The organism is Streptosporangium sp. H13245, from assembly GCF_055690525.1.
Genome location: NZ_JBSZKT010000027.1, coordinates 1 through 57,398, shown reverse-complemented (window position 1 = coordinate 57,398; position 57,398 = coordinate 1). Strand labels below are relative to the sequence as shown.

General features: G+C 71.4%; 54 protein-coding genes (1 of these 54 running past the window's edge). 26 read left to right on the top strand and 28 right to left on the bottom strand.

Annotated elements, in window-relative coordinates:
• The 3 genes from ACW9TB_RS28625 to rsmA form a co-directional block, all read right to left on the bottom strand.
• Positions 1-162, bottom strand: partial view of an ABC-F family ATP-binding cassette domain-containing protein gene (locus ACW9TB_RS28625; protein WP_472751176.1) — the 5' portion only. Its footprint begins 1,653 nt before the window's first position; the window shows 162 of its 1,815 coding nt (coding positions 1-162); it begins with the start codon at positions 160-162; its stop codon lies beyond the left edge, outside the window.
• A 161-nt stretch (positions 163-323) separates the two neighbouring features.
• Positions 324-1,226: a 4-(cytidine 5'-diphospho)-2-C-methyl-D-erythritol kinase gene (locus ACW9TB_RS28620; protein WP_472751175.1), complete on the bottom strand. Its 903-nt coding sequence runs from the start codon at positions 1,224-1,226 to the stop codon at positions 324-326.
• 90 nt (positions 1,227-1,316) lie between these two features.
• A complete protein-coding gene (gene rsmA / locus ACW9TB_RS28615) occupies positions 1,317-2,213 on the bottom strand; it encodes a 16S rRNA (adenine(1518)-N(6)/adenine(1519)-N(6))-dimethyltransferase RsmA (protein WP_472751174.1) in 897 nt (298 codons plus the stop codon).
• Positions 2,214-2,438: 225 nt separating this feature from the next.
• Between rsmA and ACW9TB_RS28610 the strand changes: the two genes are divergently transcribed.
• Positions 2,439-4,412 (top strand): serine/threonine-protein kinase, encoded by a 1,974-nt coding sequence (locus tag ACW9TB_RS28610; RefSeq protein WP_472751173.1) that lies wholly within the window; start codon positions 2,439-2,441, stop codon positions 4,410-4,412.
• Entirely contained in the window at positions 4,409-5,833 is a 1,425-nt protein-coding gene (locus ACW9TB_RS28605) for a hypothetical protein (RefSeq protein WP_472751172.1), read from the top strand. The genes ACW9TB_RS28610 and ACW9TB_RS28605 overlap by 4 nt, the downstream gene beginning before the upstream one ends.
• Before the next feature lie 307 nt (positions 5,834-6,140).
• On the opposite strand, the gene ACW9TB_RS28600 is transcribed toward ACW9TB_RS28605, so the two are convergent.
• From ACW9TB_RS28600 to ACW9TB_RS28590, 3 genes are all read right to left on the bottom strand, one after another.
• Positions 6,141-7,001, bottom strand: a complete 861-nt coding sequence (locus ACW9TB_RS28600) for a TatD family hydrolase (RefSeq protein ID WP_472751171.1) — start codon at positions 6,999-7,001, stop codon at positions 6,141-6,143.
• A gap of 310 nt (positions 7,002-7,311) precedes the next feature.
• Positions 7,312-9,093, bottom strand: coding sequence for a methionine--tRNA ligase (metG, locus tag ACW9TB_RS28595; protein WP_472751170.1), 1,782 nt, complete (start codon positions 9,091-9,093; stop codon positions 7,312-7,314).
• Positions 9,094-9,281: 188 nt separating this feature from the next.
• Positions 9,282-10,553 carry a glycosyltransferase gene (locus tag ACW9TB_RS28590; RefSeq protein ID WP_472751169.1) on the bottom strand — a complete coding sequence of 424 codons (1,272 nt, stop codon included), beginning with the start codon at positions 10,551-10,553 and terminating at the stop codon, positions 9,282-9,284.
• A 101-nt stretch (positions 10,554-10,654) separates the two neighbouring features.
• Between ACW9TB_RS28590 and ACW9TB_RS28585 the strand changes: the two genes are divergently transcribed.
• Entirely contained in the window at positions 10,655-12,352 is a 1,698-nt protein-coding gene (locus ACW9TB_RS28585; protein WP_472751168.1) for a hypothetical protein, read from the top strand.
• On the opposite strand, the gene ACW9TB_RS28580 is transcribed toward ACW9TB_RS28585, so the two are convergent.
• Positions 12,300-13,829 (bottom strand): dolichyl-phosphate-mannose--protein mannosyltransferase, encoded by a 1,530-nt coding sequence (locus ACW9TB_RS28580; RefSeq protein ID WP_472751167.1) that lies wholly within the window; start codon positions 13,827-13,829, stop codon positions 12,300-12,302. The two genes, ACW9TB_RS28585 and ACW9TB_RS28580, sit on opposite strands and share 53 nt — an antisense overlap.
• A gap of 54 nt (positions 13,830-13,883) precedes the next feature.
• Complete coding sequence (gene rsmI / locus ACW9TB_RS28575) at positions 13,884-14,720, bottom strand: 16S rRNA (cytidine(1402)-2'-O)-methyltransferase (protein WP_472751166.1); 837 nt, start codon at positions 14,718-14,720, stop codon at positions 13,884-13,886.
• A gap of 114 nt (positions 14,721-14,834) precedes the next feature.
• On the opposite strand from rsmI, the gene ACW9TB_RS28570 reads away from it, so the two are divergent.
• From ACW9TB_RS28570 to ACW9TB_RS28555, 4 genes are all read left to right on the top strand, one after another.
• Positions 14,835-16,451: a dolichyl-phosphate-mannose--protein mannosyltransferase gene (locus ACW9TB_RS28570; RefSeq protein WP_472751165.1), complete on the top strand. Its 1,617-nt coding sequence runs from the start codon at positions 14,835-14,837 to the stop codon at positions 16,449-16,451.
• Positions 16,452-16,561: 110 nt separating this feature from the next.
• Positions 16,562-17,776 carry a hypothetical protein gene (locus ACW9TB_RS28565; RefSeq protein WP_472751164.1) on the top strand — a complete coding sequence of 405 codons (1,215 nt, stop codon included), beginning with the start codon at positions 16,562-16,564 and terminating at the stop codon, positions 17,774-17,776.
• 315 nt (positions 17,777-18,091) lie between these two features.
• Positions 18,092-19,327, top strand: coding sequence for an AI-2E family transporter (locus ACW9TB_RS28560; RefSeq protein WP_472751163.1), 1,236 nt, complete (start codon positions 18,092-18,094; stop codon positions 19,325-19,327).
• A gap of 112 nt (positions 19,328-19,439) precedes the next feature.
• Positions 19,440-20,084: an SRPBCC family protein gene (locus ACW9TB_RS28555; RefSeq protein ID WP_472751162.1), complete on the top strand. Its 645-nt coding sequence runs from the start codon at positions 19,440-19,442 to the stop codon at positions 20,082-20,084.
• 63 nt (positions 20,085-20,147) lie between these two features.
• Here ACW9TB_RS28555 and ACW9TB_RS28550 read toward each other — a convergent pair whose 3' ends face one another.
• From ACW9TB_RS28550 to ACW9TB_RS28480, 15 genes are all read right to left on the bottom strand, one after another.
• Entirely contained in the window at positions 20,148-21,260 is a 1,113-nt protein-coding gene (locus ACW9TB_RS28550) for a Gfo/Idh/MocA family protein (RefSeq protein WP_472751161.1), read from the bottom strand.
• A 40-nt stretch (positions 21,261-21,300) separates the two neighbouring features.
• On the bottom strand, positions 21,301-22,149 hold the full coding sequence (locus ACW9TB_RS28545; RefSeq protein ID WP_472751160.1) for a carbohydrate ABC transporter permease: 849 nt from the start codon (positions 22,147-22,149) through the stop codon (positions 21,301-21,303).
• On the bottom strand, positions 22,146-23,126 hold the full coding sequence (locus tag ACW9TB_RS28540) for a carbohydrate ABC transporter permease (RefSeq protein ID WP_472751159.1): 981 nt from the start codon (positions 23,124-23,126) through the stop codon (positions 22,146-22,148). Before ACW9TB_RS28540 ends, ACW9TB_RS28545 begins: the two co-directional genes overlap by 4 nt.
• Positions 23,123-24,433, bottom strand: a complete 1,311-nt coding sequence (locus tag ACW9TB_RS28535) for an extracellular solute-binding protein (RefSeq protein WP_472751158.1) — start codon at positions 24,431-24,433, stop codon at positions 23,123-23,125. Before ACW9TB_RS28535 ends, ACW9TB_RS28540 begins: the two co-directional genes overlap by 4 nt.
• A gap of 97 nt (positions 24,434-24,530) precedes the next feature.
• On the bottom strand, positions 24,531-25,994 hold the full coding sequence (locus tag ACW9TB_RS28530; RefSeq protein WP_472751157.1) for a xylulokinase: 1,464 nt from the start codon (positions 25,992-25,994) through the stop codon (positions 24,531-24,533).
• Between the two features lie 168 nt (positions 25,995-26,162).
• The gene (locus ACW9TB_RS28525) at positions 26,163-27,260 is read right to left on the bottom strand and encodes a zinc-dependent alcohol dehydrogenase (protein WP_472751156.1); all 1,098 of its coding nucleotides are present in this window, start codon (positions 27,258-27,260) and stop codon (positions 26,163-26,165) included.
• Between the two features lie 125 nt (positions 27,261-27,385).
• Complete coding sequence (locus ACW9TB_RS28520; RefSeq protein WP_472751155.1) at positions 27,386-28,210, bottom strand: class I fructose-bisphosphate aldolase; 825 nt, start codon at positions 28,208-28,210, stop codon at positions 27,386-27,388.
• Between the two features lie 175 nt (positions 28,211-28,385).
• A complete protein-coding gene (locus ACW9TB_RS28515; protein WP_472751154.1) occupies positions 28,386-29,402 on the bottom strand; it encodes a zinc-binding dehydrogenase in 1,017 nt (338 codons plus the stop codon).
• A 150-nt stretch (positions 29,403-29,552) separates the two neighbouring features.
• Positions 29,553-30,518 carry an acetylxylan esterase gene (locus ACW9TB_RS28510; protein ID WP_472751153.1) on the bottom strand — a complete coding sequence of 322 codons (966 nt, stop codon included), beginning with the start codon at positions 30,516-30,518 and terminating at the stop codon, positions 29,553-29,555.
• Between the two features lie 54 nt (positions 30,519-30,572).
• Positions 30,573-31,520 (bottom strand): amidohydrolase family protein, encoded by a 948-nt coding sequence (locus ACW9TB_RS28505; RefSeq protein WP_472751152.1) that lies wholly within the window; start codon positions 31,518-31,520, stop codon positions 30,573-30,575.
• Between the two features lie 10 nt (positions 31,521-31,530).
• Complete coding sequence (locus ACW9TB_RS28500) at positions 31,531-32,169, bottom strand: type 1 glutamine amidotransferase domain-containing protein (protein ID WP_472751220.1); 639 nt, start codon at positions 32,167-32,169, stop codon at positions 31,531-31,533.
• A gap of 55 nt (positions 32,170-32,224) precedes the next feature.
• Positions 32,225-33,265: a phosphotriesterase family protein gene (locus ACW9TB_RS28495; protein ID WP_472751151.1), complete on the bottom strand. Its 1,041-nt coding sequence runs from the start codon at positions 33,263-33,265 to the stop codon at positions 32,225-32,227.
• A gap of 84 nt (positions 33,266-33,349) precedes the next feature.
• Positions 33,350-33,790 carry a DJ-1/PfpI family protein gene (locus tag ACW9TB_RS28490; protein WP_472751150.1) on the bottom strand — a complete coding sequence of 147 codons (441 nt, stop codon included), beginning with the start codon at positions 33,788-33,790 and terminating at the stop codon, positions 33,350-33,352.
• 35 nt (positions 33,791-33,825) lie between these two features.
• Positions 33,826-34,299: a GlcG/HbpS family heme-binding protein gene (locus ACW9TB_RS28485; protein ID WP_472751149.1), complete on the bottom strand. Its 474-nt coding sequence runs from the start codon at positions 34,297-34,299 to the stop codon at positions 33,826-33,828.
• Between the two features lie 25 nt (positions 34,300-34,324).
• Entirely contained in the window at positions 34,325-35,074 is a 750-nt protein-coding gene (locus ACW9TB_RS28480) for an SDR family NAD(P)-dependent oxidoreductase (RefSeq protein ID WP_472751148.1), read from the bottom strand.
• Between the two features lie 197 nt (positions 35,075-35,271).
• On the opposite strand from ACW9TB_RS28480, the gene ACW9TB_RS28475 reads away from it, so the two are divergent.
• Positions 35,272-36,393, top strand: coding sequence for a C45 family autoproteolytic acyltransferase/hydolase (locus ACW9TB_RS28475; protein ID WP_472751147.1), 1,122 nt, complete (start codon positions 35,272-35,274; stop codon positions 36,391-36,393).
• 97 nt (positions 36,394-36,490) lie between these two features.
• The gene (locus ACW9TB_RS28470; RefSeq protein ID WP_472751146.1) at positions 36,491-37,183 is read left to right on the top strand and encodes a FadR/GntR family transcriptional regulator; all 693 of its coding nucleotides are present in this window, start codon (positions 36,491-36,493) and stop codon (positions 37,181-37,183) included.
• Positions 37,184-37,376: 193 nt separating this feature from the next.
• On the opposite strand, the gene ACW9TB_RS28465 is transcribed toward ACW9TB_RS28470, so the two are convergent.
• Together ACW9TB_RS28465 and ACW9TB_RS28460 are read right to left on the bottom strand one after the other, a co-directional pair.
• Complete coding sequence (locus tag ACW9TB_RS28465) at positions 37,377-37,709, bottom strand: hypothetical protein (protein WP_472751145.1); 333 nt, start codon at positions 37,707-37,709, stop codon at positions 37,377-37,379.
• A gap of 16 nt (positions 37,710-37,725) precedes the next feature.
• Complete coding sequence (locus tag ACW9TB_RS28460; RefSeq protein WP_472751144.1) at positions 37,726-38,028, bottom strand: hypothetical protein; 303 nt, start codon at positions 38,026-38,028, stop codon at positions 37,726-37,728.
• Positions 38,029-38,360: 332 nt separating this feature from the next.
• On the opposite strand from ACW9TB_RS28460, the gene ACW9TB_RS28455 reads away from it, so the two are divergent.
• The 5 genes from ACW9TB_RS28455 to ACW9TB_RS28435 all read left to right on the top strand — a co-directional run bounded on the left by ACW9TB_RS28455 (position 38,361) and on the right by ACW9TB_RS28435 (position 41,825).
• Positions 38,361-39,662, top strand: coding sequence for a helix-turn-helix domain-containing protein (locus ACW9TB_RS28455; RefSeq protein ID WP_472751143.1), 1,302 nt, complete (start codon positions 38,361-38,363; stop codon positions 39,660-39,662).
• Positions 39,663-39,706: 44 nt separating this feature from the next.
• The gene (locus ACW9TB_RS28450; RefSeq protein WP_472751142.1) at positions 39,707-39,832 is read left to right on the top strand and encodes a hypothetical protein; all 126 of its coding nucleotides are present in this window, start codon (positions 39,707-39,709) and stop codon (positions 39,830-39,832) included.
• 28 nt (positions 39,833-39,860) lie between these two features.
• Positions 39,861-40,340, top strand: coding sequence for a hypothetical protein (locus ACW9TB_RS28445; RefSeq protein WP_472751141.1), 480 nt, complete (start codon positions 39,861-39,863; stop codon positions 40,338-40,340).
• A gap of 113 nt (positions 40,341-40,453) precedes the next feature.
• On the top strand, positions 40,454-40,762 hold the full coding sequence (locus tag ACW9TB_RS28440; protein WP_472751140.1) for a 4a-hydroxytetrahydrobiopterin dehydratase: 309 nt from the start codon (positions 40,454-40,456) through the stop codon (positions 40,760-40,762).
• Between the two features lie 64 nt (positions 40,763-40,826).
• Complete coding sequence (locus ACW9TB_RS28435; RefSeq protein WP_472751139.1) at positions 40,827-41,825, top strand: ABC transporter substrate-binding protein; 999 nt, start codon at positions 40,827-40,829, stop codon at positions 41,823-41,825.
• A 17-nt stretch (positions 41,826-41,842) separates the two neighbouring features.
• On the opposite strand, the gene ACW9TB_RS28430 is transcribed toward ACW9TB_RS28435, so the two are convergent.
• Positions 41,843-42,298, bottom strand: coding sequence for an SRPBCC family protein (locus tag ACW9TB_RS28430; protein ID WP_472751138.1), 456 nt, complete (start codon positions 42,296-42,298; stop codon positions 41,843-41,845).
• Positions 42,299-42,334: 36 nt separating this feature from the next.
• Complete coding sequence (locus tag ACW9TB_RS28425) at positions 42,335-42,655, bottom strand: ArsR/SmtB family transcription factor (protein ID WP_472751137.1); 321 nt, start codon at positions 42,653-42,655, stop codon at positions 42,335-42,337.
• A 101-nt stretch (positions 42,656-42,756) separates the two neighbouring features.
• Between ACW9TB_RS28425 and ACW9TB_RS28420 the strand changes: the two genes are divergently transcribed.
• The 3 genes from ACW9TB_RS28420 (at position 42,757) to ACW9TB_RS28410 (ending at position 46,013) form a co-directional block, all read left to right on the top strand.
• Positions 42,757-43,524, top strand: coding sequence for a MerR family transcriptional regulator (locus tag ACW9TB_RS28420; protein ID WP_472751136.1), 768 nt, complete (start codon positions 42,757-42,759; stop codon positions 43,522-43,524).
• A complete protein-coding gene (locus ACW9TB_RS28415) occupies positions 43,524-44,366 on the top strand; it encodes a hypothetical protein (RefSeq protein WP_472751135.1) in 843 nt (280 codons plus the stop codon). The genes ACW9TB_RS28420 and ACW9TB_RS28415 overlap by 1 nt, the downstream gene beginning before the upstream one ends.
• A gap of 132 nt (positions 44,367-44,498) precedes the next feature.
• On the top strand, positions 44,499-46,013 hold the full coding sequence (locus tag ACW9TB_RS28410) for a ricin-type beta-trefoil lectin domain protein (protein WP_472751134.1): 1,515 nt from the start codon (positions 44,499-44,501) through the stop codon (positions 46,011-46,013).
• A 227-nt stretch (positions 46,014-46,240) separates the two neighbouring features.
• Here ACW9TB_RS28410 and ACW9TB_RS28405 read toward each other — a convergent pair whose 3' ends face one another.
• Positions 46,241-47,056 carry an NAD(P)H-binding protein gene (locus ACW9TB_RS28405; RefSeq protein WP_472751133.1) on the bottom strand — a complete coding sequence of 272 codons (816 nt, stop codon included), beginning with the start codon at positions 47,054-47,056 and terminating at the stop codon, positions 46,241-46,243.
• Between the two features lie 223 nt (positions 47,057-47,279).
• On the opposite strand from ACW9TB_RS28405, the gene ACW9TB_RS28400 reads away from it, so the two are divergent.
• From ACW9TB_RS28400 to ACW9TB_RS28360, 9 genes are all read left to right on the top strand, one after another.
• Positions 47,280-48,191: an AraC family transcriptional regulator gene (locus tag ACW9TB_RS28400; RefSeq protein WP_472751132.1), complete on the top strand. Its 912-nt coding sequence runs from the start codon at positions 47,280-47,282 to the stop codon at positions 48,189-48,191.
• A gap of 115 nt (positions 48,192-48,306) precedes the next feature.
• Positions 48,307-49,059, top strand: a complete 753-nt coding sequence (locus tag ACW9TB_RS28395; RefSeq protein WP_472751131.1) for a hypothetical protein — start codon at positions 48,307-48,309, stop codon at positions 49,057-49,059.
• Between the two features lie 23 nt (positions 49,060-49,082).
• The gene (locus tag ACW9TB_RS28390) at positions 49,083-50,225 is read left to right on the top strand and encodes a sensor histidine kinase (protein WP_472751130.1); all 1,143 of its coding nucleotides are present in this window, start codon (positions 49,083-49,085) and stop codon (positions 50,223-50,225) included.
• Positions 50,222-50,869: a response regulator gene (locus tag ACW9TB_RS28385; RefSeq protein ID WP_472751219.1), complete on the top strand. Its 648-nt coding sequence runs from the start codon at positions 50,222-50,224 to the stop codon at positions 50,867-50,869. The genes ACW9TB_RS28390 and ACW9TB_RS28385 overlap by 4 nt, the downstream gene beginning before the upstream one ends.
• A 141-nt stretch (positions 50,870-51,010) precedes the next feature.
• Positions 51,011-52,354: a purine-cytosine permease family protein gene (locus tag ACW9TB_RS28380; protein WP_472751129.1), complete on the top strand. Its 1,344-nt coding sequence runs from the start codon at positions 51,011-51,013 to the stop codon at positions 52,352-52,354.
• Between the two features lie 11 nt (positions 52,355-52,365).
• A complete protein-coding gene (locus ACW9TB_RS28375; RefSeq protein WP_472751128.1) occupies positions 52,366-53,925 on the top strand; it encodes a hydantoinase/oxoprolinase N-terminal domain-containing protein in 1,560 nt (519 codons plus the stop codon).
• Positions 53,918-55,006, top strand: a complete 1,089-nt coding sequence (locus ACW9TB_RS28370; RefSeq protein ID WP_472751127.1) for a DUF917 domain-containing protein — start codon at positions 53,918-53,920, stop codon at positions 55,004-55,006. The genes ACW9TB_RS28375 and ACW9TB_RS28370 overlap by 8 nt, the downstream gene beginning before the upstream one ends.
• Positions 55,003-56,106: a DUF917 domain-containing protein gene (locus ACW9TB_RS28365; RefSeq protein WP_472751126.1), complete on the top strand. Its 1,104-nt coding sequence runs from the start codon at positions 55,003-55,005 to the stop codon at positions 56,104-56,106. Before ACW9TB_RS28370 ends, ACW9TB_RS28365 begins: the two co-directional genes overlap by 4 nt.
• 4 nt (positions 56,107-56,110) lie before the next feature.
• On the top strand, positions 56,111-57,196 hold the full coding sequence (locus ACW9TB_RS28360) for a DUF917 domain-containing protein (protein WP_472751125.1): 1,086 nt from the start codon (positions 56,111-56,113) through the stop codon (positions 57,194-57,196).
• The last annotated feature ends 202 nt before the right edge of the window (positions 57,197-57,398 follow it).

Below are 57,398 nucleotides of genomic sequence, written 5' to 3'. Positions count from 1 at the left end.
CTTGAGATCACCGGCCAGCACCGAGATGAGGGTGGTCTTACCGCCGCCGTTGCGGCCGACCACGCCGATGCGGTCGCCCACCTCGATGCCGAGGGAGACATCGCTGAGCAGGGGCTTGGGACCGTAGGAGTGGGAGACCGACTCAAGATTGACCAGATTCATCGCCACACAAGCGTATCCGCTCCCGACCGGCGCGGCCCCCACCGGAAAACGGCCCCGCCCCCCGCCCATCGCCGGGACTCGGCCCGTGCCGCGCGACCCTCATCGGGAAAACCTCGCGCCCCGTCGGGGACACGGCCCGTGTGACGGTCCACCCCGACGGGCTACACGATCACGGGGCCGGGGACGGAGCCGTGGGCGGTGATGACGTCACGCGCCACCCCGGCGTCCTTCAGGGAGGCGGCCAGCTCGCCCGCGTGGGACTCGGAGCGGGCCAGGAAGGCGCAGGTGGGCCCGGAGCCGGAGACCAGCGAGCCGAGGGCCCCGTGCTCGCGACCGGCGTCCAGGGTGCGGGCCAGGGAGCCGCGCAGCATCACGGCGGCGGGCTGCAGGTCGTTGCGGAGCTCGGCGCCGAGGGCCTCCGCGTCCCCCTCGCGGAGCGCGGCCAGCAGCGGCTCGGCGACCTGGGGCCAGGCGACCCGCTCGCCGGTCGCCTGGCGGACGCGGTCGCACTCGGCGTAGACCGCGGCCGTGGACAGGCCGCCCTCGGCGAGCGCGAACACCCAGTGGAAGGTGCCCGCGACCTCCAGCGGGGTGAGCCGCTCGCCCCTGCCGGTGCCGACGGCCGTACCTCCGAGCAGCGCGAACGGGACGTCGCTGCCGAGGTCGGCGGCGATCTCCATCAGGTCCTCAAGCGGCAGCCCGAGGCCCCACAGCTCGTTGCAGGCGACCAGGGTCGCGGCGGCGTCGGCGCTGCCGCCCGCCATGCCGCCCGCCACCGGGATCGACTTGCGGATGAGCAGGTTCACGCCGTACGAGCGGCCCGCGTGCCCGGCCAGCGCGAGGGCGGCCTTGATCGCGAGGTTCTCGTGGTCCTCCGGCACCTGGTCGGCGGACTCGCCCTCCACCCGGACGCTCATCCCGGTCTTCGCGGTGGCCGTGACCTCGTCGAAGATCGAGACGGCGTGGAAGACGTTGACGAGGTCGTGGTAGCCGTCATCCCGCAGCGGCCCGACGGCGAGCTGCAGGTTGACCTTCGCGGGCACGCGGACGGTCACGGAGTTCATGCTTCCCCCATCGGGGCTCGCTCGCTGGTCACGACGTCAGATCGTAACGGGATCCCTCCGCCGCGCACGCGAACGGACCGGCGAATCACGCTACGCACCGCTTTCCGCCGCGCTTCCCGCGGTGCTGTCCGTCGTGCTTTCCGTCGTACGGTGCTCGGCGATCCGCGCGAAGTCCTCGACGGTGAGCTGCTCGCCGCGCTCGGAGGGGTCGATCCCTGCGGCCCGCAGCGCCCGCTCGGCGGCGGGGGCCGTACCCGCCCAGGAGGCGAGGGCGGCGCGAAGGGTCTTGCGGCGCTGGGCGAAGGCGGCGTCCACCACCGCGAAGACCTCCTCGCGGGTGGCCACGGTCGTGGGCGGCTCCCGCCGGACCATCGCGACCAGGCCGGAGTCGACGTTGGGGACCGGCCAGAAGACCGTGCGGCCGACGGGACCGGCCCGGCGGACGTCGGCGTACCAGGCGGCCTTGACCGAGGGAATGCCGTACACCTTGGAACCGGGGGCGGCGGCCAGCCGGTCGGCGACCTCGGCCTGGACCATGATCAGGACCTTGTCCAGCGACGGCTGCGTCTCCAGCAGGTGCAGCACCACCGGTACGGACACGTTGTAGGGGAGGTTGGCGACCAGCGCGGTGGGCCGCTCCTCCGGCAGGTCCGCGGGCAGGACGCGCATGGCGTCGGCGAGCACCACGGTGAGGCGGTCGGCGAGCTCGGGGGCGTGCCCGGCGACGGTGAGCGGCAGCTGGGCGGCGAGGACGGGGTCGATCTCCACCGCGATCACGTGGCGGACCTCGGGAAGCAGCGCGAGCGTGAGCGATCCCAGCCCGGGGCCGACCTCGATCACGACGTCGCCGGGTTCGAGCCCGGCCACCCGTACGATCTTGCGGACCGTGCCCGCGTCGATCACGAAGTTCTGGCCGAGCTTCTTCGTGGGACGAATGTTGAGCTTGTTCGCCAAAATACGTATTTCCGCAGGACCAAGAAGGCTCATGCTGGTTCCCCGCACGGCGCCGCGCACCCGGCGTCCATCGGTCCGCTGTGGCCTTCGACTCGTTTGCCTCGATTACTCAAGGTTGTTCTCCCATGCCATCCGACCAGTTTCCCGCACCGAAGACGATGCAAGGACGCCTGATGAAGCGCGAGGGGTTCCGTTGTGGATAACGTTGCCGTACGGGGGCCCAACGGTGAGAGAGGGAATCTTCCCGGTGAACAGGACGTGAACCAGCCCGGTGTCGAGGGGCTGCGACCCGCCGACCCAGAGCAGATCGGGAGTTACCGCCTGCTCGGACGTCTCGGCGAGGGCGGGATGGGAACCGTCTATCTGGCACTGGCCCCGACGGGGAGGCCGGTCGCGCTCAAGGTGGTGAAGGCGGAGTTCGCGATCGAGGACGGCTTCGCGGCGAGGTTCCACACGGAGGTCGAGAACGCCCGGCGGGTGGCCTCGTTCTGTACCGCGCAGGTGCTGGACAACGGCAACGACGACGACGGCCGCCCGTACATGGTCACCGAGTACATCGCGGGCACGCCGCTGTCCCGTCAGATCATCGAGCACGGCGCCCTGGAGCAGGGGACCCTGCACGGCGTCGCCCTGGGCGTGGCGGCGGCGCTGGCCGCGATCCACGTCGCCGGTCTGGTGCACCGGGACCTCAAGCCCGCCAACGTGATCCTGTCCATGTCGGGACCCCGCGTGATCGACTTCGGCATCGCCAGGGCCCTCGACTCCACGCACAGCTTCACCCGCTCGGGCGAGGTGCTGGGCAGCCCCGGCTGGTGGGCCCCCGAGCAGGTACGCGGCCTGGAGATCACCCCGGCCGCCGACGTCTTCGCCTGGGGCTGCATGGTCGCGTACGCGGGCAACGGCCGCCACCCCTACGGGCGGGGCGACATGATGACCATGGCCACCCGGCTGCTCACCACCCCGCCCGACCTGGGCGCGCTTCCCGCCCCGCTGAACGACCTGGTCCGCCGCGCGACCGAGATGGACCCCTACCAGCGGCCCAGCGCCCAGGACCTGCTGATCGCCCTGGTCGGCGGCGGGATCGCGGCACCGGCCGCTCCGGCCCCCGTCCGGGCCGACCCGCCCACGCTGATCGCTACCGACCTGCTGAACGAGTCGTGGGAGCCGCCCGCCAACGTGGAGCCCGACTCCACCCAGACCCTCAGCGCGCTGAACCTGGAGTCGGGGTTCGCCGACCCGGCCACGGCGCCGACGCCCATCCCCGGCCCGATTCCCGGCTGGGATCCGGCGGCCTCGCCCTCCGTACCGGCCCCGTCCACTGCCGCGCCCCCGGAGACCCCGGCGCCCGGCCCTGCCACGGCGGCCCGTCCGTCCACGGCCCCCGGTTCGTCCACGGTTTCCGGCTCGTCCGCCACGCCGACGGCGCCCGGGGGCCGGACGGCACCGGCGCCCCTCGCGGCGCCGAGCCCGCGGACGGCACCGGAGCGGACCCCGCCGCCGAGCCCGCTCCCGTACCCCATGCGGGCCGAGCCCACGACGTCACCGTCACGCCCGTTCACGAGCCCCCTCCAGACCCCGCCCGGCCAGGCACCGGGGCAGACACCCACCCTGCCCCCGTCACCCCAGCCGCCCCCGGCCGACCTCCAGGCCTCGCCAGGGTCGGACACGCCGGACGCCGGGCGGTCGGCGCCCCGGCGGCGCTGGCTGTTCGCCGGGCTGGCCGTGCTCGCGGCACTGGCCGTCACGGTCGTCGTCCTGCTCAACACCGGCGGGGGGAACGCGACCGGCGGCCAGGGACAGGCGCGGCCGGGCGTCACCGGCGACACCGGTGACCTCGCCGGTAACGGCGCCACCGACGTGGGCCGTACGATCGCGACCGGCTCCTTCATCGAGGACCCCCGGCTGATCATCCCGCGGACCCCGGCCTGCGGGCTCACCTCCTACGGGAACACCAGCCCGTCGAAGGGCCGCTTCTGCGCGGTCCCGTTGACGCTGGTCAACACCGGCGGGGAGCTGGTCCCGCTCGGTGACACCGCCGCGATCACCCTGACCGACGACCGAGGCTCGACGCACACCCCCGAACGGGTGTCGACGGCCCTGCCCGCCGCCCTGCCCCCGGGAACGAAGGTGGAGGCCGTCCTGGTCTTCGACCTGCCCCCGGCCCGCAGGCCCGCCAAGCTGACCGGCGTGCTGATCAAGGGAGGCAGGAACATCGAGGTGAGGCTCTCATGAGGCTGCTGCTCTCCGTCGCGGCGACGGCCGCGCTCGCGCTCTCCTCCACCGGGACCGCCGAAGGGACCACCGCGCCCGTCCGGATCCTCGCGGCCGGATCCGGCGCCGCCACCTCGCCCGCCGACTGCACCGGGGCGGGCGTGAGCGACGTCGACGGCGACGGCCAGGAGGACTCCGCGGTCGGTGACCCGTTCGCCAACCCCGGCGGGCTGGCCGGAGCGGGGGCCGTCCACGTGCTCTTCGGCCGGGGAGAGCGCGGGAAGGCCGTGACCGTCCCCGAGACGAAGGCGGGGGACGGCTTCGGATGGTCGGTGCGGCTCGCCAAGATCGACGGCGACGGCTGCGCGGACCTGCTCGTCGGCGCCCCGTACGCGGACGTGGCGGGCGTTACGGACGCGGGCGCGGTCTACGTGGTGTACGGCGGCCCCGGGGGCAGGACGGTCCGCCTGGTCGCCCCCGAGCCGGAGGCCGACGCGCACTTCGGCTGGTCCCTGACCTCCGGCGAGGCGATGGTGGCGGTCGGCGCCCCGCACGAGAACGCCGACGGCACGGCCGACTCCGGCGCCGTCTACCTCTTCGGCACCGCGACGCCCGGCACGGGCCGACGGATCTCCCAGGAGACCGGGGGCGTGGCGGGCAACGGCGAGATCGGCGACATGTTCGGCTGGTCACTGGCGATCGGCGGGCTCGGTGGCAGCCCGGACGACCCGGATCTCGCGGTCGGGGTGCCGTACGAGAACGACGACGGGGCGGGCCGCCAGGTCGACGCGGGCAAGGCCGACTCGGGGTCGATCGCGGTGATCTACGACGTGCGGGAGCCCAGGGACGAGTACGGGAGCAGGAAGTGGGACCTCCGCGAGGTGGCCGACTCCAAGGCGGGCGACCGGTTCGGCTACGCGATGGCCTACGCCGAGCGGGACGGCGTCGGCTACCTCGCGGTGAGCGCCCCGCTCGGTGACGGCGGGGCGGTGGAGAACTCCGGCCTCGTCCAGCTGTTCCAGTCCTCCGGCACCCGGGCGGTCACCCCTCTCGCCACCCTCCACCAGGGATCGGAAGGGTCCCCCGGCGAGGGCTACGGGTTCTCGCTGGCGTTCACCGACGGGGACGGCCAGGGGGAGGTCAGACTCGCCGTGGGCGTGCCCTTCGACGCCGACGGGCAGGGCGGCGTACGACTGATCACGATGGGCGAGCAGGGAGCGGGCAGGCTGGTCACCCAGGGCGGGGCGGGTGACCACTTCGGCTGGTCGGTCGGGTTCAGCGGCAATCGGCTGGTCGCCGGGGCGCCCGACAGGGGAGGCGCGGGAGCGGTCGTCCTGCTGGGCCGCAACGACACCGAGGGCGTCCAGCTCTCGCCGGGCACCGGGACGATCCCGGCCCTCGAAGGCGCCGCCTCCGCCGACTTCGGCGCCGCCGTGGGCTGAGCGTCCTGGCCTCGGGTCCCGCCGCGAGCGGAGACTCCTGAACCAGGTCGTGTGAATCAGGTCGTGCCACGAGCCAGGACTCCCGCCTCCGGATCTGCCCTGGGCCTGGCCCCGATTCCGGTTCCGGTTCCGCCGTAAGGCGAGATCGCACCCGGTCGGGCCGCGCCGCGAGCCGGGCTTTCCGATCCTGGTTCCGTAGTGGGATTCCGGTCCCGCCGTAGGGCGAGGTCGCACCTGCTCGGGTCGCGCCGCAGGAGCGGGTGTGATCCGGCCACGCCGTACGCGGGCCCCGGGACCCGGACCCCCGTCACCAGGAGCCGAAGACGGTCTCCCCGTTGGCGCTGACGGCGGTGGCCAGCTCGGCGAGGTCGGTCCCCTTGACCTCGGCGAGGCAGCGCAGCGTGAGCGGTATGAGGTAGGGCGCGTTGGGTTTGCCCCGGTGGGGGGTGGGCGGCAGGTAGGGCGCGTCGGTCTCGACGAGGATCAGCTCCTGCGGCGCGACCCGCGCGGCCTCACGGAGGTACGCGGCGTTCTTGTAGGTAACCGGACCGGAAAATGACATGAAATATCCGGCATCGAGGCACTGCTTCGCCATCCCGGCGTCACCCGAGAAGCTGTGGAACACCACCACCTCGGGAGCGCCCTCCTCGGCCAGCACGCGCAGCACGTCGTCGTGGGCCTCGCGGTCGTGGATCACCAGGGCCTTGCCGGTCCGCTTGGCGATCTCGATGTGCGCGCGGAAGCTGGCGTGCTGGTCGTCCTTCGACGCCCAGTCGCGGTAGTAGTCGAGCCCGGTCTCCCCCACCGCCCTGACGTGCGGCAGGCGGGCCAGCCGCTCGATCTCGGCGAGGGTCTCCGGCGTCGAGGCGTGCGCCTCGTTGGGGTGGATGGCCACCCCGGCGTAGACGTCCGCGTGCAGGGCGGCCGTCTCGGCGTTCCAGCGCGAGGACGGCAGGTCGTAGCCGATGGTGACGAGCCGCGTCACGCCGACGGCGCGGGCCTCGTCGAGGATGCCCTCGACGCTCGTCCGGGCCGCCTGCGCGGCCTGGGCCACCGGGTCCCCCGAGGACGCCTGGCGGTTGCCCACCATGATGTCCAGGTGGCAGTGGCTGTCGAACACCTCTGCGGGCAGGGGCTTGGGCGCGGCGGGAAGCTTCGGCGTGCTCACGGCGTCCAACCTACCGAGAAGCGGGTACGGCCCGCGCCCGGCACCGGCCGCGACCCGCGAGCCCCGGACCGTGGAATCCGGGCCATGAGACCCGGGCCGCGAAACCCGAACCATGGGACCCGAACCGTGGGACCCGAACCGTGGAATCCAGGCCATGGGATCCGAACCGCGAAACCCGGACCACGAGACCCAGGCCACGAGACCCGGGCCGTGGAATCCGGGCCACAAGGCCCGGACCACGAGACCCAGGCCGCTCGCTCGGGCGGGTGGCCCGGCGAGCGGTCGCCGTCTCCGGGGTGCCGCTCCGCGCCTACTCGCCCAGGCGGGCCAGCTCCTCCTCAACGATCTTCGGGTCCAGCTTGACGAACAGCGGCGTCGGCGGGTTGAGCGGGGAGCCGACCCGGATCGGGAACGACTCCCAGCGCGCGGCGCCGTCGTAGGAGCCGGTGATGATCGGGTAGGTCCGGCCGTCGTCGTCGGTGACCTCCTGGATCTCCGGCATGCCCGACCAGACGCCGGTGCCGCCGAGCATCGCGTAGATCTTGTTGGAGGAGTTGGGCAGGACCGGGGTGAGCAGCGTCTTGGCGTCGTCCACGACCTGCAGGGCGACGTGCAGGATGGTCTTCACCCGCGCGGGGTCGTCCTTGATCTTCCAGGGCTCCTGCTCGGCCAGGTAGCGGTTGGCCTCGCGGATGACCTCGAACGCCTCGTTCGTCGCGTTCTTGAAGCGGCAGTGCTGGAACTCGGCGGCGACCTTCGGGAAGGCCGCGCGGCTGCGCTCCAGCATGGCGCGGTCGGCGTCGGTGAGGTCGCCCGCCTCGGGGATGACCCCGAAGTTCTTGGCGGCCATCGAGATCGAGCGGTTCACCAGGTTGCCCCAGGCCGCCACCAGCTCGCCGTTGTTGCGGTTGAGGAACTCCGACCAGGTGAAGTCGGTGTCCTGGTTCTCCGGACCGGCGACCGCGATGTAGTAGCGCAGCGCGTCGGCGTCGTAGCGCTCCAGGAAGTCGCGTACGTAGATGACCACCGAGCGGGAGGAGGAGAACTTGCGCCCCTCCATCGTGAGGAACTCGCTGGAGACGACCTCGGCGGGCAGGTTCAGCGCGCCGAGCGTGCCCGGCTCGCCGTCACGGGCTCCCTGGCCGTTGTAGCCGAGCAGCATCGCCGGCCAGATCTCCGCGTGGAAGACGATGTTGTCCTTGCCCATGAAGTAGTAGCCCAGGGCCTCGGGGTCCTGCCACCACTGCCGCCAGGCCTCGGGGTCGCCGGAGCGGCGGGCCCACTCGATGGAGGCGCTGAGATAGCCGATGACCGCGTCGAACCAGACGTAGAGCCGCTTGTTGGCCTGGTCGTTCCAGCCCTCCAGCGGGATCGGCACGCCCCAGTCGAGGTCGCGGCTGATCGCGCGGGGATGCATGTCGCCGAGCATGTTGAGGGCGAACTTCAGCACGTTGGGCCGCCAGTCGCCCTCCTTGGAACGCAGCCACGACGCCAGAACCTCGGCGAACGCGGGCAGGTCGAGCATGAAGTGCTCGGTCTCCACGAAGACCGGCGTCTCGCCGTTGACCTTGCTCACCGGGTTGATCAGCTGGATCGGGTCGAGCTGGTTGCCGCAGTTGTCGCACTGGTCGCCGCGGGCGCTCTCGTAGGCGCAGATCGGGCAGGTGCCCTCGATGTAGCGGTCGGGCAGGGTGCGGCCGGTGGAGGGCGAGATCGCGCCCATCGTGGTCTGGGGGAAGATGTAGCCGTTGTCGTGGAGTCCCTTGAAGATCTCCTGCGTGACCGCGTAGTGGTTTTCCGTGGTGGTCCGGGTGAACAGGTCGTAGGAGAGCCCCAGCGCCTGGAGGTCCTCGACGATCACCCTGTTGTAGCGGTCGGCGAGCTCGCGGGCGGTGAGGCCCTCCTTGTCGGCCTGAACCTGGATCGGGGTGCCGTGCTCGTCGGTCCCGCTCACCATGAGGACCCTGTTGCCCGCCATCCGCTGGTAGCGGCTGAAGACGTCGGACGGCACGCCGAATCCGGAAACGTGCCCGATGTGGCGAGGGCCGTTGGCATAGGGCCAGGCGACCGCGGTCAGGATGTGCTGGGACATGGTCCAAGCCTAAGGGACGCGACCCCGGACCTTGGTGCCGTCGTACTTTCTCCGGGTCCTCTGATTCTCCGGGCCGCCGGGTCGCCCGGGGCGGCCGGGCGGCCCGCGCCTCGGCGGGGTCTCGCCGAGGCGCTCAGAGCGGTTGCGGGGACACCCGGGGCGCCCGAGGGGCGCCCCGTCGGCGGGGCTCAGGGCAGCTGCGGGGACACCGGGGTGGCGCCGTCGGCGGGGGTGCCCGCCGGTTCGCCCGCGGCGGCGCGGCTGACGGCCTCGGCGGCCTCCTCGGCGGCGGAGGCGGCCACGTCGATGGGCGTCTCCTTGGTACGGCGGATGCCGAGGATGCTGATGAACAGCGCCGCGAAGATCGTCTGGAAGCTCACGATCAGCGCGGTGGCCGAGGGTACGACGATGCGCAGCGACTCCGACGGGATCAGCGGGCCGAAGCTGCGCGTCTGCCAGTGGACGAGCGAGGCGACCAGGCCGCCCAGACCGCCCAGGGCCAGCAGGCCGCCGACGATCAGGCCCTTCTCCAGGCTCACGATGTCGACGAGCTTGCGCACCCTCCTGTCTTCCGGCAGGAAGCCCTCCTCGGCCGCGTACACCTTGGTGAACAGGGCGAACAGGGCCGCCTGGAAGCCGATCACCACCATGGCCGAGGCGCCGACCAGGGTGTCGACGTCGAAGGCGAGCTTGCCGATGTAGACAGGGCCGAAGGTCAGGGCGGCGCCCGCGACCAGGCCGAGGGTCATCAGGACCAGGCCGGGGATGAAGAACAGCCAGCGCGGGCTGTAGAGCATCAGGAAGCGCAGGTGGCGCCAGCCGTCACGCCAGGAGCGCAGGTGCGGCGGGCGGGAGCGGCCGTCGGGCGAGAGCGTGGTGGGCACCTCGCGCACGTCCAGCCCGGACAGCGTCGAGCGGACCACCATCTCGCTGGCGAACTCCATGCCGCCGGTCTGCAGGCCGAGCCTGAGGATGGAGTCGCGCCGGAAGCCGCGCAGGCCGCAGTGGAAGTCGCCGATCGCGCTGGGGAAAAACAGGCGCCCGATGAAGGAGAGCACCGGGTTGCCCAGGTAGCGGTGGAGCGGGGGCATGGCGCCCGGCGCGATGCCACCCTTGAACCGGTTGCCCATCACCAGGTCGGCGCCGTCACGGAGCTGCTCGACGAACGGCAGCAGGGCGGTGAAGTCGTAGGAGTCGTCCGCGTCTCCCATGATCACGTAACGGCCGCGCGCCGCGCGGATGCCTCCCATCAGCGCGTTGCCGTACCCCTTGGCGTCGACGTGCACGACCCGGGCCCCGGCCTCGCGTGCGAGTTGCTGCGAGCCGTCCGTGCTGCCGTTGTCGGCGATCAGGACTTCCCCGTCGATCCCGTGCTCCCGCATGCAGGCGAGCGCCTTGCGTACGCAGGTCTCCACGGTCTCCGCCTCGTTCAAGCAAGGCATGACCACGGTCAGTTCCACGTCTCAACCCTTCACTCACTGCACAAGCCAATCTCACCATGATGCCCTCTACAGTCCCCTGCCCGGGTCAACTCCCTGAAACGGCTGGCATCCTGTAATGCATGGTGACCGTCGCCGACCGCCCTCGCCCGGACGCGCCCGCGCCCGACCGGAGCACTCGCCTGCGGGCGTTCCTGTACCGGCATCGCCTCTTCGTGGCCGCCCTCGCGCTGGCTTTCCTGCTGCGTGTGGTCACCATGCTCGGGTACGGCCCGGCCCAGTGGTTCAACGACTCCTACGAGTACGTCTCCGGGGCGGTGAACCCCGACCGGCCCAGTGCCCTGCGGCCGAACGGTTATTCCTTTCTGCTCCTGTTGCTGAGGCCGCTGCACAGTTTCGGCCTGGTGGCCTTCGTCCAGCACCTGATGGGCCTGGGCGTCGCGGTGCTGATCTACAGCCTGCTGCGCGTCAGGTTCCGGCTGCCCGGCTGGGGGGCGACGCTGGCCGCGCTGCCGGTGCTGTTCGACGCGTACCAGGTCCAGCTCGAACACCTGATCATGTCCGACGCGATGTTCATGCTGCTGGTCGTGGGCGTGATCACGCTGGTGCTCTGGCACCGGCGGATGTCCTGGCGGCTCGGCGCGGTGATCGGGCTGCTGCTCGCCCTCACCGCGCTCACCCGGTCGATCGGCCTGCCGATCCTCGTGCTGGTCGTGATCTACCTGATGGTGAAGCGCACGGCCTGGAAGACGATCGTGGCGATGATCACCGCGTGCGCGCTCCCGGTGGTCGGCTACATGGCCTGGTTCGCGTCCGCGCACGGCAACTTCGCGATGACCAACAGCGACGGCGCGATCCTCTACATGCGGACGGCGCTGTTCGCCGACTGCGAGAAGATGAGGGTCAATCCCCGCGAGGAGCTGGAGCTGGCGCTGCTGTGCATCAGCGCGCCGCCGGGCCAGCGCGGCTTCTCCGGGCAGAAATACCTCTGGTGGGCGCAGAACGGCCAGCGCTTCCACGCCTTCGGGGTGGGCAGCACGTTCACCCCCGAGACGAACAAGACCGCGGGCGCGTTCGCCCAGCGGGCCATCCTGTCCCAGCCGCTCGACTATCTCAGCCTCGTGGCCGGTGACTTCTTCCGCGCCTTCCACTGGGGCCGGCCGCGCTTCCCCGACTTCAACACCTACCGGCAGTACGAGTTCCTGCCCGAGACCAAGGTCCTTCCGGCCTGGTCGTCGTACCGGGGCAGCACCGACACCGACGCGCAGAAGTACGACCCGGGCCTGCGGACCGCGCAGATCCAGGGCAAGCTCCGCGTGATCGGCACGGACGTCAGCGATCCGTGGGCCGGTTTCCTCCAGGTCTACCAGCGGATCGTCCGGCTGCCCGGCATCGTGCTCGGCGTGCTGCTGCTGATCGGCCTGGCCGGGGTGGCGGTGCGCTGGCGCAGGCTGGGCGGGCCGGTGCTGCTGCCGTGGCTGGCCGCGTTCGGTCTCATCCTGGCCCCGGCGGCGACGGCCGAGTTCGACTACCGCTACCTGCTGCCCGCGGTGCCGCTGGCGTGCCTGGCGGCGGCGATCTCGCTGCGCCACGGGTTCTCCAGGCCCGCGCCCGCCGTGCCCGCCGTCGTCGTCCCCGGCGACGTCACGGGCGTCCCGGCCGGGAGCGAGCCCGCCACGGCCGGACCGGGCGTGATCGGCCCCGCCGCGCCGCCCGCGACCACGCCGCCCGCCGTCACACCCAGCTCGGGAACGGCACCCGGACCCGTCACACCCAGCTCCGGAACAGCATCCGCGCCCACCACTGGGAGTGCGGGATGAGCTCGGCGACCAGCACCGGATAGAGCCAGCCGAGATTGATCAGCGCGAGGAGCGTGAAGGCCCCGACGACCGCGGCCCCCAGCGCCCTGCGGTTGGGCGCGGCGTCCGACCGTCCGATGATCAGCCCGGCGGCCAGGGTCAGGGCGAGGATCATGAAGGGGAGCATCATGATCGCGTAGAAGAGATACATGGTCCGGTTGTCGGCGAGGGCGTAGTAGAACCAGGGGAGCCAGCCCGCGGCGTAGGCGAGGAGCACGGCTCCGGCCCGCCAGTCGCGGGTGGCGACGTACCAGGCGATCATGGCGATGAGGGCGGCCAGGCCCCCGTACCAGATGACCGGGGTGCCGACCCCGAGGACGGCCTCGGCGCAGCTGTCGGCGCCGCATCCGGTCCTGTCCGGCGGGTAGTGGAACGCCACCGGGCGCAGCAGCAGCGGCCAGGTCCACGGGTCCGACTGGTAGCTGTGCCCGGAGCTCAGCCCGGTGTGGAAGCCGAGCACCTGGAAGTGGTAGCTCAGCCACGACCGGAGCGAGTCGAAGACGAAGAACCCGGGTCCCTGCGAGGTCGCCTGGGCCCAGTTGCGGCCCCAGCCCAGCGGCGAGGCGAACCAGCCCGCCCAGGAGGCGACGTAGGTGAGGGCGGGCAGCAGGCCCATCGTCAGCACGGCGCCGGTCAGGTCCCGGTTGAACGCCCCCACGTACGGCCTGCGCAGGCCGATCGCCCGGCGGGCACCCGCGTCCCAGACCAGCGACATCACCGCGAAGGCGACGAGGAAGAACACCCCCGACCACTTGACCGCGCAGGCCGCGCCCAGGCACAGGCCCGCCGCGATCCGCCACGGCCGCGCCCCCAGGCCGGGGCCCTGGTCGCTGAGCGGCGAGGTCTCGTACCAGGCGATCAGCCGTCCCCGTGCCCAGTCGCGGTCGGTCACCAGGCAGGCGAAGCCCGCCAGCACCCAGAACATCAGAAAAATGTCCAGCAGCGCGGTGCGCGACAGCACGAGGTGGAGCCCGTCCAGCGCGAGCAGGAGCCCGGCGAGGCAGCCGAGCATGGTCGAGCGGGTCATCCGGCGGGCGACCCTGGCCAGGATCAGGATCGACAGCACCCCGACCACGGCCCCGGCGAACCGCCACCCGTAGGGGGTCATGCCGAAGATCTGCTCGCCCAGGCCGATCATCCACTTGCCCAGCGGCGGGTGGGCCACGTAGAGCGGGCAGGGGTCGGCCTCCGGCGGGGTGCACTTGACCAGGAAGTCGGTGTTCCCCGCGATGATCATCCGGTCGGCGATCGGGTCCTCGACGGTGCCGAGCGAGGCCCGCTCCACCCCGTAGTTGATCAGCGTCCAGGCGTCCTTGGCGTAGAACGTCTCGTCGAACACGACCGCGTGCGGCCGTTCGAGATTGACGAACCGCAGGATCCCCCCGAACACCGCGACCATCAGCGGTCCCAGCCAGCCCCAGACCACGTTTCCCTGCATGGGGGGCAAGAGACGGTCCCGTATTAATCCCATTCGGAGAATTATGGTGATAAATCAGCCACGATGGACAGCGTCATAAAGATCGCGTTTGGGAATTCCCGCCGCCTTCGCCACCTCCACGATCGCCTGCTTCCTCGGCACCCCCGTCCCCTCCCTGCGCGCCACCTCGTCGACCAGGTCCCCGATCACCGGCGGCAGCGCCTGCCCGGCGTACCCCGCGACGACGACCGTGATCTCCCCCCTGACGCCCCCGGCCGCCCACTCGGCCAGCTCCCCGAGACCGCCTCGCCGGACCTCCTCGTACGTCTTGGTGAGCTCCCGGCAGACCGCCGCCCCGCGGTCGGCGCCGAACGCCTCCGCCATCGCCGCCAGCGCGACGTGCAGCCGGTGCGGCGCCTCGAAGAAGACCATCGTGCGCTCCTCCTGGGCGAGGGCGGCGAGCCTGCGGGAGCGCTCACCGGCCTTGCGCGGCGGGAAGCCCTCGAAGCAGAAGCGGTCGCTGGGCAGCCCCGAGACGGCCAGCGCCGTGGTCACCGCGGACGGTCCCGGCAGCGAGGTGACCGTGATCCCCGCCTCGACCGCCAGGTGGGTGAGGCGGTAACCGGGGTCGGAGACGCCGGGCATGCCCGCGTCGGTGATGACCAGCACGGTCTTGCCGTCCAGCAGGGCCTGGAGGAGCTCGGCGGCCCGCCCGGCCTCGTTGGCGTCGTAGTAGGAGACGACCCGGCCGCCGATCTCCGCGCCCAGCTCCCCCGCCAGGCGGCGCAGCCTCCGGGTGTCCTCCGCGGCGACCACGTCGGCACTCTCCAGCGCCAGCCGCAGCCGGGGCGAGGCGTCGCCCGCCTGCCCGATCGGAGCCCCTGCCAGCACAAGCCTGCCGTTGTCCGTCACCGTTCCATCCTCCCGTATTTCGGATGGCCTCCCAGCCTGGGGAGAAGTCCCGAATTGGGCATCTGGGAGGTTTTTCCTGGGCTGGGGGCGGTGTGAGGACCGTACGATGTCCGGGTGGCCGTGACCGACTTCACCAACCAGGCGCCGAAACAGCCGGAGCCCGAGCCGCCCGGCGGGGCGAGGGGCTCGGCGCGCGACCGGCTGGTGCCGCCGATGCCCGGCGGCGCCCTGTGGGGCTGGCTGGGCCCGCTGCTGGTCGCGGCGTTCGGCGCGATCCTGCGCTTCACGAACCTCGGCCATCCGCGCGCGGTCATGTTCGACGAGACGTACTACGCCAAGGACGCCTGGGCGCTGCTCAACTTCGGCGCCGAGCACAACGTCGTCAAGGACGCCGACAAGATCCTGATAGGCGGCGGCACCGGCATCTGGCAGCAGTGCGCGCCCACTGAGCTGGACAAGTGCGCCTCCTACGTGGTCCACCCGCCGCTGGGCAAGTGGATGATCGGCCTGGGCGAGCAACTTTTCGGCATGACCCCCTACGGGTGGCGGTTCGCCGGGGCCGTGGTCGGGGTGCTGTCGATCCTGATCCTGGCCAGGGTCGCGCGCCGGATGACCCGCTCGACCATGCTCGGCTGCCTGGCCGGGCTCCTGCTCGCCCTCGACGGGCTGCACTTCGTGCTGTCGCGCACCGCGCTGCTCGACATCTTCCTGATGTTCTGGGTGCTGGCCGGGTTCGCCTGCCTGGTGACCGACCGCGACCGGGCGCGCGAGCGGCTCGTCGCCTGGTACGAGACCTCGCCGCTCAGCGACCAGGGCCCGTGGCTGGGCGTCCGGCCGTGGCGGATCGCGGCCGGGCTGTGCCTGGGCGCGGCCTGCGCGGTCAAGTGGTCGGGGGTGTTCTTCCTCGTCGCCTTCGCGGTGATGTCGCTGGTCTGGGACGCCGGTGCCCGCCGGGCGATCGGCCTGCGCAAGCCGTACGGCGGAGTCTTCGGCAAGGACCTGCCGAGCGCCCTGCCCGCCCTGGCCCTGCTGCCCGCCGTCACCTACATCGCCTCCTGGGCCGGCTGGTTCGCCTCCGAGGGCGGCTGGGGCCGCAACTGGGCACAGGCGACCTCGCAGGGCCCGGTGTTCTTCGTCTTCGACTCGTTCCGGTCGTGGCTGAGCTACCACTTCCAGGTGCTCGGCTTCCATACCGGGCTGGCGACCCCGCACAACTACGAGTCCGACCCGTGGAGCTGGCCGCTGCTGCTGCGCCCGGTGGCGTTCTTCTACGAGAGCCCCAAGGGCGCCTGTGGCGCCGACAGCTGCTCGCAGGCCGTCCTCGGGGTCGGTACCCCGGTCATCTGGTACGGGGGCCTGGCCGCTCTCATCGCCATGATCGCCTGGTACGTCGCCACCCGCGACTGGCGGGCCGGAGCCGTGCTCCTCGCCTACGCCGCGGGCTGGCTCCCCTGGTTCTACTGGGCGATCGCCGACAACCGGACCATGTTCCTGTTCTACGCGATCCCCATGGTCCCCTTCATGATCCTGGCGATCGTGCTCGCGGCCGGGCTCATCCTCGGCCCGGCGAGCGCCCCGCAGGGCCGCCGGATCGTCGGCGCCGCGGTCGTGGGCGCCTTCACCCTGCTGGCGCTCGTCAACTTCTGGTGGCTCTACCCGGTGCTCACCGCCGAGATCATCCCGTACGCCGAGTGGAGTTCACGAATGCTTTTCAAGAAGGGCTGGATCTGAGCCTCCGCATATGAGCCACTTAGAAGACATTTCCTAGGGTAGGCACCGTGCAGGATCCATTACGTCACGTTCATCGTCAGAGCAGGCCCGCATACGGCAGACTTCGAAGCATGCCTGCACCGGACGTGGCCGCACTCCTGTCGGAGCTGGAGCGTTCCGAGCCCGCCTCCGCCGACCATGCTCGCAGCGCGATCGACTGGCTGACCGGCGGCGAGCCACTGGAAACGATCACCGAGCTCAACGTGTGCGAGTTTCTCTGGTACACCCTGCCCTCCAAGGTCACCGGAGACCGCCCGGCGATCGCCCGCGCGCTGGGCCGGTTGCTGCGGCTGGGCGGCCTGGAGCGCTACGCCGCCCTCTGCTCGTCGTCCACGACCACCCAGATCCTGCGCACCTACGCCCGCCTGGGCGAGGACGCGGGGATGGCCGCCTACCAGACCGCCCTGGACGCGACGGGCGTGCTCCCGCCCGACGTGCCCGAGCTGCGGTGGAGCTCGATCATGGGCCCCGAGGAGCTGGGCGCGCACGGCGCGTGCTCGGCAGCGCTGGAGCTGGCCATCGTCTCCGGTGAGCTCGTCCCCGGCCCCGCCGAGCGGCGGAAGCTCACCAGCCACTGGCTCACCACGTCCCGCCCCGAGCTGGGCGGCGACAACTGGCTGCACCGGGTCCAGGGCGAGCGGCTCAACCGCTGGGTCCTCGGCAGGGGCACCGCCTGGCGCGAGCTCGCCCAGCCCTTCGAGGTACGGCTGCACGCGCCCATCCCCGCGCCGGACGAGGCCCACCTGGACGCGCTGCGCTGGCTGCTCACCGTGGGCCGCCGCCCCGGGGGCATCCCGCTGACCCAGCGGCACAACCTCGCCCGTTCCGTGCTCGCCGAGAGCACCTGGAGCGGCGCGGAGCTCGCGGCCGTCCGCGAGGTGGCCCAGGGTCAGATGGGCGCGCTGCGCCAGACCGGCAGGCGGCTGGTGACCACCCCGCTGGGTGAGCGCCTGCTCGGCGACGCCGACCTGCTCTGGGAGACCGCGGCCGCCGCCCTGCTCGCCCCCGCGTCGGGGGAGAACGGCTTCCGCGCCTCGGCCAGGGAGGTGGCGCTGATGCTGCTCGCCGACGACGCCCCCGCAGACCTCGACCACGTCACCGCCGTGATCGACTGCGCGGAGTGGCAGACCGTGGAGGTCGACGCCTCGCTCACCGAGCTGGGCAAGCGCCTGGACGCCTTCGGCCTGCGCGTCGACGGACGGCTCACCCCTGCGGGCCGCTCCGCCGCCCTGGCCGCGCTCCGCGGCCACGCCCTGCGCCCCCGCCAGTACGTCAACATGACCTGATCGCGCCTTCCGCCCGGAACCGTGCGGCGACCAGGGAAAATATGATGGCGGAAGCCGACTATCTCTCTGTGGACAGGGCAGTGGCAGCTGGTGCCCGACCCCATCTCCGCTGACCGCGCCCCAGCGGCGGCGACATCCCCGCCCGCCCCCCGCGTTCCGTCAACGGAGGCGGACGCCCCGGCCGAACCCACTACGTCGTCCGGCGCGGCCGGACCCACCCGGTCGCCCGGGACCGCCGAGCCCGCCGCTTCTTCGGGGTCCTCGGGATCCTCCGGTGCCTCGGGGTCTTCGGGATCCTCGGGGACCTCTGGAGCCTTGGGGTCCTCGAATGCCTCGGCGTCGGGGGCCTCGACCTCGGGTGCCTCGGCCGAGCCGATCCTGACCTCCGCGGGGCCCCTGGTCCTGCCGGACCCCCCGCCCGCGAGCCCCGACGGCTCCACGGCCGCCGCGCCCGCGCCCACGTCCCCCGGTGCGGCCTCGCCCCCGGGGGCCGCGACGAACCTCCCGTTCGGCCGTCCCGGGCGCTCGATGAGCAACAACCCGTTCGTGTTCGGCTTCACCGCCGCCCTGGGCGTGCTCACCGCCTGGTGGCTGGTGCAGGCCGTCGCGAGCGCCAGCTCGGTGCTGATCCTCATCGTCGTCTCGCTCTTCCTGGCCATCGGCCTGAACCCGGCCGTCGAGGTCCTCCAGCGGTGGAACGTCCCGCGCGTGGGGGCCATCGTCATCGTCTTCCTGAGCGTCATCCTCGGCTTCGTCGGCTTCGGCCTGGCCGTGGTGCCCCCGCTGACCACGCAGTCCACCCAGTTCGTCGAGCAGCTCCCCCAGTACGTCCAGGAGCTGCAGAACAACCCGATGATCCGCGACCTGGACCAGCGTTTCCAGCTGCTGGAGAAGCTCCAGCAGTACGTGACGAGCGGCGACTTCGGCACCCAGATGTTCGGCGGCGTGCTCGGCATCGGATCGGTCGTCATCGGGGCCGTCTTCAACTCGCTGACGGTGCTGGTGCTGACGCTCTACTTCCTGGGCTCGCTGAAGTCGCTCAAGAAGATGGCCTACCGCCTCGTCCCCCGGTCCCGCCGGACCCGCGCGACCCTGCTCGGCGACCAGATCATCGACAGCATCGGCGGCTACGTCGCCGGGAACCTGATCATCTCGCTCATCGCCGGTGTGACGACCTTTTTCTTCCTGAGCATCATGCAGGTCCCGTACGCCCTGGCGCTCGCCCTGATCGTGGCGCTCACCGACCTCATCCCCCTGGTCGGCGCCTTCATCGGCGCGGGGGTCGCCTCGCTGGTGGGGTTCTTCGTCTCCCCGACCGTCGGCGTCGTCTGCCTCATCTTCTTCACGATCTACCAGCAGATCGAGAACTACTGGATCGCCCCGGCCGTGATGAGGAGCTCGGTCGACGTGCCGCCGCTCGCCACGATCGTCGGCGCCCTGCTGGGCGGCGCGCTGCTCGGCGTGGTGGGCGCCCTGCTGGGCATCCCGCTGGTCGCGGCCATCCTGCTCATCCTGCGGGAGGTGGTCCTGCCCCGGCAGGAACGCGCCTGACCCTCACTCCTCCGCGCACAGATGTTTTCGCTTCTTCACCATAAAGAGCTATAGATCACGACAGTATGCGATAAAAGATCTTTTGCACCTACTGTCTCCCTTTGGGGTATACGTGAAGAAGCACCTTCGACTCCTCGCGGCCCAGCTGCTCTCAGCGGCCCTCGTCCTCACCGCCTTCTCCGCCCCCGCCCATGCGGAGACTCCTGTTGGCGACCCCCAGCTCGCCGCCGAGTGGCAGACGGCGTGGGACACCTACAAGTTCTACAAGAACACGCCTCCGCTCCCGGGGTCGGGACGGAGCAGGGCGAAGGACAGCATCTCCATCACGATCAACGCCCCGGTCAAGCACGTGTTCTCGGCGTACTCGAACATCAACAACCACGTCGGCATGCACTCGTTCCTGAAGCGGGTCGTCACCCACAAGGACTGGTCGCAGGCCGGGAAGCGCACCATCAACTTCACCGCGGTCGAGGAGATCCCGTACGAGGGCTCGATCGTCGTCAGCAACACGCACGCGCAGCAGCGCATCGACAAGGACGGCCTCTACTACGAGACGGACACCTGGTCGCTGCCCAACGTCGTCACCCACCAGAAGATCGTCTTCAAGAAGCTGACCGCGGGGAAGACCCAGGTCACCGAGTACCTCACCTTCGACGCGGACGACACGCTCATCGACTTCGCCCTCGCGAACGGCGTCGCCTCCCACGAGGTGACGCAGGCCGCCCTGAAGCGAGCCATCGAGAACGGCGACCTCTGACCCACCCCCGGCCCGGGGCCCGCCCGTCAAGCGCGCCCCGGCCGGTTCCCGGGTTAAAACCGGTCACCAGGCGAAGGTGGACTCCAGGTCGAGGACCCGGCCCGCGCGGGCTGATTCGTGGGCTTTGAGCATGATCTCCAGGGCGTGCCTGGCCACGTCGGCTCCCATCACCGGGGTCGCCGTGCCCGCCACCAGGTCGGCGAGGTGGTCGACCAGCAGGGCCCGGCGCAGCCTGTCGACGCGCTGCTGGGCGGGCTCCAGGTGGGCCAGGTCGAGGTCGACCCAGCCGCTCAGCCCCGCGGCCGCGTCCAGCCGGAACAGGTCGATGCCGCGCCCGCCGTTCTGGTTGAGGTTGTTGGGCAGGTTGAGCGTGCCCGACCGGCCGAACACCTCCAGCCGGGGGCCCTTGGCGGCGTTGACGTTGAACGTCCCGTCGATCACCGCGAACGTGCCGCCGCCGAAGTCGAGCATGATCAACGTGTTGTCGTCGGTGGTCACCGTGATCTCCTTGCCCGCGTACGGCCCGGAGCGGACCGTGCGGGTCGGCTCGGTGATCGCGGAGAAGGCGCTCACGCGCCTGGCGGGGCCGAGCAGGCCGAGCGCTTCGTGGATCCCGTACACGCCGACGTCCATGAGGGGTCCCGAGCCCTCCTGGTAGAACCAGGTCGGGTCGGTCGGCCAGTTCATCATCGAGGCCGGGCCGCCGTGGGACGCGCGGATCTTGGCGAACGCCACCTTGCCGATGACGCCCTCGCGGATGAGCCGCGCGGCCTCGATCCGGGTGGGGTAGAGCATGTTGGGCGGGGAGCAGACCACCCGCAGGTCCCCGGCCTCGGCGGCCTCGATGATCGCGTCGGCGTCGGCCATGGTGGTGGCGAGCGGCTTCTCGGTCGCCAGGTGCTTTCCGGCCCGCAGGATCTGGAGCGAGGTCGCGCCGTGCGCCGGGATCGGGGTCAGGTTGAGCACCGCGTCGATGTCGGCCTCGGCCAGCATCTCGTCCAGCGAGCCGTAGACCTCCGCCGCGCCGAAGCGCTTGGCCGCGTCGGTGGCGCGTTCCTCCACCGGGTCGCAGAGCGCGACCAGGTCGACCTTGTCCTTGATGTGGTGCAGGTTGGGCAGGACGCCGTAGTCGACGGTCGCGATCGCGCCCACACCGAGCACTCCGAGCTTCAACACTGTGAATCCTTTCTTGGTGTACGAGGGGCGCGAGGCGGTTTCATCCCTTGACCGCGCCCGCGACCATGCCCTGCATCAGGCGCTTCTGGACCAGCAGGAAGAAGATCACCACCGGGATCGTGAAGATCACGCTCGCGGCCATCACCCCGCCCCAGTCGGAGTAGTAGCTGGAGAAGTACTGCTGCAGCGCGACCGGCAGGGTCTCCCGCGAGGACTGCTGCATGTAGGTGGCCGAGAACATCAGCTCGTTCCAGGAGGTGATGAACCCGTAGATGGAGCTGGCCGCCAGCCCCGGCCAGACCAGGGGGAAGACGACCAGCCGGACGGCCTGCATCCGGGTCGCCCCGTCCACCATCGCCGACTCCTCGATCTCCACCGGGATGTCGAGGTAGAAGCTGCGCAGCATGTACGTCGCCAGCCCGACGGTGAGCGCCAGGTGCGAGATGATCAGGCCCTGGTAGGTGCCCAGCAGGTCGGTGTTGCGCAGCACCACGAACAGCGGGATGACCAGGACCGTCTGCGGCAGCATCTGGATCGACAGGATCACGATGAGCAGGTGCCTGCGCAGCGGGATCTTGAACCGGGCGAGCGCGTACCCGGCGAGGAGCGCGATCAGGCCGGTGATGACCGTGGTGGCCCCGGCCACGATCAGCGAGTTGAGGAACTGCCGGGGCACCGCGCCCTGGAACAGGGCGGTGTAGCGGTCCAGGATCGGATCGGTCGGCAGGAATTGCGGGGTCCTGGTGAAGATGTCCGGGTCCGGCTTGAGGGAGGTGACCACCATCCAGAAGAAGGGGAAGAGGCTCACCACCACGATTCCGGCCATCGCCACGTAGAGGAGGACCCTGGCCGGGTGCCGCCGGGTGTCGTCGTGCGCCACCGCGCTCACTTGTCCTCCTTCGTCAGCCTGACGTAGATCGCGGTGATACCGGCGAGCAGCACGAACGTGACGACCGCCATCGCGGCGGCGGTGCCCTGGTCGAGCACGGTGAACGCCTGCAGCCAGGTGAGCAGCGAGAGCACCTCGGTGCTGTGGCTGGGACCGCCCGGCGGGGTGGTCATCACCACGAAATGGTCGAACGACTGGTACGCGAAGATCGTCGACATCACGCCGAGGATGGTCAGCAGCGGCTTCATCATCGGCAGCCGGACCCGCAGCAGGCTCTGCGTGAAGGTGGCCCCGTCGACCCTGGCGGCCTCCAGCACCTCACCCCGGGTGGCGCGCAGCCCGGCGAGCATCGAGATCGCGATGAACGGCACCGAGTGCCACACCACCGCGATGGTGATCGCCACCAGCGAGGTGAACCCGCTGTTGAACCACGCGTACCCCTCGAACCGGTCGAACCCGAGGCCGACCAGCAGCCAGTTCGCGATGCCGTACTGGTCGTTGAAGATCCACTTCCAGACGATGCCGGAGGCGACCCGGGGCATGGCCCAGGGCAGCAGCACGATCACCGTGACGACCCGCGCCATCCACGGCCCCGCGTCGAGCACCAGCGCGACCGCGAGGCTGACCAGCAGCGTGCCGCCCACGCAGACGACCGCGAAGACCGTGGTACGCAGCAGCGCGGCGAGGAAATACGGGTCGGTGAACAGCTCGCCGTAGTTGGCCAGGCCGTTCCACGGGCCGGTGCGCAGGTACTCGCCCTCGTGGAAGGAGAGCCAGATCGTCCGGACGATCGGGTAGCCGACGACCCCGACCACGACCGTCAGCAGCGGCGCGAGCAGCAGGCCGGGAAGCCCGTGCCGGTCGAAGCGGAACCGGGAGCGCCGACCGGCCGGGGGCGGCGCCTCAGGGGGGCCGCCCCGGGGGGCGGACGCGTTCACCCGCGCCCGCCTGCCGAGTTTGGATGCGGTGAACGTCACTGCTTGCCGATCGCCGCGTCGATCTGATCGGCCAGTTCCCTCATCGCCGCGTCGGGGGCCTTCTGCCCGTTCATGATCGCCTGCATGGCGTTCACGATCGCGCCGGTCCCCTCGACCTTGCCCCAGGTCGCCACCGGCGGGATCGAGCGGGTGTGCGGCGCCTGCTCGGCGTACGCCCTGAGCAGCGGGGTGGAGAACGAGCCGGTCGTACGCTCGCGCTCCAGCGCGTCCGTGGTGGCCGGAAGCAGGCCGATCTTCGTCGTGACGGAGACCAGGTTGTCGGTCTCCAGCATGAAGTCCACGAAGCTCTTCGCGGTCGCCTTGTTCTCGCAGCCCTTGAAGATGGCGAGGTTGCTGCCCCCGGCGAAGGTGTCGTTGTTGCCACCCGGGCCGCTGGGCAGCGGCGCCGTGCCGAGCTGCTTCTCCATCTCGGGGTTCTGCGCCAGGATCGTCTTCAGGTCCCAGCTGCCGCCCACCATCATGGCGACCTGGCCCAGCGCGAACGCCTTGGCCGCGTCGGCGCCCTGCCAGGTGACCGAACCCTTCGGGGAGAGGTTGTGCTTGGTCAGCAGCTCCGCGTAGAAGGTGAACGCGGCGGTCGCCTCGGGCGAGGCCACCTGGGCCTTCCAGGCACCGCCCTCCTGGGTGGCGATGTCACCGCCCCACTGCCAGACCATCGGCAGGTAGTACCAGGCGTTGCCGCCGATGATCCCGTAGCCGTTGACGCCCGGGTTGGCCTTCTGCACCGTGGTCGCCGCCGTCAGCAGCTCGTCCCAGGTCTTCGGCGCGGCGAGCTTCTCCTTGTCGAGGAGGTCCTTGCGGTAGATGAGGGCCCGGACACCGGTGTCGTAGGGCACCGCGTACGAGACGCCGTCGAGCACGGTCGAGTCGATCATGCTCTGCGTGTACTTGCCCTTCATGGACGCCGGGTCCTGCGCGATCGGCTCCAGCGCCTGCAGTCCGGCGAACTCCGGGCTCCAGGTGTTGCCGATCAGGGCGACGCAGGGCACGGTGCCGCCCGCGATGCTGGTCAGGTAGGTCTGGTGGGCGTCGGCGCCGAGGAACCTCAGGTTGACCTTGGTACCGGCGTGGGCGGCCTCGTAGTCCTTGGCGAGCTGGACGATCGTCGGCTGCTGGGTGGTGCCGATGGGGTCTCCCATCCACACGTCGATCGCGCCGGTCACCTCCCCGCCGGTACCGCTCGCGGCCTCGGGGGTGTCGTCCCCGCAGGCGGACACGGTCAGCAGCAGCGCCACGGCGGTCGTGGCGGTGGTGACCTTGACTGCGCTTCTCCACGGTCGTTGCATTTTCACTCCTGGCATGGCTGTCTCGGTAGCGTTGTATGAGCGCCCCCGCGCGCTTGCTCCTGTTGTCGTTCGCGCAGCACAGCCCGTGAGGGCCGGGCTACCGGTGACGCCCACGTCCGGGGACCGGCCGTGGAGGTTCGTGGGGTTCCCAGCGGTCGGCGTCGGCCGCGACGGCCAGCGCCTCGACCCGCAGGAACTCGTCGTAGAGCGGCTGGTACTCCTTCACCAGGTCCGGTTCCGCGGGTACGGTCCCGGCGGTCCGCACCCATCGGTCGCGGCGGTCCGCCAGGCCCGCCTCCCGGTCGCCGAGGCCGACGGCGGTGGCCGCGACGAGCGCGCCGCCGAGCAGTCCCGCCTCGGTCGTCTCGGGTACGGTCAGGTCGCGGCCCAGCACCGCGGCGAGGACGCGCAGCCACAGGTCGCTTCGCGCGCCTCCGCCGACGGCGACGAGCTCAGCCGGGTCGCGGCGCTCCAGCTCGGCACCGGCGATCGCCCGCAGCCACATCGCGGTGCCCTCCAGCACGGCGCGGGCCAGGTCGGCGCGACCGTGGGCCAGGGTGAGCCCGAGCACCGCGCCCCGCGCGGCGGGCCGTGGCCCGTCGCCGCGTTCTCCCATGAGGTGCGGCAGGAAGACCACGCCGCGCGCGCCCGGGGGCACGCCTCCGGCCGCCCCGGCGAGCGCACCGGCTCCGCCGTCGCCGACGATGCCCGCGAGCCAGTCCAGGGCGGAGCCGGTGGCCGTGGCGGCGGCGAAGCAGAGCGGCTCCGCCAGGCGCGCGGCGGCGGACGGTGACGCGAACCCGCCGATCGCCCCGGCCGTGCCGAGGTAGACGCACGCCCTGCCCGGCAGTACGGCCGCCGAGCCGAGCAGCGTGGCCATCCAGTCGCCGGTGCCGACCGCGACCGGCGTACCGGCGGCCAGCCCGGTCAGGGCCGAGGCGGCCTCGGTCACCTCGCCCGCGACGTCGAGCGGCCCGCGGATCGGCGGGAGCCTGTCCACCGTGATCCCCGCGTGCGCGGCCGTCGCCGGGGACCAGGTGCCGGTCGCCGCGTCGGCGAAACCGGTGCCGCCCGCCTCGTAGCCGTCGGTGCCCACCGTCCCGGTCAGCCGTAGCCGCAGGAAGTCCTTGACCGGCAGGTACCAGCGCGTCCTGGCGGCGGCGTCCGGGTTCCCTGCCGCCCACCAGCGGATCCGCTCGACACACGAGCCGGACGCCGCCGCCGGTGGGGCGTCCGCCAGCGGGCGCTGGTCCGGCCAGAGCAGCGCCGGTCCGGTCACCGCGCCGTCGTCGCCGACCGGGACCAGGGTGTGCATGAAGCCGCAGATCGCGACCGCCTCGATCCGGCCGGGGGGTACCGGCCCTTCGAGGACCTCCCCGACGCACTCGACCAGCGCCCGCCACCAGCTCTCCGGGTCGGCCTCGGCCGCCACGACCTCGGGGTGGGCGACCTCGGTACGGCGCCGGGCCTGCCGCAGCGGGCGGCCGGTGTCGTCGAAGACGGCGGCCTTCGTACCGCTGGAACCCTGGTCGACGGCGAGTACGTAACGGCGCTGGGACAACGGGATCACCTCCTTCGGTGGGCGGGGGTTCTGCTGGGGCTTCGCGGGACTTTCGGTGGATGGGGGATCCGCTGGGACTCTGCGGGGCTTTTGGTGGGGCTCTACGGGGCTTTCGGTGGGCGAGGGTTTTGCGGGGCCGGGGGCCGGAGGCTGGAAGCGACGGGCCGGTCAGGGTTGGATCATGACTTTCATGGCGAGCGAGGTGTCCTTCTCGTCGGCGGCGACGAACGCCTCGCGGATCCGCTCCAGCGGGAAGTGGTGGGTGATCAGCGGATCGGCCGCCACCCCGCCGGAGGCGACCAGCTCCAGCGCCGTGACGTACTCCGACCCGCCCCGGTGCGTGCCGTAGCTGTTCGACCAGTGCAGGGAGACCTCCTTGACGTACGCGAGGTGCGGATCGAGCCGGGGCGGCGTGGCGAAGACGCCGAGCACGCAGACCTGCCCGCCGGGGGTGACCAGCTCCACGGCCTGCTGGAGCGTGACCCCGGGGATCGCGACCGCGTCGACCACCACGTCCGCGCCGTGCCCCTCGGTGAGCGCGGCGACGGCCGCCTCGGGGTCCTCGGACCCCACCAGCACCACCTCGTCGGCGGCACCGGCCCTGAGCGCGAGGTCGAGCGACTCCCGGCTGGTGCCGGTCAGCAGTACGCGCAGCCCGTGGGAGCGGGCCACCTGGCCCATGGTGAGCCCCATCGTCCCGGCCCCCAGGATCACCATGACCCCGCCCGGCCTCTCCGCCAGCGCGGTCTCCACCAGGTTGTAGGTGTGGACCCCGCAGGCGTAGCAGTCGAGGATCGCGCCCGCGCCGAGCGAGACGTGGCCGGGCAGCGGGTGGGCCCGCTCCGCCGGGCACAGGTCGTACTCGGCGAAGCCCTCGCTCGTCACGTGCCGGTCGCCGACGTACCCGCGCCTGCGGCACAGGTGGGTACGCCCGGCCAGGCACGGGGGGCACTCACCGCAGGCGATCAGGTGCTTGGGCTCGACGGCGACCCGCTGTCCCACGGTGAGCCCGGTGACCCCGGGACCGAGCGCGGCGACCTCGCCCGCCAGTTCGTGCCCGTCCCGGCCGGGGGCGTCGGCGCTGTGCTGCCACGGGCCGAGGCCGCGGAAGGCCAGCACGTCGCTGCCGCAGATCCCGGCGGCGCCGACCCGGACGAGCACCTCGCCGGGTCCCGGCCGGGGGATCGGCACGGACTCGACCCGGATGTCCCGGCCGCCGTGGAAGACGGCGGCGCTCATCCGTTCGCCTGTGGGCTCGGTGGTCATCGGCTCCCCTTCGGTCGGGTCGGTGGGGTTGGTTGGGCCTGAGGTCCGTTCGGTCGGTCAGGTCGGGTCGGGTGGATCGGCCCGGCGTACGAGGCGGTCAAAACAAAGCGGTCAAAACAGGGCGGTCAGAGTGGGGCGTTGAGGTGCTTGGCGGCGGCCCGTACGCTGGCGCCGCCGTGGACGATCTCCACCAGCGCGGCGACCATCCGGTCCGGGCGCTCGGCCTCCACGATGTTGCGGCCGTAGACCACGCCACGGGCACCGGCCTCGACGGCGTCGGCGGCCATCTGCAGGGCGTGCACCGGAGTCGGCTTCATCGGGCCGCCCAGGGCCAGCAGCGGCACCAGGCAGCCGTCCACCACGCTGCGGAACTCGTCCACGGTGCCGACGTACTGCGCCTTGACGAAGTCGGCACCGGCCTCCGACGACAGGCGCGCGCCGTTGGCGACGTTGGTCAGGGTGTGCGCCTCGACGTCCTTGAACGACACCGGGATCGGCTCGGCCATCACCGGCATCCCGAAGCGGTCCGCCTCCGCGCACAGCTCGCGCAGCTCGCCGAGCTTGGTGACCTGGGGGTTCCCGGGGAAGACCTTGAGTTCGAGGGCGTCGGCACCCCACCGCACGGCCTGCTGGACGCCGTACCCGGCCGACGGGATCTCGCTGTCCAGCGCGATGATCAGGCCGGTGCCGCCGAGCTCGTCGGAGGCCGCGCGGGCGAGGCCGATGGTGGCGAGGATCGCGTCGACCCCGCCGTCCACGATCCGCCGTACGGCCGCCCGGCCGTCCGCGAGACCGGGGGCGACACCCTTGATCCCGGCGTCCATCGCGGCGATGACGGCCCGGCCGTCGCGGGCGAAGACGTGGTGCATCCGGCGGCGCGACCAGGAGGCGGTGGAGGTGGTGAGGGCGGTCGGGGTGTCCGAGAGGGATTCGGCGAACGACGTGGTCATGACTTCCTCAGACGGTCGGAGGGACGAGCGGTACGTCATGTCGGTGTGGTGGTGCTTCACGGGCCCGGTGCCGAGGGCGGCGGGGGTGCTCCGCGCGGGGCCGGTACGTGCTGTCGGTGGGGTGCGGTACAAGGGGGCGGTACGTGCTGTCGGTGGGAGTGCGGTACGAGGGGTGTCAGGGTCCGGCGACGACGAGTGACTTGAGCCCCTTCTGCCGCCGGGTGGTCTCGAAGGCGTCGACCACCGAGTCCAGCGAGAAGCGGTGGCTGATCAGCGGGGCGACGTCGACCATGCCGAACGCCAGGAGGCGCAGGGCCGTGGCGAAGTCGTTCGGAACGAAGTCGTGGCTGCCGGTGATGGCGACCTGGTCGTAGTGGGGGACGTCCGGGTTCAGCTCGACGGTCCCCTTGGGGTGGGTACCGGCGAAGAGGTTGACGGCGCCGTTGCGGGCGACCAGCTCGAAGGCCGACGAGATGACGGCCGGGCTGCCGACGGTGACGATCACGACGTCGGCGCCGCGCCCCTCGGTGAGCGCGCGGACGGCCTGCCGGGTCTCCCCCGCCGAGGCGTCCACGACGTCGTGGGCGCCGAGGGCGACGGCGGTGGCGAGCCGGTCGGCCTTCATGTCGGCGACGATGACCCTGGCGCCGCGAGAACGGGCCACCTGGGTGTGCAGCAGCCCGATCGGGCCCGCGCCGACCACCAGGACGTTGCAGGCCAGCGGCATGGCGAGCCCCCGGTGGGCGTTGACGACGCAGGCGAGGGGCTCGCAGAACGACGCCGCCTCCAGGCTCAGCCCGTCGGGTACGGCGCGCAGCTGGTCGATCGGCATGACGGTCGCCTCGGCGAACCCGGCGATCGGGAACTTGACGAGGTTCTCGCAGAAGTTGGCCGCGCCCCGGGCGCACTCGTGGCACCGGCCGCACACCCCGCGCCAGTCCAGGACGACGCGGTCGCCGACGGAGAACCCGCCGGTCTCGCCGTTCCCGAGTTCGGTGATCACTCCGGCCACCTCGTGACCGGGGGTCCACGGGGCGCGCTTGGCCGTCCCCGAGCCGGTGTAGCTGCGGATGTCGCTCGGGCAGACGCCGGAGGCGTGGATCTCGACGACCGCCTCACCGGCTCCCGCGCGCGGGTCCGGCACGTCCTCGATACGCAGGTCGTCATGTCCGTAGAGCCGGGCTGACTTCACTCCGGCCTCCTTTCCCCAACCATCCAGGCTGTCCGCTTGTCTGGCAGGATTGAATCCTGGCTTCTGTTACCAGAGCCGAGCAAGACCCTGGATGTTGCTAATTTGTCACGACATAGTACGCAAAGCGGCTTTTGTCACAGATCGAGCGGTTTAGCCGAATAAATCGTGCAAAACCCGGATTGTCCGGAGCTGATCCTGGGGCCCGCCGCCCTCGTGGTTGTTGTACGGCCACACGGTGATGTCCTTCTCGCCCCCGTACACGTTGTAGGCGGCGAAGACGGTGGACGGCGGGCACACCCCGTCCATGAGCGCCACCGAGAACGAGCCCCGGCAGGTCGCCCTGGCCGCGAAGGACGTGCCGTCGAAGTAGGCCAGGGTGGCGAACGCCGTCTCGTGGCCGGTGCGGTGGACGGAGCACCAGCGGACGATCTCCGCGTACGGTTCCCTGTCGGTGATCGCGGTGGCCCGGCGGAAGGCGCTGAGGAACGGCACGTGCGGGATCGCCCCCGCCACGTCGTCCCTGAGCCCGGCCGCGACCAGCGACAGCGCGCCGCCCTGGCTGCGCCCGGTGACCGCGATCCGGCCGCCGTCCACGTCGGGATGGGCCGCCGCCGCGTCCACGGCCCGTACGGCGTCGACGAACAAACGCCGGAAGTAGTAGTCGTGCGGATCGGTGATGCCGCGCGTCATGGAGCCGGGCACGGCGGGGCCGCTCGCCGACGGATCGGCCGTGTCACCCGCCCGCCAGCTGCTCCCCTGCCCCCTGGTGTCCATCACGAAGTGCCCGAACCCTGCCGAGGCGTAGGCGAGGGACTCCAGCGGGATGCCTCGCCCGCTGCCGTAGCCGAGATACTCGACGACCGTCGGCAGCGGCCCCCGCCGGTCCGCCGGGAGGATCAGCCACCCCTTGATCGGGTCGCCTCCGTAACCGGCGAACGTCACGTCGAAGGCGTCGACCGTACGCAGCTCGCCGTCGTACCGGGTGAAGACGGGGTCGAGCGGGAAACGTCCCGCCTCCGCCAGCGTCACCGCCCAGAACTCGTCGAAGTCGTCCGGCTCGGGGCCCGGGTAGCGGTACGCCCGGAGCTGCTCCAGGGGAAGGTCGAACTGCGGCAACGTGTCACCTCGTCTCGGTCGTGAAAGCGCCTGTCGTGAAGATCGGGGGCCTGGTCAGCGAAGGATCTGGTTCGCGAGCGTGGGGAAGAGCCGTGCCGGGTTGTCCCTGGCCACGACCTCCATCGGCCCGGCGCCGAGCACCTCCGCCGCCTCCGCGAGGCAGGCGCGCACCGTGCGCTCGTCGACGAACGGGAAGTCGGAGCCGATCAGCAGCCGCTCCACACCGGCCAGCCGCTCCACCGAGCCCAGCGCGTACGGTGTGGTGGCGAGCGCGATGTCGTAGTGGAACGAGCGCATGGCCCCGTAGACGCCGCCGTCGCCGACCCGGGCCAGCTCGGGCAGCGGCTCGGCGATGGCGAGCCGCCCCGCCAGGTACGGCGCGGTGCCCCCGCAGTGCGAGAAGATCCAGGTGATGCCGGGGAACCGGTGGTGGGCCCCGTTCAGCGTGAGGTTGACCAGGGCCCGCGTGCTGTCGAAGACGTACTCGATCAGGGACGGCCGCAGGTCGATCTCGGCGGCCGGGTAGTGGGCGGGCAGCGTCGGGTGGACGTGGACCACCGAGCCCCGCCGGTCGAGCTCGGCCAGCACCGGGTCGAAGGCGGGGTCGCCCAGATACCGGCCCGCGTAGTTGGTGAGCAGCCCGACCCCGACGAACGCCTCGTCCGCCGCCACCCGGTCCAGCTCGGCGAGGGCGTCCTCGACGGAGGGCAGCGGCAGTGCGACGAAGGCGCGGAACCGCTCCGGATGCGCGCCGACCGTGGCGGCCAGGTCGTCGTTGGTCTTCCGGCACAGCTCGCGGGCCAGTCCGGCGTCGCCGAAGTAGAACCCCGGTGAGCCGACCGACAGGACCGCGAGATCGATGCCGAGCCGGTCCATCATCGCGAGCGAGTCCGCCGCCGACCAGCCGGGCAGCGGGATGCCGGGCTGGGCCCCGATCCCGCGCTCGGCCAGGCGGCGTATGTAGTCCGGGAAGATCGCGTGGTGGTGGACGTCGATGCGCATCGTCGGCCGGTCAGGCGTCGAGGACCGCGTAGGCCCGGTAGTTGGCCGACGCCGGACCGGCGGCCCGGTTCTTGAGCACCGCGCTCGCCGTGTAGGCGGGCGACGACGCGGGCGGGTCCGCCGCCACCGGCAGCGCACCCCCCTTGGCCGGTTCCCGTCCGGCGAGCGCGTCCTTGATCGCCGCGCAGAACTGCGGCAGGTCGTTGGGGAGCCTGGAGGTGATCAGGTTGCCGTCGATGACCACCGGCTCGTCGGAGTAGCGCGCCCCGGCGTTGATCACGTCGTCCTTGATGGTCACGACGCAGGTCGCGGCGCGTCCCTTGACGATCCCCGCGGTGGCGAGCAGCCATCCCGCGTGGCAGATGGCCGCCACCAGCAGGCCCTTGGCGTCGGCCTCGCGGACCAGGTCGACCATCTCGGGGTTGCGGCGCAGGTACTCCGGTGAGAAACCGCCGGGGATGATCAGCGCGTCGTACGCGTCGAGATCGACGTCGGCCACCGTCAGGTCGGCCCTCGCGGGGTAGCCGAGCTTGCTGGCGTACACCTCCGAGACGGAGGGGCCGACCACCCGCACGTCGGCGCCGTCCTCACGGAACCGCAGCACCGGGTACCAGAGCTCCAGCTCCTGGTACTGATTTTCCACTAGCACGATGATTCGCGCCTCGGTGAGCTGCACCGGACTTCCTCTCTGCGTTGTACGGGGGTCAGACCTTGATCGACAGGATGCGGCGCGGGTTGTCGACGAGGATCGCCTGGATCTGCTCGTCGGTGACGCCCTTGCCCTTGAGCCGCGGGACGAAGTGGGTGAACAGGTAGCCCAGGTCGACCCGCTCGTTGGCGAGCTGCGGGTCGGACTCGGTCACGTCGGAGCGCGGGTTGTAGAACCAGCGGTCGAAGGAGAGCACGATCTGGCCGCCGAAACCGTCGTCGAGCAGGCTCACCAGCGCGGTGGCCATCAGCTCGTCGAGCTCCTCGGCGGTGTCCACCCGCCACGGGATGCCGATGTGGTCGATCTGCACGTTGGCGCCCCGGTTGAGGATCTCGCGCAGCTGGACGTCGTTCGGCTCGACGAACGCGTGCCCGATGATCACCTTGGCGGGGTCGGCGCCCTCCTCCTCCAGGATGTCGAGCTGCTCGATCCCCGGGTTGGTGACCCGGTAGTCCATGGGGTCGGTGTGCGTGTTGACCGCGCAGCCGACGATCCTCGACGCCCGCCCGGCGGCCCGGATGACCCGGTCCTCGACCTCGTGGATGCGCCGCCCGTTGGGACCGACCGGGCTGGGCATCGGCGTGACGCTCTCCTGCCCGGTGGCGATCTTGATGGCCCCGGCCTTGTACGGCGTCTGCTGCCAGGCGAAGACCATTCCCTCGGTCAGGTCGCGGACGAAGAAGTCGGTCAGCTCCTCCACGGTCTGCCGCCGCCAGTAGTAGGGGACGCCCATCCGCTCCGGGAAGAACCCGGTGATCGCGATGACGTTCAGCCCGGTGCGGCGGGCGACCTCGGCCATCAGCTCGGGGTGCCGCCCCACCTCGGGCGGGGTCATGTCGACGAGCGTGCCGTACCCGTGGTCGGCCATGCCCTTGCTGACCTGCCCGGCGATGAACGAGACGTTGGCGTCGTAGTCGAGCACCGTGCGGTGGTCGAGCTCGGCGCCGGGGTATCCGTAGAGCAGGTGCTCGTGGGTGAGGATGACACCGGACTCCTCCGGCGACACGTCGCCCAGTACGGTCCTGAAAACTTCCATGGGGGCTACTCCAACCTCGTACGACTACGGTCGCCCGGGCGACACGGTGACTCAGACGGATCGACGACAGGGGCGGGTGGGCGGTCAGGCGGGCACGGCGAGGGCGGCCCGTACCGCGCCGAAGAAGGTGGCGAGGTCGTCGGTGCCCTCGGCCCTGACGATCCGGTCGCCCGCCCCGGGCAGCGCCGCGCCGACGACCCCGGCCCCGTTGCCGACGGAGGCGACCAGCCCACCGGCCGCGTGCACCGCGGACACCAGGGCGATCTGCTCGGCAGAGGCGGCGGGCTCCTCACCCGGGGCCACTCCCGGGACGACGATCAGCCCGACGCCCGCCGGGTCGACGTCCGAGGGCGCGGTGTCCGGGACGACCGGGTAGCCGAGGATGCTCTCGCACCCCTCCGGCCCCGAGGCGACGATGTGAACGGTCGCGCCCTCCTCGCGGCCGCGCAGCACCGGATACCAGAAGTCGAGTTCCTGGTATCGGGGATAGGCGAGCACGACGACGTTCTGCTGGGCCAGTGACATGAACTCTCCCGGATGTTGTCTGGCTGCCTGGCAGGCTAGTTGGTGGGCTGAAGTGTGACAAGACCTGCTATTTCGTCCAGCGGACCGAGGCCGGCGCGCAGGCCCGCGACGGCACACGCCAGGTCGACCGGCGGCGCGGCGCCGCTCACCCCGATCCCGCCGACCAGCTGTCCACCGGCGCGTAACGGCAGGCCACCGGCGAGAATCATGATGCGCCCGCCGAGCGCGGAGGCGAGTCCCCAGTCGGCGCCGCCGGGCCGGGTCACCTCGCCCCACGCGTCGGTCCTGGCGTCGAACGCCGCCGCGGTGAACGCCTTGTCGATGGCGAGCTGCAGGGCAACCGGACCGGCTCCGTCCATCCGTACGGCCAAGAGCACCTGCCCGCCTCGGTCCACCACGGCGATGCCCATCGGCTTGCCCCGGCGCAGCGCCTCACTCTCGGCACCGGCCGCGAGCCGGCGGGCCAGCTCCAGCGACGGGGCGAACTCGGTACGCAGGTCTTCGGTCATCGCGCTCTCCGAACGGGAAGGGGGGTCAGGACGCGAGCAGGCCGCCGTCGACGACGACCGCCTGCCCGGTGAGATAGCGGGAGCCGGGCGAGACCAGGAACGTGATCACGTCGGCGACGTCCTCCGGCCGCCCCTGCGCGCCGAGCGGTATCCGCGACCGCAGGGCGTCGAGGGCGTTCTCCCGCCCGCCGACGCGCCGCCAGTACGGGTCGTTGAAGGGGGTGTCGATCCAGCCGGGGCAGACACAGGTGACGCAGGTCCCGTCCGGTCCCATCGCCACGGCGAGTGACCTGGTCAGCGCCACCAGGCCGCCCTTGGAGGCGGCGTAGGCGAACGACCCCCCGCCGCCGCGGAACGCGGCCGTCGACCCGGTCAGCACCACCCGGCCGTGCGGCGACGCGGCGAGGGCCGGTGCGGCGGCCTGCGCCACGAGGAAGGGGGCCCGCAGGTTGAGGGCCATCGTGCGGTCCCACTCGGCGACCGTGAAGTCGGGAAGCTCCGTCTCGACCAGCAGCCCGGCGCAGAACACGACGGCGTCGAGCCGGCCATGCGCGTCGAGCGCCTCGGCGACCGCCTGGCCGGGACCGTCCACGGTGGACAGGTCGCAGTAACCGGCCGTTCCCGAACCGGGATGGTGCGCCTGCGCCTGCACGACCTCCGCGGCGCCCGCCGGGTTGATGTCGGCCACGTGGACGTCTGCTCCCGTGGCGCGCAGCCGGGCCGCGGTGGCGGCACCGATGCCGCTGGCACCGCCGGCGATGAGAACGGATGTCACGTTTCTCCCTCCAACCTGTCTGACTGCCTGACATCATGACCCTAGATCTCGGCGTATGACAAGGCGTAATGCCCAGAAAAGCCATATTTGACACCCATAACCCCTGAGGTCACAATCAACATGTCCGGCAGCCAGGCATCCTGAATCCCTGCATGCAGGACGTACCGAAGCAGACACACGAGGGAGCGGTCTCTTCCATGCACCGCACGAGCGGCATCGCGTTCCCGGTGGTCCGCGTGACCGGACCCCCCGCCGAGCGGGGTCGGCAGTACGGCACCCAGGCCCGCGACGGAATCCGTCGCTCGCTCTCCGCCTACGAGCGGGTCTTCGAGCACTACGCGGGCTGGGACTGGGCCACCGTCCGGCGGCACGCCGGGCGCTTCGCCCCGATCGTCGATGACTTCTCCCCGGCCCTGCTCGCCGAGATGCGCGGCATCGCGACCGGCGCGGGCGTGGAGCTGGACGACGTCCTCGCCCTCAACACCCGCAGCGAGATCATGTTCTCCGCGAGCGGCCAGAAGGAGGGCGCGCCACCCATCCCGCACGAGTGCACCTCGTTCGCGCTGCTGCCGCACCGGTCGGCCACCCGCACCACGGTCATCGGCCAGAACTGGGACTGGCTGCTGCACGCCCAGGAGACCTCGACGGTCCTTGAGGTGACCCGCGACGACGGCCCGTCCTTCGTCACCCTGGTCGAGGCCGGGTTGCTGGCCAAGGTCGGCATGAACGAGACGGGACTCGGGCTGTGCACCAACACCCTGGTCAGCGACGGTGACGAGGGGCGTCCCGGCGTGCCGTACCACGTGCTGCTGCGGGCCGCGCTGGACAGCGAGTCCGCCCGCGCGGCGGCCGACGTCATCTCCTCCGCCGACCGGGCGCTGTCCGCCAACTACCTCCTCGCCGACGACACCGGCTTCGCCGTCGACCTGGAGACCGCGCCCCGCGCCGACGGCGTCCGCAGGCTGACCCCGCAGAACGGCCAGATCACCCACGCCAACCACTTCCGGTGCACCGACCTGACCGGCGAGGACCTGTACGCCCGGCGCAAACCACACACCGTCGCGCGGCTGCGCAACGTCACCGAGAGCCTGAACGCGGTGGGCAGCCTGTCGGTGGACGACCTGCGGACGGCACTCGCCGACCACAGGGACCACCCGTCAAGCGTCTGCCAGCACCCCAACGAGACGGTCCACGTCCGCGAACGCACCGCCACGATCGCGGGCGTCATCATGGACGTGTCCCGTCGCACCATGCATCTCGCCGCGGGGCGGCCCTGCGTGGCACGGTGGGAGACAAGACATTTGGCACCGAAGCCATGAACGCCGCGAACGGCGTGATTCCCCCACCGGCCGGCCAGCGGTGAGTACGATGGCCGATCGAGTCGATGTCTGGCAGCCTGGAAAGGAATTGTCCGGAATGAAGGTTGTCCCGGTCGCGCACCGGAGTGCGGCGGAGCACGTCCGCTCCCAGCTCATCGAGCTCATCGAGTCGAGATACTTCGCGGTCGACGACAGGCTGCCCTCCGAGGCGGACCTGGCCCAGTCGTTCGGGGTCAGCAGGTCGGTGATCAGGGAGGCGCTGCACAGCCTCAACGCCCTCGGCCTGACCAAGTCGTTCGCCGGCAAGGGCACGTTCGTCGCCGCCACCCAGGTGCAGTCGCAGCTGCTGATCGGGCGCTACCTGCCCGCCCAGCTCAACGAGGTACGCCGCCACCTTGAGGTGCCCGCCGCCCGGCTCGCCGCCGAGCGCCGCACCCAGGAGGACATCGACGGGCTGGCCGAGCTGATCGAGGAGTTCGACCGGACCGACGACCCGGCCGAGCGGATCAAGGTCGACGCCCGCTTCCACATCGGCATCGCCCAGGCGACCGGCAACCCGCTCTTCTCCCGGCTGGTGGAGGACCTCAGGGCCGTGCTCCAGGACCAGGCGCTCGCGGTCTCGGCCTCCCCCGGCCGCGCGGCCCAGGCCCGGGCCGAGCACCGCGCGATCTTCGAGGCCATCAGGGACGGGGACGCGGAGCTGGCCGACCTCTCGATGCGACGCCACCTCGCCGCGGTCGCCGCCGTCGCCGCCGCCTCCACCCCGAGCGGCCCCGACAGCGAGGGCTGAGCCCTTTTTCACCGGAGACTTCCCGAGCGCCTGAAGTCGCCGAAGAGTGGGCGGTGTTCCCGCCGAGAGGATGTGACGGGAACACCGCGACGACCGGCGGCTCCTTGCCCGAGGAGTCACCCGGTCGCGAATGGCCCCGCGAGCGGCCCCTGGTCGCGCACCACCGCTCGCGGGAGTCGGGCTGCCGCGCCGCTCACAGTGAGCTGTCCGGCTCCGTGTAGTGCTCCCCGAGCTGTTCCGCGATCCTGCGGGCGACCCGCGGCAGGTCGTCGGCCGGGGCGTGGTCGGCGGGCTCCTCCAGGTGGACGGTGCCCCAGCAGAAGAACATGCCCTCGCGGTCGGCCCAGACGGTCAGCGCGCCGGAGCCGACCACCAGGCGGGGCTGACCCTCGTCGTAGGCGATGGCCGGATAGATCCGGTGGGCGTGCAACTCGGTCCGCAGGCGCTGAAGAGCGGCGACGGCACCGGGCCGCCAGGTGGCCGCGCTGAGCCGGTCGCCCGCCGGTGTGCCGCAGGGCGGGATCACGTCCGCTTCCCTCCGATCAGCGCGGGACGACATGATCGGCCAGGATCACGTCGGCCAGCAACGGCAGCTCGCCTTCCAGCACACTGGTGGCGGGACGGGCGCGCAGGATCCGGTAGTGCCTGGCGAGCTGCTCGGCGGCGACGGCCAATGTCAGCTCGGAGCTGAGCAGCGGACTACCGAAGTCGCCACGCCCGGGGCCGGTCCACCAGAACCTCTCCCCGTCGGTGTAGGCCAGCAGCCCGTAGTGGACGGACAGGATGGCGTTGCCGGAGCGAAGCTCGTGGACATCGGCCGAGATGCCGTAGACGTCATCCAGCACAGCGGCCAAGTCCCCGGCACGCCGGACGGCGAGCGACCGCTCGGGCGGATCCGGCGGCGGAGTGACCGGCGGCCGGGTGTTCGCACTCGGGGATGGGTCGTCGTCGGCGCAACCGCTCATCATGGGCCGGTTGAGAACCGGAGCATTAAGGTCGTTCATGGGTCAGGAGAGCCTTCCTGATCAAGGGGCCCGTCCTGGCGCGCAATGCCATGGGCGGGCTTCGTCTTTTCCTGGTGACTCCATAAGAACGCTGCGTGATCGCATCACGACAGGGGATACTTTGGGCGGGGGCGGATATCCCCCTGTATCCCCTGTGCCCCCGAGGTGCGCGCATGAATGATCTTCCTGTGTGGGCTGTTCGATTGCGCGATGAGCGGCAATTGCGTGAATGGTCCTTAAAGGACATGGCCCGGCGGTTAATTGATGCGACAAGCGGTCGTACCAGGGCACACATGCCGACTCACGAGTCGTTGACCCGCATGGTCCGCACATGGGAGGCCGGTAAGCATCGGCCGAGCGAGCCTTACCCGCAGCTGCTCGCACAGGTCTTCGAGGTCGCCGAAGGAAAACTGTTCGCCGATCTGCCGGATGCCGCCGAATTGGCGAAATCATCCGAGGGTAGTCTCATCTGGAAGGCGCCAGATGGAGGCGACGACATGGAACGCCGACGACTTTTGCAGCTTGCCGCCGCCAGTGCCGGGATCGGGATACTCGGTGTTTCCGGTGAGCCGGTTCGCCAGCTTCTCGACCTGTCCCTCGACCATGGTTTCCGAAGCGGCGAGGAGTGGGAGATGTCCGCCGCTGACCACTTGTACGCGCTCCGCACCCGGCCTCCCGCACAGGTGGCGGCCGATCTCATCATCGACCTGCTCACGGTACGGCGGCAGATGGAGGTGTCATCTCCCACCGAGGTGACCGAGCTGCAACGGACCCTGGCCATGCTCGCCAGCATTCACGCCAACGCGTTGACCCGCCTGGGTGACCACGGAGCCGCCGTCCGGTGGTGGCGTACCGGACGAAGCGCGGCCGACGCCTCCGGGGATCAGGAACTGTGTCTGCTGGTTCGTGCCGAGGAGGCAGGCCACGGGCTCTACGGGCAGCGCGCCCCGGAGACGGTCATGCGCCTCGTCAACAACGCGGAGCAGATCGCCGGTGGTCCCTCTGTCGACCTGATGACCACCCGGGCGAAGGCCCTTTCCCTGCTCGGCGAACACGCCAAGGCGCGTGAGACGCTGGACGTCCTTGTCGGGCTGACGGAGAAGGGGGTTCGCGGGGATTCGCTCGGTTTCTGGAAAGAGAACCAGATCTACTTCGCGCAGAGCTGGGTCTATGCCGGTGCGGGTGATGAGGTCAGGGCGGGCGTGGCCCGGGAGAACGTGCTCAGGCTGACCAGTGACTACCAGTACCGGGCCAATGTCGCTCTGCACGAGGCACTCTGCACGGTCGTCCAGGGCGCCGTTGACGAGGGGGTCCGCCGGGCGGCGGCGGTGATAGATCCTCTCCCCGCCGCCTACCGCAGCAACCACATCATCGAGACCGGGCGCATGCTGCTGCGTGCCGTACCCCTCGACCAGCAGAACCGCCCGGCCATCGGCGAGTTTCGCGAAGTACTGGCGATCGAGGCCACGACGTAGTACCCAGTCGCAGAAGGGCGACGTCCCGCCGTACCGTCCTTGCCTTGGGTGAGATCCCCGTGGGGCGCCGTATCCCGAGCATGGTCGAGCCGCACGCGGAGATCGCGACGCGGCGAGACCCTGCGCTGGCTGGCCTGAGGGAGCACCTTCAGGAGACACTGGCGCGCTGAGAAGATCGCTGTCGATCAGGAGACGCTGATGGTGCGTATCGGTGTGACCGGGCACATGAACCTGACCCCGGAGACGGCTCGCCTCGTGTCCGACGCGCTTCGCTCGCACCTGGAAGCGGTGGCCGATGACGTGACCGGAGTGTCCTGTATCGCCCGTGGGGCCGACTCGCTGTTCGCCGAGGCCGTCCTACAGGCCGGTGGTGCGCTCGAAGTCGTCCTGCCGTCCCGGGACTACCGGGAGGCCAAGGTCAAGCCGGATCACGCCGAGCGGTTCGACCGGCTGCTGAGCAGGGCCGCCCGGGTCCGTGTCATGGATTTCGACCACGCGGGCCGGGACGCGTACGTCGCGGCCAACGAGGCGATGCTGGGTTCGGTCGACGAGCTCGTGGCGGTGTGGGACGGCGAGTCGCCTGTGGACGCGGGCGGGACGGCGGGAGCTGTCGCGGAGGCTCGGCGGCATGGTGTGCGGGTGGTCGTGATCTGGCCCGAGGGTGCCACCAGGGAGTGATCGGGCGCCGCTTTCACCATACGAGCCGGTACGGGGCCGGGTGGCGGCTCCGTTCCCGTACCGCTGGTTGACTGAGATCGTCTCTCGGTTCGCCCAACCCACTGGAGATGCCGATGACCCCTCAGCCGCTGTCCGAAGAGGAGATCGCCGCCCATCTGGCCGGGCTGCCGGGATGGGAGCGTGAGGATCACAGCATCGCTCGTACCTTCAGGCACACGTATCACGAGTGCGTACATCTGGCCGTGTACGTCGCGGCCAAGGCTCGCGAGATCGGCCATCACCCCGACATCCACATCACCTGGCAGCGGATCCGGTTCGTGATCACCACCCACGACGCCGGGAACCGCCTCACGGCCAAAGACGTCGAGCTTGCCCGTCACATCGACGCGATCGCCGCCGGTCACGGCGCCGAGGGGGTCTGATCGCACCGACACCGTCGATCATGGCCGCCGACAGCCACGAGTTTCGATACGAGGTGAGGATGCGGTGACGACACTCACCATCGGGGCCTGTCTGTCCCTCTCCGGCAGGCATGCCCGATTCGGCACACAGGCCCGTCTCGGCTTGGAGGTCTGGCACGCGTCGAACAGCGCGCTGGACCTGGTGATCCAGGACGACCGGAGCGACCCCGCTGTCCTGCGGGCGTCGCTCCGTGAGCTGTCGGATCGCTGCGACCTCCTGCTCGGCCCGTACTCGACCCAGCTGATGCGCGGGGCCGGTGACGTCGCCACCGAACTCGGCCGCCTGGTCTGGAACCACGGCGGGTCAGGTGACGACGTCGAGGCGGCCCACCCCGGACACGTCGTCTCGGTGCTCACGCCTACCAGCCGATACGCGGAACCGTTCCTGCGGCATCTGGCCGCCACCGATGCGCTCCCCGTACGAATCGTCTGCGGCAAGGGCGGTTTCGGCCGCCAGGTGGCCGCCGGTGCCGAGGTGATCGCGCGTTCCCTCGGTATCGAGACGGTCCGGTTCGGCCCCGGGGACGACCTCCCGCGAACAGCCGAAGGCGCTTGGGCGCTCCTCTGCGCCGGGGCCTTCGAAGAGGACGTCGAGACGATCAGACGGGCCAGGTCACTGCCCGCGCCACCGCAGACGGTGTGCGCGGTGGCGGCGGGCGTCCGCGAGTTCGGCCAGGCGCTCGACGACCCCTGCGGCGTCTACGGGGTCGGGCAGTGGTTCCCCGGCGCCGGAGACCCGGCCGAAATGGGCATCGGCGAACCTGACTTTCTCGCCGCTTACCAAGACCGCGCCGGGACGCTCCCCGACTATCCAGCCGTTCAGGCGGTGGCCGCCGCGATCATCGCGACCCACTGCGCGACGGCGACCGGCGACACGGGACGCGACGCCCTGTGGTCGGCCGCCGCGTCGCTGGAGACGACCACGCTGTTCGGGGCCTTCAAGATCGACCCCCACACCGGTACGCAACTCGGCCACCGATCGGCGCTCATCAGGTGGGAGTCCGGCGGGCCTGTGGCGGCCTGAGGCCCGGCAGGGAAAGGTCACGCGTCCGTGCGCCGTAGTTCGCCGTCCAGTGCGTCGAGCCAGTCGCCGGTGCCGCGTTCTCGCCACTCCGGCTTTTCGTGGCCGTCGAGGAAGGCGTCGTGCTCGGTGAGGACCAGCCGGGTGCCTTCGCCCTCGGGGACGAGCTCCACCGTGGTGAACGACACCGTGACCAGGTCGTCCCCCGAGGAGAGGGTCGAGGTGTAGACGATCCGCTCGTCCGGGACGATGTCCTGGTAGGAGGACTCGAACGTCATGCCGGGACCGTGTTCCGGGCCGCCTCGGTTGACCTCCTTGCCGCCGACCCGGAAGTCGAGGTCGTGTTTCCCGTCGGGGACGGCGAACCAGCGGGCCTTCGCCACGGGGTCGGCCCAGGCGGCGAACACCCGGGACGGCGGGACGGCGTACACCCGCTCCAGGGTGAATGTCGCATGCGTGACAGAACGATCGGTCATGGTCTTCTCCTTGTTCTGGGTTGTGGACATCCCGGCTCACTCGTTCAGGAGGTCGCCGAGCCGGTCGAGGCGGTGCTCCCAAATAGTGCGCTGCCCGGCGAGCCAGCCCTCGGCCGCCCGCAGCACGCCGGGCTCGATGTGACAGGTGCGGACCCTTCCGGCCTTCTCGGTCCTGACCAGGCCGCACGCCTCAAGCACCTGCAGGTGCTGCATCACCGCGGGCAGCGACATCGCCAGAGGCCGGGCCAGCTCGCTGACCGACGCGGGCCCGCGGACCAGCCGCTCGACCATCTCGCGCCGCGTCGCGTCCGCCAGCGCCTGGAACACCCGGTCCAGCGAAGCACCTTGGTTAAGCATGCTCTTAAGTATTACTCCGGAAGCGGCGAACAGTCAAGCATCTGCTTAAGTATTAATCGCTCGTTTGACCTTGCCGTAGCGTCAACGTTTCTAATGAAGGCATGCGGATCGGCGAGCTCGCCGCGCTGGTCGGGGTGTCCACCCGGACCGTGCGCCACTACCACCACCTGGACCTTCTTCCCGAACCCGTACGCCTGAGCAACGGCTACCGGGAGTACGGGCTACGCGACGCGGTCACCCTCTCCCGCGTGCGGCGGCTGGCCGAACTCGGCCTGTCGCTGGACGAGATCCGCGACGTCCTCGCCGACGACCGGGGCAAGGAGCTGCGCGAGGTGCTCCTGGAGCTGGACGCGGACCTGGCCAGGCAGCAGGAGGCGATCGGCGCCAGGCGGGTCCGGCTGGCCGCGCTGCTGGCGGAGGCGGACCCGCATCCCGACTCGGTGGTCTCCCCCGGCATGGCGGCGGTGCTCCGCGACCTCCCCGCCGAGGGGTCGAGGTTCGCCGAGATCGACCGCGAGCTGCTGGCGCTGGTGGACACCGTGGCCGACCCGGCGGGCCGGGCGCGGATGCTCGACCTGATGCGCCCGCTCACCGAGCCCGGCGCGCTCGCGCGGGGACACGACATCTACCGGCGGCTGGACGAGCTCGCGGACGCGGACCCCGGCGATCCCCGCGTCGCCGCGCTCGCCGCCGACCTCGTCGCCCACATCCCCGCCGAGATGGCCGAGGTGATGGTGGCGAACCTGACCTCCGACCCCGGCCACGACCCGGCGGAGGGGCGGTGGCTGGAGACGATGTACGCCGAGGTGTCCCCCGCCCAGGTCGAGGTGTTCCAGCTGGTCATGACGACACTCAAGGAGAGAACCTGATGCTCAGGGCCGCCCGTGCCGCACTGTTCGCCGTCATCCCCATGGAGCTGCTGCTCGTGGTCCTGCTCGTGTCGGGCGTTCCGCTGCCGGGGCCGGTGATCGTGGTGGCGGAGCTGGCCGTCGTGTCGGTGCTCGTCCTGGAGGCGGTGACCGCGTACCGGCTGTTCAGGGCCGAGCGGCGGGGCGGCGCCGACCGGCGGGCCGCGCTCGTGGCGACCTTCCGGCGCCTGGTGCCCGCGCAGGTGCGCAGGCTCGTGGGATTCGAGCTGAGGGGCCTGGCGAGCATCGCCCTGTGGATCGCGCGCCGCCGCGACGGCGTGCCGCCCGGCGCCGTCGCCGCGCCGTACGCGCGGGAGCAGGCGCCGATCCTGCTGGGGTTCCTGTTCGTGATGGTCGTGGAGACGGTGGGGATCGAGCTGCTGCTCCAGGCGCTCGGCGCGCCGTACGGGCTGCGCGTCGCGGTGCTGGTGCTCGACGTCTACGGGATCGTGTACGTGTTCATGCTCGGCGCGGCCAGCGTCACCCGGCCCCACGTCGTGACCGACGGGGAACTGCGCGTCCGCTCCGGCGTGCACTTCGACCTGCGCGTCCCCCGCGAGCTGATCTCCTCGGTGCGGCTGTCGCGCAACTACAACGAGAGCGGCACGATCACCCTGACGGGCTCGCGGCTCAGCGTGGCGGTGTCCTCCCAGACCAACGTGGTCGTCGAGCTGACCGAGCCGGTCACCGTGGTCCGTCCTCTTGGTAGCCGCGCCGAGGCCACCACGATCCGCTTCTTCACCAGCACCCCGGACGCCGTGCTGGACGCTCTGCGGCCCTCCCCGCACCCCAGCACCTCCTGACGCCAAACTTTCTGGTCAGGTTCAGTCAGATTCAGTCAGGGTCCGTATTGACTTCGAACGCGGTAAATGAAAAGTTTCTTTCGAGAGAGCGCTCTCACGCCTCGTCCACCCCCCAGCCCCCCAAGGACAGCCGTGAGATTAACCATGCTGACCAGCGTGGCGGTACTCGCCGCCTCGCTCGTCGTCCCGTCCGCGACCGCGCAGGCCGCCGTGGCGCCAGAACCCAGCCCCGACCCGTCCAGGACGGCCACCGCCGAACAGGCGATGCGGCGAGACCTCGGCCTGGACCCCACCCAGGCTCGCGTCCGCCAGGCCCACGAGGCCGGGGCGGCCGTGGTGGAGCGGCAGCTCCGCACCCGTCTCGCCGACCGGTTCGCCGGAGCGTGGTTCACCCCCGGCGAGGGACGGCTGAGCGTCGGCGTCCTGAACAGCGGAGACGCCGACGTCGTCCGGGCGTCGGGCGCACTGCCGGTGCTCGTACCCCGGAGCGAGAAACAGCTGGCCGCCACGAAGGCCACGCTCGACCGGGCCGCGGGCTCCGCGGGCAAGGACATCCACAGCTGGTATGTGGACGTCGCCGCGAACACCGTGGCGGTGTCGGCGGCCGACCGCGCCGCCGCCGAGCGCTTCGTCAAAGCGGGCGCCGTCGACGCCGCCGAGGTGCGGATCTCCGTCAGCCAGGCGCCCAAGCCCCTGTACGACATCCGCGGCGGCGACCAGTACGTCATCAACGGCAACACGCTCTGCTCGGTGGGCTTCGCGGTCAACAACGGCGGCTTCGTCACCGCCGGGCACTGCGGCGGCACCGGCAGCCCCACCCTCGGCTACAACAACGTCGCCCAGGGCAACTTCGCGGGCTCGTCGTTCCCCGGCAACGACTACGCCTGGGTCCGTACCAACGGCAACTGGACGCCCCGCCCGTGGGTCAACAACTACGGCGGCGGCAACGTCGCCGTGGCGGGATCCCAGGAGGCCGTGGTCGGCGCCTCCATCTGCCGCTCCGGACGCACCACCGGCTGGCGCTGCGGCGTCATCCAGGCCAAGAACGTGACCGTCAACTACTCCGGGTCGCTGGTCCACGGGCTCACCCAGACCAGCGCCTGCGCCGAGGGCGGCGACTCGGGCGGCGCTTGGATCACCGGTGACCAGGCCCAGGGCGTCACCTCCGGCGGCTCCGGCAACTGCTCGACCGGCGGCAACACCTTCTACCAGCCGGTCAACGAGATCCTCGGCGCGTACGGCCTGACCCTGACCACCACCGGAGGGGGCGGCGGCGGCCGGCTCATCGGCTGGCAGGACAAGTGCATCGACGTGCCCGGCAGCAACGGCGTCGCGGGCCAGCGCCTGCAGCTGTGGGACTGCAACGGCACCGCCGCGCAGAACTGGACGTGGCCCGGCGACGGCACCGTCCGCGCCTTCGGCCTCTGCATGGACGTGGCCTGGGGCTCCACCGCCAACGGCGCCGCCATCCAGCTCGCCACCTGCAGCGGCAACCCGGCGCAGCAGTTCGTCCTCAGCGGTGCCGGTGACCTGGTCAACCCGCAGGCCAACAAGTGCGTCGACGTCATCGGCTTCGGCGGCGGCGGCACGCCGCTGCAGCAGTGGGAGTGCAACGGCGGCGCCAACCAGAAGTGGCGGCGAGGCTGACCTTCCGTGAGACACCGTCGGGGCGGTGAGCGTCCTCGCCGCCCCGACCACCCGCGAGACCCCGTCGTCCTTACCGCCCCGACCGTACGCGAGACCCCGTCGGGGCGGTGAGCGTCCTCACCGCCCTGACCGTCCGTGAGACCCCGTCGTCCTTACCGCCCCGGCCGTCCCCCGTGACACGTCAGGGCGGTGGGCGCCCTCGCCGCCCCGGCGCTCTCAGCGAGGTGTCAGGACCAGGCGCCGGTGGCGGCGACCCTGTTCACGTAGTCCTCGAACGCGATCGGGGGCCGGCCGAGCACCCGCTCGACCCCGTCGACCGGCTTGGACGTGTGACCGGCGCGGTGCAGGGTGAACAGGGCGTCCAGCGCGTTGACCACGTCCACCGGGTACCCCTCGGCGAGCAGCGCGGCCCGGTAGGCCTCCGCGGTCAGCTCGACGTACTCGATGGACCGGCCCGCGGCCCGCGCGATGATCTCGACGGCCTCGCCGAAGGTCACCCCGCGCGGCCCCGACAGCTCGTACGTCCGCCCCGCGTGCCCGTCCTTCGTCAGTGCCGCCACCGCGACCGCGGCGACGTCCTCGACGTCGATGAACGTCTCGGGCATGTCGCCGATCGGCAACTCCAGCCTCCCCGCCCGCAGCGGCGCGTGCCACAGGTCCTCGTCGAAGTTCTGGTTGAAGTTGTTCGGCCGCAGGATCGTCCACTCCGCCCCCGAGTCGCGGACGGCCCGTTCGGCGGCGTCCATGCCCCGGCCGAAGTCCTCGCCGACCTGGTCCATGCCCCGGCCGGACAGCACCACGAAACGCCTGACGTCCGTGGCCCGCTTGACGAAGTCGTGGACCGGGGTGGGGTCGTCGGGTGCCACCAGGTACATCGCCTCGGCGCCTCGCAGCGCGTTGTCCCAGGTGGCGGGCTCCGACCAGTCGAAACGCACCTCGCTGGAACGGGACACGGGCCGTACCCGCTCCCCTGCCTCGCGCAGTTGCCGCACCACCCGGCGGCCGGTCTTGCCGGTCGCGCCCAGAATCAGGATCTCCTTCATGTCACAGAGCCAATCGTGCGGGGAGCCGCCCGCACATGGCCGGGCGTACGCGGCACCTGTCCGATCGTCCCGCCACCGTGACACCCCGGGCGTACACCACGCCCGCCTGATCCTCCCGTCACCGTGACACCCTGGGCTTACGTCGTATCTGTCAGATCGTCCCGTCATCGTGACGCCTTGAACGTATGCCGCATCTGTCAGGTCGTCCCGTTATCGTGGCGCTATGGACCCGTACGACGACCTGTTACGGAGTGTGCGCGGCGAGGGCTCCGTCTTCGGCGCGTCGGTACTGTCGCCGCCGTGGACGCTGAGGTTCGCCGACGGCCCCGCCCTGACGCTCGTCGCCCCCCTGCGCGGCGAGGGGTGGATCATCCGGGGAGACGACGCCCGGCAGGTACGGCAGGGCGAGGCGGCGATCGTGCGCGGGCCCGAGCCGTTCGTGGTCGCGGACACCGACACCCCGAGTCCGGCGCTGGACGTCCGCTGTGACGGCGCCGTCGCCGGGGATCTGACCGGCCGGACCATCCTGCTGGCCGGGTCGTACCGGGTCGGCGGCGAGGTGGCCCGCCGCCTGGTCCGGGTGCTTCCCCCCGTGCTCGTCGTACCGGACGATCATGACTGCAGCACCATGGGCGCCTACCTTGAGGCGCAGCTCCTCTCCGGTCGCCCGGGGCACCAGATCGTGCTGGACCGGCTGCTCGACTGGCTGCTGGTGTGCACGCTGCGTGACTGGTTCGACCGGCCGGAGGCGGTCAGTCCCGGCTGGTACGCCGCCCTGAGCGACGACGTGGCCGGACCGGCCCTGCGCGCCATCCACGACGACCCGTCCAGGCCGTGGACGCTCGCCTCCCTCGCCACCGCCGCGAGCGTCTCGCGCACCACCCTGGCCAAGCGGTTCACCGAGATCGTGGGCGAGCCGCCGATGACGTACCTGACGGAGTGGCGGATGGCACTGGCCGCCGACATGCTGACGGAACCCGCCGCGACGGTCGCCACGGTGGCGCGCCGGGTGGGATATTCCGACGCGTTCGGCTTCAGCTCGGCGTTCAAACGCGTCCTGGGCGTGAGCCCGAGCGCCTACCGCGGCGGCGACGGCGGCACTTCCCGGACCCGCGCCTCCCTGCGGAACGCCTGACGGGAACGCCTCTCCAAAGAGACGTCCGGCCGTATCCATCGGACGATGTGAGCCCGCCGCGCGCGCGGCGAGGATGCTCCGCATGACGACGGAAAGACGAGCCACCCCTGGACCTGTGCACCGTAACGTGTGGTTTCCCGGCCGCCTGATCGGAGGGGTGGCGCTCGTCGCCGGGCCGATCGTGTGGTTCGCGGGCCTGCTCCTGCGCCACCTGGTCCTTCACGCGGGGACCTTCACCTCCGAGGAGCTCGCCCGGTTCGGCGAGCAGCCGTTCGCCGCCCCCTCCCAGCTGGCCGCGTACGCGCGTGACCCGTCGCTGGTCACGGCCGGGTACGCCCTCTTCTGCGCGGGGGCCGTGCTGTTGTGTCCCGCGATCGTCACGCTCGCGCGCGTCGTCGCCACCCGGTGTCCGGGACTCGCGTCCTGGGGTGCCGGGCTCTTCGTCCTCGGCCTGTTCTCGCGGCTGTACTTCACCGGCGTCGAGCAGACCCTGTTCCAGCTGACCGGACCGCTGGGTCTCGGCCGGACGACCGGGCTGGCGATGGACCTGTACGTGGACATCTCGTACGGACCGTGGCTGGTTCCCGTCCTCTGCTCCGCCGGGGCGTACCCGGGGACGCTGCTCCTGGCCATGGGGGCCTACCTGTCGGGGACGTTCGGGCTGGTCCGGTGCCTTCTGGTGCTCGGGTGGGGGACGCTGTGGGGAGGAGTGCTCAAGGAGAGCCTTCTCACCGACGTCGTCGGGGCCGGTCTCGCCTGCCTCGTGTTCGTCCCCCTCGGGGTCCGGGTGCTGCGCGGCGGCCTTCCGGACGTCCGGACGTGGACGGAGCGGGCCGACCGCGTACCGCCTCGGCTCCTCAGCTGGTGACGGGCCGGTCTACCCTGGGTTCCGTGGTGGATGCGTCACGGGTGTGGTCGCCACGCGATCGCCTGGCCCCTCGCGTGCTGCCCCTCCTCGCCTTCTGCGCCGCGTTCTTCCCGGTCGTCAGCGGGTCCCGGTCGTACGTCCAGGACCTTCTGCGGCTGTCCCTGGTCCACGACTACACGCAGGCCACGGTGGTCGGGCTGCTGGCCGCGGCCGGGGCCGTGATGGCGCCGAGGCGGATGTGGCCGCTGCTGACGGTCACGGCCGTGGACGCGGCGACGCGGTCGCCCGGCCTCCTGGTGGCGGTGACCTCCTACGTCGTGGCGACGACCTACCGGCGCCGGCCCCATCTGACGATCTACGCGATGTCCGCGAGCCTCCTGTTCGTGGTGCCGCCGCCCGGGGTGGACCTGGCCTCCTCGCTCGGCGGCGTGGCCCTGTTCGTCTGGCTCCCGATGGCGCTCGGGCTGTGGGCCACCGCGCGCGGGCAGGTGCTGGAAGGGCTGCGCGAGCGGGCCGACCGGCTGGAGCGCGAGCAGTCCGCCCGTACCGAGCAGGCCCGCGCGCAGGAGCGGGCCCGGATCGCGAGGGACATGCACGACGTGGTGGCGCACCGCGTCTCGCTGATGGTGCTGCACGCGGGAGCGTTGGAGATCAACGCGGCGGAGCCGGGGACCGCGACGCGGGCGGAGCTCATCCGCACCACGGGAGTGGAGGCGCTCGCGCAGCTCAGAGCCGTCCTCGGGGTGCTGAACGAACACCCGCGACCCGGCGGGGAGCCCCTCGTCGAGCGGCCCGCGCTGGCGGATCTCGACCGGCTGCTCGACCGGTCCAGATCGGCCGGCGTTCCCGTCGACCGGCGGGACGAGGGTACGGCGCGCACGCTTCCCGCGATGGTGGAGCACGCCGCCTACCGCGTCGTACAGGAGGCGCTCACCAACGTCCACAAGCACGCGGGCACGGTCGCGACCCGGGTGACGCTGCGGTTCCTCCCCTCCGCGCTGGAGGTGACGATCGGCAGCGCCCCGGGGAACGGCGACCGCGTCCTGCCCGGTGGCGGGTTCGGCCTCGCCGGTCTGAGGGAGCGGGTCGAACTCCTGGACGGGGAGTTCACGGCCCGGCGGGAGGCGGACGGGGGTTTCACGGTGCGGGCATGGCTCCCGACGTGATCCGGGTTCTCGTCGTCGACGACGAGGCCCTCGTACGGGCCGGGCTCCGCATGATCCTGGAGGCGGCCGACGACATCGACGTCGTCGCCGAGGCGGAGAACGGGAGCCAGGCGGTGACCGCCGTCCTCGGACACCGGCCCCAGGTCGTGCTCATGGACGTCCGGATGCCCGGCATGGACGGCCTGTCCGCGCTGAAGGAGATCAACCGGTCGCCCGGCTCGTCGAAGGTGGTCATGCTGACCACCTTCGACCTCGACGACTACGTCCACGCCGCGCTGCGGCTGGGGGCGGCCGGCTTCCTGCTGAAGGACACCGCGCCTCGCGACCTGATCACGGCCGTCCGCACGGTGGCCGAGGGCAACGCCATACTCGCCCCGACGGTCACCAGGCGGCTGATCGACGCGTTCGCCGACCAGCGGTCACCGGACGTCCACGCCGCCCGGGAGCGGCTGGCCGTCCTCACCGGCAAGGAGAGACAGGTCGCCGGTGCCGTCGCCCGGGGGCTGGCCAACAACGAGATCGCCCGTGAGCTCGACATGAGCGAGACCACGGTCAAGGCCCACGTCAGCCGCTCGCTCGCCAAGCTCGGCCTGGCCAACCGCGTCCAGATCGCCCTCCTCGTCCGGGACTCCGGCTCCCGATGAACACGTCGTGCACCAGGCACAGCCTGCGGTAATCGCTTGTGCACCTGGCACCGTGACGGGTCCTGGGCCGCTTCCTACACTCGGCGCTACCACAGTCTGGCCACGGCCAGCAGGCGCTCCCCGCCCCCTTCGGAGGCAACCATGGCTTCTCTCGGTACCGACGACTACGCGATAGCCCGAGTCCCCGCCCGCGCCCGATACTCCTGGGTGTCCGTCGCGGTCCAGCGATTCGGCCAAATCTCCGCCCTCAGCCAGTTCCTGCTCGGCGCGACCCTCGGGTTCGGCATGGACTTCTGGGGTGCTTTCTGGGCTCTCACCTTCGGCGCGGTCATCCTTGAGGTCGTGGCCATCGCGCTGGGCGTGATCGGCATGCGGGAGGGGCTGACGACCTCCATCCTGGCCCGGTGGTGCGGCTTCGGCCAGGCGGGGGCCGCGCTGATCGGCCTGGCCATCGGGATCAGCCTGGTCGGCTGGTTCGGCATCCAGTCCGCGGTGTCGGCCGAGGGGCTGCACGAGCTGATCCCGGCGCTGCCGGTCTGGGCGTGGTCACTGCTGTTCGGGCTCGCGGTGACCGCCATCGTCGTCAAGGGCTTCCACTCGATGGCGTGGACCGCCTATCTCACGGTGCCCGCCTTCGTGCTGCTGGTCGCGTGGTCGGTCGGCACGGAACTGTCCAGGCACTCGCTGTCCGAGCTGGCCTCCACCGCCCCCGCGGGCCCGGCGCTCACACTCCTCCAGGGGACGACGCTGGTCGCGGGCGGGTTCATCGTGGGCGCGGTGATCACCCCCGACATGACCCGGTTCAACCGGTCGGTCGCCGACGTGGTCAAGCAGACCCTGCTGGGCATCACCCTCGGCGAGTACGTGATCGGCCTGATCGGGGTGCTGCTGGCACACGCGATCAAGTCGGCGAACATCATCACGATCGTCACCTCCACCGTCGGCTGGGTCGGGGTGCTGATCATCGTCGTCGGCACCCTGAAGATCAATGACTGGAACCTGTACTCCTCCGGCCTCGGCCTGGTGAACTTCGTCGGCTCCGTCTTCGGCCGGAAGGTCAACCGCGCGGTGGTGACGCTGGTCCTCGGCGTGGCGGGCAGCGTGCTGGCCGCGGCCGGAATCCTCGGCAGCTTCACCGACTTCCTGATGGTGCTCGGGGTCGCCTTCCCGCCCATCGCGGGCATCATGATCGCCGAGTACTTCGTGGTCAAAACCTGGCGCCGGGAGCTGGACGACACCAGGGCCTCGGGCGGGATACCGGCCCAGGCGCCGCGCTGGGTACCGGCCACCCTGGTGATCTGGCTCGTGGCGAGCCTGGTCGGGCAGTTCGTGACCTGGGGCCTGCCCAGCATCAACTCCCTGGTCGTCGCCTTCGTGCTGTACGCGGTCGCGGGCAGGCTCGGCCTGGTCCGGGGGTACGGCACCGCACACACCGAGACCGGCGACGAGGAGCCCGCCACGGCCCCCGCGCCGTCGGCCGCCTGAGAGGACCTGATATGCGGATCGGAATCGACGTCGGCGGCACCAACACCGACGCCGTGCTCATGGACGGGCAGAGCGTCCTGGCCGCGGTCAAGACCGCGACCACCCGCGACGTAACGAGTGGCATCACCACCGCGCTCGCCGAGCTGCAACGGCAGCGAGCCTTCGATCCCGTGCTGGTGGACGCGGTGATGATCGGCACCACGCACTTCATCAACGCCCTGGTCGAGGCGGACAGGCTGGCGCCGACGGCCGCCGTCCGCCTCGGTCTCCCCGCGACGGCGTCGCTGCCGCCCATGGTCGACTGGCCGGAACGGCTGGTGACGGCCATCTCCGGCCGGGCCTACCTGTGCCACGGAGGGCACGAGTTCGACGGACGCCACATCTCGGAACTGCGCGAGGACGAGATCCGGCAGGTCGCCGAGGACCTGCACCGGCACGGCATCCGCAGCGTCGCGATCTCCAGCGTCTTCTCCCCCGTCAACGCCGAGTTCGAGCAGCGCGCCGCCGACATCCTCGGCGAGCAGCTGCCGGGACTCGCCGTGTCCCTGTCGGCGGAGGTCGGCCGGATGGGACTGCTGGAGCGGGAGAACGCCACCATCATCAACGCCTCCCTCCGCGAGCTGGCCACCCAGATCGTGGACGGGCTGGCGGCCTCCCTTGAGGGGGCGGGCATCCACGCGCCGCTCTACCTCAGCCAGAACGACGGCACCCTGATGGACGTCGACTTCGCCCGCCGCTACCCGGTGGCCACGTTCGCCTCGGGCCCGACCAACTCGATGCGCGGCGCGGCGTTCCTGTCGGGCGTGGAGACCTGCGCGGTCGTCGACGTGGGCGGCACGACCAGCGACATCGGCGTACTGCGGCACGGTTTCCCCCGGGAGGCCACCACCGAGGTGAGCGTCGCCGGAATCCGTACCAACTTCCGGATGCCCGACGTGCTGAGCCTCGGCATCGGCGGGGGCAGCCGGGTACGGGAGGAGGACGGCGCGGTGACGGTGGGGCCCGACTCGGTCGGCTACCGCCTCTCCGAGGAGGGGCTGGTCTTCGGGGGGTCCACGCTCACCGCCACCGACGTGGCGGTCGCGGCCGGCCGCGCCGCGATCGGCGACCCCGGCGCGGTACGGAAACTGGACCCCTCGCTGGTGAGGGCTGCGCTGGAGCGGATCGCCCGCGACATCGCCGACTCCATCGAGCGCATCCGCACCTCCCCCGACCCGCTGCCCGTGGTCGCGGTCGGCGGCGGGTCGATCCTGCTGCCGGACGAGTTCGGCGGGTCGGGGCCCGTACACCGGCCCGAGCACTTCGCGGTGGCCAACGCGATCGGCGCGGCCATCGCGCAGATCGGCGGGGAGGTCGACCGGATCTTCCCGGTGGAGCCGGGACAGCGGCAGGCCGTACTGGACGACGCCAAACAGGAGGCGGTGGACAGGGCGATCGCCTCGGGTGCCAAACCGGGCAGCGTCCGGGTCGTCGAGGTGGACGAGGTGCCCCTCGCCTACCTGCCGGGGAACGCCACGCGGATCCGCGTCAAGGCGGTCGGGGACCTGAGGCTGGAGGCCGGCCGTGGCTGAGCGACTGATCACCGAGGCCGACCTGGACGACCTGGCGGCCGGTGCCGCCATCCTCGGCACCGGCGGTGGCGGGGATCCGCACATCGGCCGGTTGCTGGCGCACGCGGCGATCCGGGCCAACGGCCCGGCCAGGCTGGTCCCGCTGGAGGCGCTGCCCGACGACGCGGTCACCATCGTGGTCGCCATGATGGGCGCCCCGACGGTGATGCTGGAGAAGGTGCCCTCCGCCGAGCAGGCCGCCCTCGCGGTGCGGGCGCTCGCCACCTACGTGGGCAAGTCCCCGACACACCTGGTGTGCGCGGAGGCGGGCGGCGTCAACGCGCTGGTGCCGCTGGTGGCCGCCGCCGAACTCGGGCTGCCCGTGGTCGACGCCGACGGGATGGGACGCGCCTTCCCCGAACTGCAGATGGTGGTGCCCACGCTGTACGGGCTGGCCGCCACCCCGATGTCGATCGCCGACGAGAAGGGCAACCGGGGGATCTTCGACACGGTGGACAACCACTGGGCCGAACGGCTGGCCCGGTCGGCCACGATCGACATGGGCTGCTCGGCGATGATCGGCCTCTTCCCGATGGCCGGCGCGCAGGCACGCGAGGCGCTCGTCCCCGGCACCCTGTCCCTCTGCGGCGAGCTGGGCAGGACCGTCCGCGAGGCCCGCGCCGCGCACCGCGACCCGGTCGCGGCGGTCGTCGCCCGGCTGGGCGGGGCCGAGCTGTTCGGCGGCAAGGTGGTGGACGTCAGCCGCCGCACCGAGGGCGGGTTCGCCCGTGGCGAGGCCGTCCTGGAGGGGTACGGGGACCGGCAGGGGGAGGGGATGATCCTGCGGTTCCAGAACGAGAACCTCGTCGCGGTCCGCGACGGGACCGTGGTGGCGACCGTCCCCGACCTGATCTGCGTGCTCGACGCCGAGACCGGCGCCGCCGTCACCACCGAGACGCTGCGCTACGGGCACCGGGTGCGGGTCATCGCGGCGCCCTGCGATCCGCGCTGGCACACCCCCGCCGGGCTTGAACTGGTCGGCCCCCGCTACTTCGGCTACGACCACGACACCGTCCGCGTCGAGCCGGGGGGGCCCGCGTGAGCTACACGATCGACCGCCGCGACCTGGCCGACCTCGCGCGCGGGGCGGCGCTGCTCGGCACCGGGGGCGGCGGTGACCCCCACATCGGGCGGCTGCTGGTGGACCAGGCGCTGCGCACCGGGCCAGGGACGATCACCGTGCTCGATCCCGGCGAGCTCGGCGACGACGACCTGGTCATCCCGACCGCGCAGATGGGCGCCCCGACGGTGATGGTGGAGAAGATCCCCCGGGGTGACGAGGCGGTGACGGCGCTGCGGGCGCTGGAAAGGCACCTGGGGCGGCGTGCCGACGCGACGATGCCGATCGAGTGCGGGGGCATCAACTCGATGATGCCGCTCCTGGTCGCGGCCCAGACCGGGCTGCCCGTGGTCGACGCCGACGGGATGGGACGGGCCTTCCCCGAGCTGCAGATGGAGACGTTCTCGGTGTACGGCGTACCGGGGTCCCCCCTCGCCCTGGCGGGCGAGAACGGCGAGACCGTGATCGTCGACACCGGCGCCGACAACAAGCGCATGGAATGGCTCGCCCGCGGGCTCGCGATCAGGCTGGGCGGGGTCGCGCACATCGCCGAGTACGCGATGAGCGGCGCGGACGTCAAGCGCACCGCGGTCCCGAACACGCTCAGCCTCGGGCTGCGGATCGGCCGCGCGCTGCGTACCGCGCGTGACGAGCACCGCGACCCGGTGTCCGCGCTCGCCGACACCATGGCCGGCACGCTGTACGACAAGGTCCGGGTCCTGTTCCACGGCAAGGTCGTGGACGTCGAACGGCGTACGGTCGCCGGTTTCGCCCGCGGGCGGGCCGCGCTGGCCGCGTTCGACGGGGACGGTGAGCTGGAGCTGGTCTTCCAGAACGAGAACCTGGTGGCGCGGGTCGACGGGGAGGTGCGGTGCGTGGTCCCCGACCTGATCTGCGTGCTGGAGGCCGACACCGGCGAACCGATCACGACCGAGGGGCTGAGGTACGGGCAGCGGGCCGTCGTCGTCGGCATCAGCACCCCCGGCCTGATGCGCACCCCGGAGGCCCTCGCGGTGTTCGGCCCGGGGGCGTTCGGTCTCGACGTGCGGTTCCGCCCGGTAGAGGATCTCGTGTCACTCTGAGTACATGCCTATCCGCTGTCTCGGCGAACCGGACATCGATCACCTCGCACGCGGGGTGACGCTGCTCGGTTCCGGCGGCGGCGGGCAGACCGAGACGGCGGCCAGGCTGCTGCGGCGGAGCCTCGGGACCGGCCGGATCGAGCTGCTGGGCCGCGACGAGCTCGACGGGGGCCACGTGGTGCCGGTCGGGCTCGTCGGGGCGGTGTCGGTGTTCACCGAGAGGCTGCCCTCCGGCGGGGAGTGGGCGCCGGTGCTCGCCGCGATCGTGGAGCGGACGGGAATCGCCCCGGCCGGGCTGATCCCGATCGAGACGGGCGGGATCAACGGGATCGTGGTCTTCGTCGCCGCCGTCGAGCTGGGCCTCCCGGTGATCGACGCGGATCTACAGGGCCGGGCGCTGCCGCGCCTCGACCAGATGTCGGTGGCCGCGCTCGGCGAACCGCTCACCCCGCTGGCCATCGGCGACGCCGGTGGCCGACTGCTCGTACTGGACGGCCTGTCCCCGGCGGCGGCCGAGCGGATCGTACGGTCGGCGCTCAGCGAGTTCGGCGGGTGGGCGGCGATCGCGATGCGCCCGCTGCCGGTGGCGTCGCTGGACCGCCTGACCATCCTCGGCTCGCTCGGCCGGGCCCTGCGGCTCGGGGCCCGGCACGCCGCCTGGACCAGGACCGCCGACCCGCGCGAGGTCGCGGCGTCGCTCGGCGCCCGCGTCCTGGTCTCCGGCCGTGTCATCGAGGTGGTCCGGTACCGGGCAGAAGCGGGGTTCGGACGCGGCTCGGTGATCATCCGGGCGGACCGCGGGAACAGCCTCGTCCGGCTGGAGATGGAGAACGAGTATCTGCTCGCCCTCGTCGACGGCAGGCCCGTGGCGTCCACCCCGGACATCCTGTGCGTCGTCGACCGTGCCAGCGGGCTGCCCGTCTCCTGCGACACGGTGCGCGGCGGCGCCGAGGTCGTCGCGCTGCACCTTCCCGGGCCTCCGTTCTGGTGGCGTCCCGAGGTGGTGGCCGCCGTCGCTCCACGCGCCTTCGGACTGGACATCGAGCCGATCCCACCCGACTCACCCGACTCACCCGGGGAACAGCCATGACCGGGCCCACCGCCGGGCCCATCGCCCCGACACCCTCCACGGGCACCGTTACCGAGCCCACCTTCCCGGCAACCCCCGTGAACACCGCCGGGTCCACTCTCCCGACACCCCCCACGGGCACCGTTACCGAGCCCACCTTCCCGGCAACCCCCGTGAACACCGCCGGGTCCACTCTCCCGACACCCCCCACGGGCACCGTTAC

Excerpts from the sequence above, each read along its gene's own strand:
- ACW9TB_RS28360 (WP_472751125.1), top strand. The coding sequence starts at position 56,111 with ATGCCTATCCGCTGTCTCGGCGAACCGGACATCGATCACCTCGCACGC.
- ACW9TB_RS28455 (WP_472751143.1), top strand. The coding sequence starts at position 38,361 with ATGAATGATCTTCCTGTGTGGGCTGTTCGATTGCGCGATGAGCGGCAA.
- ACW9TB_RS28415 (WP_472751135.1), top strand. The coding sequence starts at position 43,524 with ATGCTCAGGGCCGCCCGTGCCGCACTGTTCGCCGTCATCCCCATGGAG.
- ACW9TB_RS28445 (WP_472751141.1), top strand. The coding sequence starts at position 39,861 with ATGGTGCGTATCGGTGTGACCGGGCACATGAACCTGACCCCGGAGACG.
- ACW9TB_RS28585 (WP_472751168.1), top strand. The coding sequence starts at position 10,655 with ATGGTGACCGTCGCCGACCGCCCTCGCCCGGACGCGCCCGCGCCCGAC.
- ACW9TB_RS28440 (WP_472751140.1), top strand. The coding sequence starts at position 40,454 with ATGACCCCTCAGCCGCTGTCCGAAGAGGAGATCGCCGCCCATCTGGCC.
- ACW9TB_RS28470 (WP_472751146.1), top strand. The coding sequence starts at position 36,491 with ATGAAGGTTGTCCCGGTCGCGCACCGGAGTGCGGCGGAGCACGTCCGC.
- ACW9TB_RS28380 (WP_472751129.1), top strand. The coding sequence starts at position 51,011 with ATGGCTTCTCTCGGTACCGACGACTACGCGATAGCCCGAGTCCCCGCC.
- rsmA (WP_472751174.1), bottom strand. The coding sequence starts at position 2,213 with ATGAGCCTTCTTGGTCCTGCGGAAATACGTATTTTGGCGAACAAGCTC.
- ACW9TB_RS28525 (WP_472751156.1), bottom strand. The coding sequence starts at position 27,260 with ATGACCACCGAGCCCACAGGCGAACGGATGAGCGCCGCCGTCTTCCAC.
- ACW9TB_RS28430 (WP_472751138.1), bottom strand. The coding sequence starts at position 42,298 with ATGACCGATCGTTCTGTCACGCATGCGACATTCACCCTGGAGCGGGTG.
- ACW9TB_RS28490 (WP_472751150.1), bottom strand. The coding sequence starts at position 33,790 with ATGTCACTGGCCCAGCAGAACGTCGTCGTGCTCGCCTATCCCCGATAC.
- ACW9TB_RS28405 (WP_472751133.1), bottom strand. The coding sequence starts at position 47,056 with ATGAAGGAGATCCTGATTCTGGGCGCGACCGGCAAGACCGGCCGCCGG.
- ACW9TB_RS28495 (WP_472751151.1), bottom strand. The coding sequence starts at position 33,265 with ATGGAAGTTTTCAGGACCGTACTGGGCGACGTGTCGCCGGAGGAGTCC.
- ACW9TB_RS28520 (WP_472751155.1), bottom strand. The coding sequence starts at position 28,210 with ATGACCACGTCGTTCGCCGAATCCCTCTCGGACACCCCGACCGCCCTC.
- ACW9TB_RS28620 (WP_472751175.1), bottom strand. The coding sequence starts at position 1,226 with ATGAACTCCGTGACCGTCCGCGTGCCCGCGAAGGTCAACCTGCAGCTC.
- ACW9TB_RS28400 (WP_472751132.1), top strand. The coding sequence starts at position 47,280 with ATGGACCCGTACGACGACCTGTTACGGAGTGTGCGCGGCGAGGGCTCC.
- ACW9TB_RS28580 (WP_472751167.1), bottom strand. The coding sequence starts at position 13,829 with ATGCAGGGAAACGTGGTCTGGGGCTGGCTGGGACCGCTGATGGTCGCG.
- metG (WP_472751170.1), bottom strand. The coding sequence starts at position 9,093 with ATGTCCCAGCACATCCTGACCGCGGTCGCCTGGCCCTATGCCAACGGC.
- ACW9TB_RS28485 (WP_472751149.1), bottom strand. The coding sequence starts at position 34,299 with ATGACCGAAGACCTGCGTACCGAGTTCGCCCCGTCGCTGGAGCTGGCC.
- ACW9TB_RS28425 (WP_472751137.1), bottom strand. The coding sequence starts at position 42,655 with ATGCTTAACCAAGGTGCTTCGCTGGACCGGGTGTTCCAGGCGCTGGCG.
- ACW9TB_RS28565 (WP_472751164.1), top strand. The coding sequence starts at position 16,562 with ATGCCTGCACCGGACGTGGCCGCACTCCTGTCGGAGCTGGAGCGTTCC.
- ACW9TB_RS28375 (WP_472751128.1), top strand. The coding sequence starts at position 52,366 with ATGCGGATCGGAATCGACGTCGGCGGCACCAACACCGACGCCGTGCTC.
- ACW9TB_RS28420 (WP_472751136.1), top strand. The coding sequence starts at position 42,757 with ATGCGGATCGGCGAGCTCGCCGCGCTGGTCGGGGTGTCCACCCGGACC.
- ACW9TB_RS28605 (WP_472751172.1), top strand. The coding sequence starts at position 4,409 with ATGAGGCTGCTGCTCTCCGTCGCGGCGACGGCCGCGCTCGCGCTCTCC.
- ACW9TB_RS28535 (WP_472751158.1), bottom strand. The coding sequence starts at position 24,433 with ATGCAACGACCGTGGAGAAGCGCAGTCAAGGTCACCACCGCCACGACC.
- ACW9TB_RS28475 (WP_472751147.1), top strand. The coding sequence starts at position 35,272 with ATGCACCGCACGAGCGGCATCGCGTTCCCGGTGGTCCGCGTGACCGGA.
- ACW9TB_RS28505 (WP_472751152.1), bottom strand. The coding sequence starts at position 31,520 with ATGCGCATCGACGTCCACCACCACGCGATCTTCCCGGACTACATACGC.